This window comes from Hoyosella altamirensis, assembly GCF_014191505.1.
GTDB classification, from domain to species: domain Bacteria; phylum Actinomycetota; class Actinomycetes; order Mycobacteriales; family Mycobacteriaceae; genus Hoyosella; species Hoyosella altamirensis.
Genome location: NZ_JACHWS010000004.1, coordinates 287,084 through 343,946, shown reverse-complemented (window position 1 = coordinate 343,946; position 56,863 = coordinate 287,084). Strand labels below are relative to the sequence as shown.

Here is a 56,863-nt window from a genome sequence, read left to right as displayed (position 1 = left end):
TCATCACCGAAGCCGACGCGTACCGCGGCCGGCGCGGTACGCGTGAGCACTGCCACTCCGTTACGGCCCTTGACTGCGGAGGAAGCGGCACTCAGGTGCCACCCCTCGTCGAGGACGGGGGCGAGCGCTTTCGCGAGCTGCTCGTCATCTGCGCGTGTCTCCTGCAGGCACACCACATCAGCCGCACTGCTGTGCAGCCACGCGAGCATGCCTTTCTTGGCCGCGGCCCGGACGCCGTTGACGTTGACTGTAGAGACGGTGAGGCTCGATGCACTTGACACGCCTTGGCACGCTAGCGGAGCAAAGAATGATCCGAAAGTCCTCCGCGTCACCGGACGCGCTATGTTGTCGTCGGGTCGTCAACGCGACTGCGAACCGGTGTGAAAGAGCTTGCGATGCGCGTCGAAGGGCAAGAAATCCCCGTTTCAGGAAGCTTGCTGCAGCCACGGGCAAGCCGCACCACCGATCTCATCCGCGTGGGCGCCTCATTGACGGTTCTTGGTGCCGTTGTCGCCGGTTCTGAGGTCACCCGTGGCGAGTGGCACGCACTCGAAGAGTCGGTTTCCGGAATTGTCGGTGTACTCACGCCAGCACAAGCAAACCTAGTCTTTTTGCTGTACGGGCTTGTGATCATGGCATTGCCCTTCGCGATCCTCATCGGGGTACTCGCAGGCTTGCAATGGCGACTGGTCGCCGCCTTCTTCGTAGCTGGCACAGTCGCGGGGCTGCTGTTGTCCATCACACCCGAAGGCCTGACGGCATCGGGCCTGACGTTCGAGAGCGCGGCCCAGCTGGACTCGTTCCTCTCCCAGTTCTTGATCGATTCACGATGGATAGCGGGCCTTGCGGCAGTCTTGACGGTGTCAGGTCCGTGGCTGCCCAAACTGTGGCGACGCTGGTGGTGGGGCCTACTGCTGGCCTTCATTCCGATTCACTTGGTAGCGAGTACCGTCTTACCGGCCAGGTCGGTGCTAGGGCTCGCCGTGGGCTGGTGCGTCGGCTCGCTGACTGTCCTGATCGTGGGGACACCCGCCCTAGAAGTTCCTTTGAGAACAGCGGCTCGGGAACTGATGCGGCAGGGACATAAGACGGAACTGTTCACGGTTCTGCGTCCGGCCGGAGCGGGTCCACTAATCCTTTCCGCAACTGGGACAACTTTGAATGCCTCCCCAGCCGGGGACTCACCGGCGCCCGCTGCGCCCGCCTCAGGGGACGCTGCCAACGAGTTCACGCGCGATGCCGACGTGATTGTCGAACTCTACGGCCCCAGCCAGCGAAGCAACCGCGCGCTACGCCAGTATTGGCGCTGGCTGTCGTTGCGCGAGAATGAAAGCGCGCCACTGCATGCTTCAATGCGACGAGCAACGGAGCATCGCGCACTGATCAGTCTCGTCGTCGACGATGTTGGCCTTGCGAGCAGTCGGCCGCTGCTGGTGTCGGCGCTCGACCGCGGTTGGGTATTGTATGCCCGGACCCCAGCCCGTGGCAGACCTATCCAGTCCTCCGATGGTGAAGTCGCGGCACGAAATGTGTGGCAATCGCTACGCGCATTGCATGCGCACCAAATCTCGCACGGCGATCTTCGTGCTGATCAGATCCGGACCTATCAAGGGGCCGTGTTATTCGGCGGTTTCGGTGCAGCGGAATACGGCGCCCCACGTCCCCAACTGCTCTCCGATATCGCGCAGCTACTGCTCACTACGACTGCATTGTTCGGACAGGAAACCGCGGTCCGGCACGCCGTCGAAGCGATGGGTGAGGATGAGGTGCTCGCCGCATCGGGACGCCTGACACGGGCAGCGATTCCGGCGCGATTGCGACGTTCTGTGCCCGACTGCGGTTCGGTTCTGGTGGCGGCCCGTGAAGAAGTGCTGCGGCAGACCGGTGCGGACCGGATCAAGCCTGAGCAGGTAACCAGATTCACGCGAAACCAATTGATCCAATTGGCGCTCCTGATTGCGTTGGTATACGTCGCATATCCATTTATCAGTGCCGTTCCGACATTTTATGATCGCCTCCGTACAGTAAATTGGACGTGGGCACTGCTTGGCCTCGCCATTTCCGCACTTACGTACGTGGGCGCCGCGGCGGCTCTATGGGCATGCGCCAATGGTGTCGTGAGCTTCCGCAATCTCACCATCATGCAGTTGGCGAATACCTTTGCGGCGACAACGACACCAGCGGGGGTGGGCGGACTTGCGTTGAGCGTGCGCTTTCTGCAGAAGGGTGGCTTGGGCGTCGTCCATGCGACCGCTGCGGTGACATTGCAGCAGTCGGTGCAGGTAATTACACATGTTGGTTTGCTGGTGTTCTTCGCGTTCGTCGCGGGTACTACTGCTCAGATCAGCCAGATTGTTCCCGACCCGACAGTGGTATATCTCGTCGTCGGTATTGCGCTGGGAATCTTTGGAGTGTCAATGCTAGTGCCTGCATTGCGTCGCTGGCTGGGCCACTCGATTCTCCCTCAGCTACGCGATGTCGCTCGTGAGTTGGGCGATTTAGCGCGGGATCCGCAGCGTTTCTCCATCATTTTGCTGGGTTGTGCGATGACGACACTAGGGATGGCGCTGGCGCTATGGGCAAGTATTGAGGCATTCGGAGGTGGCACGACGTTTGTCAGTGTCACGGTAGTGACAATGATTGGCGGCACGCTCGCATCGGCGGCGCCTACCCCTGGTGGTGTGGGCGCTGTGGAGGCAGTACTCATCGGTGGGCTGGTTGCATTCGGAGTGCCGGCGGCGACAGCCGTGCCCGCGGTGTTGTTGTATCGGGTTCTGACTACGTGGCTGCCTGTCGCACTTGGCTGGCCCACGTTGCGCTGGCTCGGGGCAAAGGACATGATCTAGCCGCATTCCAGCCATCGTCTTCCCTTAGCGCTGAACACCCCTGCGTTCGATCAGCACAGCAACGGCGAATACCACGACACCGAGTGCGGCGAGCACGGCACCGACAGCAGCGGGTGCCCTGTATCCGTAGCCTGCGCCAATGACCAGACCGCCGAGCATCGCTCCCACACCATTCGCGATATTGAGTGCCGAGTGATTGGCGGTCGCCGCGAGCGTCTGAGCGTCCTTCGCGACGTCCATCAGTCGTGTCTGCAGGCCCGGAACCAGCGCAGCCCCGAAGATCGCGATGAGCACAAGGTTGAGCACCGCGAGCAGTGGGCTGCCAGCCGTCACGGTGAACAGCGCGAGCAGCACGGAAAGACCCACGAAAAGACCGAAGAGGCCAGCTTTGAGGCTACGGTCGGCAATCATTCCGCCGAAGAGGTTGCCGATGACCATCCCGGCACCGTAGAGCATCAGCACCAGGGGCACGAGCGCGCGGGGAATCCCCGCTTCGTCCTGGACCGTCGAACTGATGTAGGTGTAGATCGCGAACATGCCGCCGAATCCAACGATTCCGGTGAGCAACGTCAGCCAGATCTGAATATTGCGGAATCCAGCAAATTCTTTGAGAGGGCTCGACCCGTGCGGGAGCGGCACATCGGGAACGAGTCGCTGCAGAGCGAAGACAGTGAGCACACCAATTGCCGCGACGAGGGCGAAGGCGCTGCGCCAGCCGAAATGCTGTCCCAAAGCAGTCGCTACCGGAACGCCCGCGACGTTGGCCAGACTCAGCCCGAGCATCACTTGAGCCACTGCGCGTGCACGCATACCTGGCCCCGCAAGTTCCGCTGCGACTAGCGCCGCTACACCGAAGTAGGCACCGTGCGGCAGCCCTGCCAGGAATCGCGCAACCAGCAGTGCCTCATAGGTGGGTGCGAGCACCGTGGCGACATTGCCTACGGTGAACGCCACCATCAGCGTGATCAGGAGTAGCCGCCGCGCAACTCTGGCTGCACCGATCGCAATCAGTGGCGCACCGACCACAACTCCGAACGCGTATGCGCTGATCGTGTGCCCTGCGGAGGGTTCCGTGACGCCGATTCCGTTCGCTATCTCCGGCAGCAGGCCCATCGCAACGAATTCGGTCGTCCCGATGCCGAAGGAGCCGAGCATCATCGCGACCACGGCGGGTTTTCGCCACAGCGATTGCCGTCGTATCCGTAGAGGTCCGTTGGCTGGAGCGGACGAACTCGCCACTGAAGTCACGGGCATTCCTGAGCGGTTGTGAGGTGGACAGGCCAGACGCCGGGGGCCGGCACCTCTAGTGCGAACAGCACACGCACCGCAGGGCATACCGCTGCGGTGCGTGTTGTGACGTGAATTACCGCTAGTATTGGGCGCTTCAGACGAAACGGCGGCTAGCGGCTAGTTCAGATGTCTTTGACGGCGGCTTGCAAGTTGTCGTCGAGCGCGCCGAGGAACTCCTCCGTACTCAGGTAGCCCTGGTCTCCCCCGACTAGCACCGCAAGATCTTTCGTCATCTGGCCGCTTTCCACGGTCTTGATGACGACATCCTCGAGTTTGTGTGCGAATTCCACCACGGCTGGGGTGTTGTCGAGTTTGCCGCGATGCTCGAGGCCACGCGTCCACGCGAAGATTGACGCGATGGGGTTGGTCGAGGTGGGCTTACCTTGCTGATGCATCCGGAAGTGACGCGTAACCGTCCCGTGGGCGGCCTCTGCTTCGACCGTTTTGCCATCGGGTGTCATCAGCACCGACGTCATCAGCCCGAGCGAACCGTAGCCCTGAGCGACCGTATCGGACTGGACGTCGCCATCGTAGTTCTTGCACGCCCAGACGTAGCCCCCCTCCCATTTCAGGGCAGACGCCACCATGTCGTCGATCAGCCGGTGTTCGTACGTAAGTCCGGCCGCATCGAACTCTGACTTGAATTCCTCTTCGTACACGCGCTGGAACTCGTCTTTGAACATCCCGTCGTACGCCTTGAGGATGGTGTTCTTGGTCGACAGGTATACCGGGTAGTTCTGCTGCAATCCGTAAGCGAGCGAGGCTCGGGCGAAGTCCTGGATCGACTTCTTGAAGTTGTACATACCTAAGATGACGCCGCCGTCCTCGGGCATCTTCACTACTTCATGCTGAATCGGCTCGCTGCCATCCTCTGGCGTAAAGGTGAGTGTGACGGTGCCAGCCTGATGCACTTTGAAATCGGTGGCGCGGTACTGGTCACCAAATGCGTGGCGGCCGACAACAACCGGTTTCGTCCAGCCCGGCACGAGGCGGGGAATGTTGGAAATAATGATGGGGGCACGGAAAATCGTGCCCCCAAGGATGTTGCGGATGGTGCCGTTCGGCGAACGCCACATCTTTTTCAGGCCAAACTCTTCAACGCGAGCTTCATCTGGGGTGATGGTGGCGCATTTGACACCCGCACCGTGTTTCTTAATGGCGTTCGCAGCGTCGACCGTTACCTGGTCATCGGTGGCGTCGCGGTTTTCCATGCCCAGGTCGTAATACTCAAGGTTCACATCCAGGTAAGGATGGATCAATTTATCCTTGATGAACTGCCAGATGATACGGGTCATTTCGTCGCCATCTAGTTCTACGACGGTGCCCTCAACCTTGATCTTGGACATGGGTGCTTCGCGTCCTCCTAGGCAGTGTTCCCGGGTTCAGTCGCTCCGCTTGCACCTTGTGGGTGCATCCGGTGCGAATTCCGGCATCACGGTTCATCGGGTTCAAACCTATATCGCGAGGGCGGCCTGCGTGCCGCCCCACCTAAATATGACAAGCGTACTGCATAGTGCGTGGTACCCGCGTATCCCCATTTAGCCTAGCGGCAGCACACCAATGCGGGCGAGGCAGCGACGCCCAGTCCACACCACGTGGTAGGCAATGGCGAGAGAGAAACGCTACTATCTACGTCAGGTCATGAGCGCCAGCGTGTAGCCCCGGCTTGCTGGCCGGCAACCCTCCAACCGCGGTGGGGTGCCCCGGGTGATGACCGGGTTGTCCGCAGGACGGATAGCAAGCGCGGGTCCGCTGGGCGGACCCGGTAACCGGGAAGAAAGCCCTACGGAGGTCCACCATGAGCCGATGTCGCTAGGCCACTTTGGCCTCCCCATCGCCCTGCCCGTTGTGCCGTGCGACGACAGACCTCTGACTTCAGAGCAGGCCGGCTGCCTGCCCCCGCTCCGTCGCGCGAAAACCCAGGAGAGAATTCCTCATGAGCGACACTTCCCAGCCCGCGTGGACCTTCGAGACAAAGCAGGTCCACGCCGGACAGGTTCCTGATCCAACCACTGGCGCACGTGCGCTGCCGATTTACCAGACCACGTCGTATAGCTTCCGCGACACCGATCACGCTGCCGCGCTGTTCAGCCTTGCTGAGCCAGGCAACATCTATACCCGCATCATCAACCCGACGCAGGATGTCATTGAGCAGCGGGTCGCTGCGCTCGAGGGCGGCGTCGCAGCACTGCTCGTCGCTTCCGGCCAGGCCGCCGAAACCTACGCGATCCTCAATATCGCTGAGGCCGGGGACCACATTGTGACTAGTCCACGCCTCTATGGCGGCACCTACAACCTGTTTCACTACACTCTGCCGAAGCTCGGCATCGAAGTCAGCTTCATCGAAGATCAGGACAACCTCGACGATTGGCGTGCCGCCGTCCGGGACAACACCAAAGCGTTCTTCGCTGAAACCATCTCCAACCCTGGCGGCCAGATCCTCGATATTCCGGGGGTCTCCGCTGTCGCGCATGAGCATGGTGTACCGCTGATCGTCGACAACACGGTTGCCACCCCGTACCTGATCCAGCCGTTCACGCATGGCGCTGACATCGTCGTTCACTCGGCGACGAAATACCTCGGCGGCCACGGCACTTCTGTCGCGGGTGTCATCGTCGACGGCGGTACATTCGACTGGTCATCAGGCCGCTTTCCGGGCTTCACAACTCCGGACCCGAGCTACCACGGAGTTGTTTACAGCGAGCTCGGGCCGCCCGCATACGCACTGAAAGCGCGGCTGACGCTGCTTCGCGATATCGGCGCGGCAATCTCACCTTTTAACGCTTTCCTCATCGGCCAAGGAATAGAAACCCTGAGCCTGCGCATTGAACGACATGTGCAGAACACACAAGCTGTGGCGGAGTATCTGGCCTCCCGCGACGATGTCACGGCGGTCTACTATGCAGGGCTGCCTAGCTCGCCATGGCACAACCGTGCCCAGGAACTCGCCCCCCGCGGGGCCGGTGCGGTGCTGTCGTTTGAGCTGGCTGGGGGCATTGATGCGGGCAAGAAGTTCGTCAACGCTTTAGAGCTGCACAGTCACGTCGCTAACATCGGTGATGTGCGATCCCTTGTCATCCACCCAGCGTCGACGACACATTCTCAGCTGACCCCAGAGGAACAGCTGGCTGCGGGCGTTACTCCAGGCCTGGTCCGCCTGGCTGTGGGAATCGAAGGGATTGACGACATCGTGGCTGACCTGGCACGCGGATTCGAAGCGGCGGCGTCTTGACAGTAAGTCCTGTTCACCGTCCCTGGCCGCACACGCAGCGGACAGTGCGCGCCCCCTCCCGGTGGCGCGCACCCGATCCTGCGCTGTGGCCTGAGCCGGATGGCACTCTCGGTTACGTCGACATCGGCTCGCTCCGCATGGAGAATGGCGCGCTGCTGCCTGATGTCACCCTCGCACTGCAGCGGTGGGGCGAAGTCTCCCCGAAGGGTGACAACGTCATCCTCGCGCTGCATGCGCTGACGGGAGACTCACACGTCACCGGCCCCGCAGATGACGAGCACCTCAGTCCTGGATGGTGGGATGGCCTCATCGGCCCGGGCGCTGCCGTCGATACGAATGAGTGGTGTGTGCTGTCCGCCAACTCAGTGGGAGGGTGCCGCGGCAGCACTGGCCCCGGTTCGCTGGCACCAGACGGGAAACCGTGGGGCTCACGGTTCCCGGCTGTCACGATCCGTGACCAGGTCAACGCGGAACTGCAGCTCGCAAATCTGCTGGGGATCGAGCGGTTCGCGTCCGTTCTCGGCGGATCGATGGGCGGCGCGCGCGCACTCGAGTGGGAAGTGAGCTATCCCGACCGTGTCGCTACCGCCCTGGTTCTTGCTGTCGGAGCGCGTGCAACTGCGGACCAGATCGGTACACAGTCAGCCCAGATTCTCGCGATCAAGACCGATCCGCACTGGCAGGGCGGCGACTATTACGGGACCGGACGCGAGCCTGAGCATGGCCTGGGTGTCGCGCGGCGCATCGCGCACCTGTCGTACCGCGGTGAAGAAGAACTCGACGAGCGGTTCGGTAACTCCCCACAGGATGGGGTGGAACCGTTCAACGGTGGCACGTTCTCAATTCAGAGCTACCTCGATCACCAGGCCGGCAAGCTGGTGCGCCGATTCGACGCGGGCAGCTATGTGATCCTCAGCGACTCACTCAGCAGCCATGACGTTGGTCGCGGCCGGGGCGGCATCCAGAAGGCACTCGCCGGCTGCCCCACGCCGACCATCGTGGGCGGGATTACCTCGGATCGCCTGTACCCGCTGCGGCTGCAGGAGGAGTTGGCTGCGCACCTGCTCGGTTGCAACGAGTTGCGCGTCCTCAACACAGACAAGGGTCATGATGGGTTCCTCACGGACTTCGATGGCATCTCCGTGCTGCTGAGCGACACCATGGACCTCGCGCGGAAAACTATCGGTTAGCACAACTTCGGCTGTCGTTCTGCCGCAGCGTCTCGCGATTGCTAACATCCGAGCATGTCGTCCAATGAGGGGCCTGTGAGCAATCCTGATGGCGCGCGCCGGAGAAAGAAGTGGGGCAAAGGACGGTTCGGAGGCTTCTCCGGACTGTTTGTTGCCGGAAAGACCCTGGCCTCCGCGGTGTCCGAGGACCGGCCACTGGGCAAGGCACTGGCCCCGGGCGGCACGGTTGACAAGGCGCTCGACACCGACGGCCCCCTCGACAGACTGCTCGCCAAGGGTGGTGCGCTCGACCGGCTCCTCGAGCGCGGCGGATTCTTGGACCGGATGATGGAGCCTGATGGGCCAGTTGACCGCCTCATCAAGAAAGAGGGCCCACTGGAACGCCTTCTTGCGAAGGACGGTTACATCGACCGGTTACTCGATGAAGGTGGCGCACTCGACCGTCTCCTGGAACCGGGCGGTGTGCTCGACCAGGTCGTCCAGGACGGCGGCCTTATCGACCGCTTCATGGAAGTCTCGGTGACGCTGGGCGAGGTCGGTCCGACTATCCAGTCGCTACAGGAGCCCATTGCCGGCATCGACCGTTCAGCCGCCAAACTCGCTACCGCTGTTGGACCATTGTCCGATCTTGTCGAACGTATCCCCACGGCACCCCGCATACCGGGAATGAGGCGCCGCAGTTCCACGAAGGATGCTCCCCCGGCCGCCGCGACGGAAGCCGATCTGCCTGACGCGCCTTAACCGGTACCGAGCGGATCGATCGAGAGCGTAAGCCATACGATCGTTCCGCCCATAAGTGCGAGCGCGCCGACGTCGAATGGGCGGCTGCGGACCGCCAGCAACCCCGCTTGCACCTCGGGGAGGATCAGACGGAACCAGGCGGCGAGAAGTGTCGCGATCCCCACAACGAACGCGCCCCGGCGCCACCGGTCGCTGACGACGAGGATCAGCGCAAGTAGCAGGAAAGCGGCAATGATCGCCAAGGGAATATGAGCCATCACCGTCCGCATACGATCACGGGAGAACGCGCGCTGCACCATCGATTACCCGGAGTGTGCGCCTGTAGAAGCAAGCTCTGCCGCTGCTTGCTCGGCTCGCTCGACGACGTTTGTGACGAGGAATGCTCGGGTCAGGGGACCGACACCGCCGGGATTAGGTGAAACGAAACCGGCGACATCCCATACCTCCGGCGCGACGTCACCGGCGAGTTTCCCATCCACCCGGCTGACACCCACATCGAGCACAGCGGCTCCGGGCTTGACCATGTCTTCGGTGATGATCCCCGGAACGCCTGCAGCGGCGATGACGATATCGGCACGACGCACTTCAGCTGCAAGATCGCGGGTGCCGGTGTGGCACAGCGTCACTGTGGCATTTTCCGAGCGGCGTGTCAGGAGCAGACCGATCGGTCGCCCGACGGTGACACCGCGACCGACGACCACCGCGTGAGCACCCGCGATGGCCACCTCGTAGCGGCGCAGCAGGTGCACAATGCCCCGAGGAGTGCAGGGCAGTGGAGCTTCTTTTCCGAGGACGAGGCGGCCGAGGTTGATCGGATGCAGCCCGTCGGCGTCCTTTTCGGGATCTACACGTTCCAGCGCAGCATTCTCGTCCAGGTGCTTGGGCAGTGGCAGTTGGACAATGTAACCGGTGCATGCTGGGTCGGCGTTCAGATCGTCAATAACGGCATTCAGCTCGTCCTGACTGATGTCAGCGGGTAAGTCACGCCTGATGGAGGCGACGCCCACTCGAGCACAGTCGGCGTGCTTTCCCCGCACGTATGCCGCCGATCCGGGATCATCGCCGACCAGGACCGTTCCGAGCCCGGGCTGAATCCCGCTTTCCTTAAGTGCATCAACCCGCTTCTTAAGATCAGCGAAGATCTCGTCGCGGGTTGCCTTGCCATCAAGAATCGTTGCCGTCACGGACGCTATTGTTCCAGGTTTCAGCACCCGCGTGCGCCAGGCACCAGGCACACTCGAAGGATGCCTGATGCATCGCAGGGAGAAAGGCCGACCCTCCATGGTCCGCGTGTCAAGCTCGTGCCGACGGAGCCAGCTCATCACAGCAGGCTGCGCGAGCTGCATAGCATTCCATCGATCCGCCGGTGGTGGCGCATGCCCAGCCCCTCCTGGCCCAACGATGTCGATGGGTTTCCGTACACAATCTTCGTCGGTGACCACATTGTGGGATTCATTCAGTGGTACGCGGAAGACGATCCCGACTACCGCCACGCGGGGATCGATGTCTTCATCGATCCGGAGGAGCACGGAAATCACTACGGCCGTGAGTCAATCCAGGTTCTGTGTGCGCACCTCGTCGACACCCACCGCTTCCATCGGATCATCATCGATCCCGAGGCGACGAACGAGCAGGCCATCCGCTCCTACATCAAGGTCGGCTTCCGTCCCATCGGTGTGATGCGGCAGTACTCCCGCGGTGAAGACGGCGTGTGGCGCAACGGCTTGCTGATGGATCTGCTGGCACCTGAATTAGTTCGGGTGCAGTGACCGCTGGGACGCTGGGGATCTAAGCTTCCGTCTGTGTTTCGCCTCATGTTCTACCGTCCGTGCATCCCTCCGAACACGGGTAACGCCATTCGGCTCGCCGCGGGCACGGGGTGTGAACTCCACCTTGTCGGACCGCTGGGTTTTGACCTGTCTGAACCCAAGCTCCGCCGCGCAGGGCTCGACTATCACGACCTCGCTTCCGTGACGGTGCACGAGGACCTTGACTCCGCTTGGGCCGCACTGAAGCCGCAGCGTGTATTCGCCTTCACCGCGCACGCGTCACAACCGCACTCCGCTGTCGCGTACCAGCCGAGAGACGTGCTGCTCTTCGGGCCCGAGCCGACCGGGCTCCCGGATGCCGTGCGTAACGACTCGCACGTAACTGAGCAGCTCCGGATCCCGATGATTCCTGGCCGCAGATCATTGAACTTGTCGAATGCAGCCGCGATCGTCGTCTACGAAGCGTGGCGCCAGCACGGCTTCCCCGGAGCCGTGTAGGGCCATCTGACACCAGCCGCGGTGGCTACTGGCTGCACCGGTGACGCTAGATTTTGCAGTTGGCAGCTGCAGCCGTAAACCTGGGATCGAGCTCATAATCGGATCGCCGCTGCCGAAGGACGGCAGCCACCTGCCCCGGGGCATCGCTTCCCATAAGTAGCCTTAGCCGGTCACCAGCCGTGGCACCGTTCACGTGGCGCAGCAGGTCCTGGGCGATCTCCGTCGGGTTCGTGCCGCCCCCGGTCGCCTCGGGCTCACTCGCCCAGGGCACCGATACGGTCCCCAGAAAGCGTTCACGACAATCGTCGTACGCGGCCAGTGGGACGCTGAACTGCATGCTCCTTGTTGCCCATTGCGTGTCCATGGCCCCGACTTCCGCAAGGGTGACGCCGATGCCGAACTCCTTCAACTCGCCCGCGAGAGCTTCGCTGAACCCCTCAAGACCCCACTTCGCGGCGTTATACAGGCCGAAGAACGGCAGGGCACCGACCCCACCGACCGAGGACACCTGGATGATGTGACCGCTGCGCTGAGCTCGCATGAAGGGAAGCACCGCCTGGGTGAGCCACAGCGCCCCAAGCAGGTCGGTGTCAATTATCGCTCGGGCTTCTTCTTCGCTGACCTCTTCGATGGCACCGACGAGCCCGTACCCCGCATTGTTCACCAGCACGTCGATGGCACCGTGCTGCTCGACTGCTTTGCGGACTGTCTCGTGGCAGGCCTGTCTGTCGCGAACGTCGAGATGGCAAACGGACAGTCGCTCGTGCTCGAGCAGCGCACCCTCTACCCGCGTGGTCGCTACGACGCGGTGACCGGCCCTCAATGCCTCCTCGGCCAGTGCCTTGCCCAGCCCTCTGCTCGTGCCGGTGATGAACCAAGTCTGTGGATGAGTCATACACCCATGCAATCACAAACGAGACGATACGTCTCGTTTGATAGTGTCTGTTTATGGCTCGTCCCGCCACCATCGCCCGCGTCCACGACGCCGTCCTGCAGATCGCCGTCACTGGTGGACCTGAGTCGCTGACAATGGAGGGCATCGCCGCCAAGGCGGGGGTGGGCAAGCAAACGCTGTACCGGTCATGGGGCTCAGTGGCGGCGATACTCTTCGACGCGCTGCTTCGACACAGTGCACAACATGCGGATGAAACGGCGTGCGACAAGAGCGACCTGCACTCCGAAGTCGAATGGCTCCTGCGATCCTCAATCGAAGAGATCTCAACGCAGCCCCACGAAGCACTCCTACGGAGCATCGCAGCCAAGATTCAGACGGACGAGGAAACAGCACATGAATTTCAGCAGCGATTGCTCCGTCCCCAGCTGGACATGATCCACTCGCTCCTGGCAGAAGGCGGGATGCGCGACGCTGAGAGAGCCGCGGAACTACTGATCGCCCCAATCTTCTACCGCTGGTTCATGCGCCTGCCTGTCATGTCACAGAGCGAGCTTTCACGACACGTGACGCAAGTCCTACAGCTACTTCACGCAGATCCGTGAACTGACGGCCTTCGCGACAGCACCCGTGTGTTCGTCGAGGTAGAAGTGCCCACCCGGAAACACCTCGACCGAAAACTCGCCGGTGGTGTAGCGGTCCCAGTCCTTCACCTCATCAGGTGTCACGGTGGGATCGTCTGAACTGACCAGGACGGTGACCGGACAAGACAGACACGGCGTGTCCCCTTCAAAGCGGTACGTCTCGACCGCCTTGTAATCATTGCGCACTGCGGGCAGGACCATCTCTGCGATTTCCGGCATCTCCCGGAGAATGTGCACAGAGGCTGGATCGTTAGCGAGCCGCTCTAGCTCGCTGATCAATACCTCGTCGCTGCCCTCGTGAATAGCAGTGTCAAGCGTCTGATGCGGGGCAATCCGGCCCGAGACAAACAAATGCCCCAGCTCTGCTCCGGCACCTTCCAGCGCTCGTGCCGTTTCGAACGCGACTGTGGCGCCCATGCTGTGCCCGAACAGTGCGACCGGCGTCTCGTTACAGCTGCCGATCGCTGTTGCGGCGGCGGCAGCGAGTTGTGTGATGTCGTCAATCATCGGATCCCCCAGGCGGTCTTGCCGACCTGGCAGTTGCAATGCGAGCACCCGCACCAACGGAGTCAACTCGGCCGAAAGCGCGTGGTACACGCTCGCCGCGCCGCCCGCGGGCGGGAAACACACGAGTTCAGTTTTCGCTGCCGTTGCCTGGTGAAATGTGCGCAACCACTGAGAATCCGCCATCAGTCCTCGCTCGTCGTTCCTGACCTTCGCTCCGAGCGTAGCGGCGCAGCCGCGCGAGTTAACGTTTCCACGCCTCGAGTTCGCGGCGAAGCACCTTACCCGTCGCATTTCGCGGGAGTTCGTCGATGAAGATCACTTCACGCGGCGCCTTATATCGCGCGAGATTGCCCTTCACATAGTCCGTGATCACTTCGGTGTCCACAGTCGCTCCAGGGGCGCGGACAACGAAAGCCCTCAGGCGATGCCCGAACTCCGAATCAGGCACACCGATAACCGCGGCATCAAGAACGTCGTCATGGTCCGCGAGCAGATTTTCCACTTCGAGCGGGTACACATTCTCTCCCCCGGACACGATCATGTCGTCTTCGCGGCCATCAACGAACAGAAGCCCGTTGTCGTCGAAATGACCCACATCGCCGCTCGACAACATGCCGTCGATGACCTCCTTGCGCCGACCATCGGTGTAACCCGTGAAACTGAGTCCGCTCTTCACAAAAATTCGCCCGGTCGCATTGGGTTTCGTAATCGCCTGGCCGTCAGTGTCGTAGAGCGCGACGCGGCACGCCACAGGCGGTCGTCCGGCAGTGCCCGGCGCGGACCGCAGTTCGGCGGGAGTGGCCACCGTCGCGACCGCGACTTCTGTCGACCCATACAAGTTGTAAAGCACATCCCCGAATGCCTGCGCGGTTCGGCGGCACAAATCCGGCGACAGCGCAGAACCTGCGGCGAAGATGATTCGCAGTGTGGACGTGTCGTGCTTCGCCAGCACGGCGGGCCCAAGGTCCACGATTCGCTGAAGCATCGTCGGTACCAGGATCAGAGTGTCCGCCCGGTACCGGGCGACCTGAGCCACCGCGCGGGCGGCATCGAACCTGCGGTCCATGATTACCGTGCAGCCGAGTGCGAGCGACAGCACGAACTGGGAGAGCCCGGTGCCGTGGAAGATCGGCGCGGCCATATACGTTGTGCCGCCCTCTCGCAGCGGGATCCGGTCGAGGAATTGGGCACTCGCGAGTACCGACGTGTGGTTGCGGGGCGCACCTTTTGGTGTTCCGGTTGTGCCGCTTGTCAGGAGCACGAATCCACCCGGTGACCGGGGCGGTTTCACCCTGCCACACGGATGTTCCGCGATCAGGTCCTTGAGGCGCGGTATCGCGGAATCTACTGGGTCACCATCATCTTCCCAGGCAAGGTAGCGCGACACAGAGTCCGGTAGGGCAGCGAGCACTGTCTGGAATTCGGCGTCGTACACGACAGCGTTCACACGCTCGCGCGAGACAACTCCAGCAAGCTGCGGGCCGGCGAACCCGGTGTTCAGTAGGACTAGTCTCGCGCCAATCTTGCCTGCCGCCAGCATGCTGACGACGAGTCCGCGGTGGTCGCGGCACAGCGCCGCGACGGTACTCTCCGAGCCGAGACCACACGAAGCCCAGGCGCGCGCAAGTGCGTTCGAATGCCGGTCCAGCCCTGCGTATGTCAAGGGGCCATCTTCGTCGATGAGAGCGATCCGGTCGGGTCCCCGCAGCAGGGCATTGTGCATGGCCCCCACGAAAGGGCCGTAGGTGTGCGTCGCGCGCAGCGTGCGCACACCGTTATCGAGGCGCCGCACTGGCACCAGGCCTGCTCCGTAAATGACCCTCACACTGCGCGCGAAATCGGTCAGAGCACGAATCCCCGTCATCTCTCCCCCTCAGGAACCAGCAAGAAACGGCTGGACGATCGACACGAACTTCTTCGGCCGATCTTGCTGCGGACAGTGCCCGCAGCGGTCTATGACTTCGATTCGCGAATGCTCTCCCTGCTGCAGGGAGCGCACTGTCCGTGAGGGTGTGAGCAGATCATTTCGGCCCCACACCAGCAGATTTGGAACCTGCAAGTCACGAACGAGGTCCGCGACCGGGATATCGGAAAGTTCGCGAATCACGTCGCGTCCACGCGTGAGCAGGGCGAGAATCGCGGCGTCATCGACGTATGGCTCGGCATAGGCGTTCCGGTCGAGGCGGGAGAGCACCCGCATCCTCGTCGCGGCGAGGCTGTAAAGCACAGCAAGCGCGTGCCGGGACGCCGGTGTCGGAACGGCCCGCACCACCTGTCCGACAATCAGCTCACTGCGCCGCGACAGCGCGTGCCGCCACAAAGCCGGAATTCCGGCAATACCTGGCATATCAGCGAGGACCACCCGGTCAACGAGGTCCGGGCGCCGCGACGCCACGAGGAGGGACACCACGGCACCCATCGAATTGCCGACAAGGCTCACTCTTCCGGGGCCGCCGCGCCGCTCGATGACCGAGGTGACAATCTCCTCATAGGTATCGAACAGCGGCGACGGCCAGAAGCGAGATCTGCCGAAACCCGGGAAGTCGAGCGCGACCACTCGGGCCTGCGCCGCGAACTGTGGCATGACCTTGTTCCAGGTGTCCGCGTTGTCGGAGAACCCGTGAAGCAGCAGGACGAGGTCATCACCCTTGCCGCGTTCAATGGTGTGAACCTCGGTGAGGTTGGCTGTCACCGTCCGCTTCCGGGCTCAGCGTCGCGCGGCAGACCCAGCATCCGCTCCCCGATTACATTGAGTTGCACCTCGGTAGTGCCGCCATAAATGGTCGTCGCGCGGCCAGCTATGAGTTGCTCCATCGCCTTGTCACTGGGCTGTCCGGGAATCGACACTGCCCCTGCGGCACCCAGCTCGGCGACCACGAACTCCGAAATCGCCTGGCCCAACGCCATCCCCAGGAGTTTGCCCACCGAAGAGGTGGTGCTGACATCAGCTCCCGCTAACTGTTTGAGCACGACGCGAGAGCCAATCAGGTCCACAGCCTGACTCTCCGCAATCAGCTCGCCGATCTGAAAGCGCGCGTGCGAACTCAGTCCACGGCCCTTCGCGAAAGCAAGAAGATCCTTATCGGTGGCGTATGCCTCCATCTTCTGGCTCAGCGCGACGCGCTCACCGGCGAGCGTCGTACGGGCAACATGCCAGCCGTCGTTGACCGCACCGACAACATGCTCGTCCGGAATGAACACATCATCGAGAAACACCTCGTTGAACAGTGCTGAACCGGTCATTTCCCGCAGTGGCCGCACCGTCACGCCCGGTGTGGACATGTCGAGCACGAAGTAGGTGATGCCCTGATGTTTGGGTTTCGATGGGTCGGTCCGGGCAATCAGCATCGCCCATTCCGCGAACTGCGCGACGGTCGTCCAGATCTTCTGGCCGGTGACCTTCCAGCCGCCTTCGGCCTTGATAGCCTTCGTGCTGAGCGACGCCAAGTCAGATCCTGCCCCTGGCTCGGAGAACAGCTGACACCACACTGTGTCGCCCCGCAAGGTGGGGACCACCAGCTCCTGCTTCTGCTTCTCGGTGCCGTGTGCGACGATCGCCTGCACAGCCCAGCCACCCATGAGGAGCTGCGGCATCGCGATGCCCTGTGCCTGGATTTCCTGTGCGATGACGATCTGCTCGAGCGGAGAAGCGCTGCGACCATAGGGTTTCGGCAAATGCGGCTGCACCCAGCCGCCGTCACCGAGTGCGATCAGCTGCTCATCCTCATCCTCGATACGCGCAACCTCGTGCAGTTCACCGCGGACGTGCGCGCGGATCTCCTCAGCTTCCTCCGGAAGTTCGATTTCGGACCCGCGTGCGATGCCGTCGAGAGCCTGCGCCGCCACCCTGTGGGCGCGGTCCTCACGCGTTCCGAATACGCTGCGGATTGCTAGCGCACGCCGGTAGTACAGGTGCGCGTCGTGTTCCCAGGTGAAGCCGATGCCACCATGCACCTGAATGCAGTCCTGTGCAACCTCGACCGCAGCATCAGGCACGATGACCGCTGCCACATCAGCCGCGAAATCCGCTGTGTCATCACCTTTGTCGATGGCACTTGCCGCGTCCCAGATAACGGCACGCGCCTTCTCCAGAGCTACGCCCATCTGCGCGCACTTGTGCTTTACGCCCTGGAACTGGCCGATGGGGCGGCCGAACTGGACCCGGGTTTTCGCGTATTCCGCTGCCGTGGAAACACACCAGGACATGACTCCCAATGCTTCGGCGCCCAGAATCACGGCAGCGAGCGACTCGCCGCGCGACGGTGACAGCCCCTCGAGCACACGGTCGGCGCTGATTTCAGCCCCGGCAGCCTCGATTCGGGCGGAGCCCCGCAGCACGTCGATGCTGTCCTGCGGGGTAATTTTGAGGTCACTCGAGTCAACGGCAATCCAGCGCTCATCTGTTCCGATTGTCGCGGGAAGCACCACGACGTCTGCGTGCTCCGCGCCGATCACGGCATCGGCGTGGCCCGAGAGGATGATGCCATCGCCGCTGCGCTCTGCAGTGAAGTCAGTGAACCTTCCGGACAGAGCCACGGCACCGGTTACCGCACCACCCGCTAACCCTGGGAGAAGTTCGATGCCCGCTTTGGCATCAGCGGCAGCAATGAGCGCGCTCGCTACCACGGTCGGCACGAACGGGCCAGGAGCAACGTGGCGGCCCAGCGCTTCAATCGCGACGGCGAGTGTGAGAACACCAACGCCGCTTCCCCCGTGCTCTTCAGGGATATGAAGTCCAAGGATGTCTTGCCCCTGCAGAGCCTGCCAGAACGGCGGTAGCTTCTCCTCCTTCGGTGCCTCCACTGCTTCGCGGACCTGCTCAGCCACGATATGGCGTTCAGCGAACGCAGCCACCGAGTCAGCAAGTGCGCGATGCTCTTCCGTGAGGCCTAGTCCTAATTCGTAAGCGTTGCGTGCCATGTCAGGTCTCCTATCCCAGCCGCTCGGCAAGCTCGGTGACTGTCCATGGACCTTCGGCTTCGATGGTCTCGCCCGCGCTCCAGCCCTGCAATTCAGTGATGGCACCGCCCTGCACGGCGTAAACCTTGCCCGTGAGCTTGCATTCCGCGCTGGCCAGCCGCGCCACAAGTGGGGAAATGTTCGCGGGACTGAACGCGTCGAATTCGCCTTCAGGGACTTCTTCAGCGAAAAGAGCGCCCATACCCGGGGTAGCCAGCGTGAGGCGCGTGCGAGCGATCGGGGCGATCGCATTCACCCGAACACCAAACCGGTCAAGTTCGTCCGCCGCGACGAGCGTCAGCGCCGCGATGCCCGCTTTGGCCGCACCGTAATTGCTTTGACCCGCGTTCGGCATGAACGTTCCCGACGCGGAAGATGTGTTGATAACTGCACCGTTGACCTGATTTCCGGCCTTGGTCTGCGCCTTCCAGTACGCGGCAGCGTGCCGGAGCGGCGCGGCATGCCCCTTGAGGTGCACGGCGATCACCGCGTCCCACTGGTTCTCCTCCATACCGGCAAGGTAGGCGTCCCGCAGGATGCCCGCGTTGTTGACCAGCACATCGAGGCGGCCGAACTCGTCTATCGCCTGCTCGACCATTTCGGCAGCGCCGTCCCAGGTCGCAACATTGTTCGTGTTCGCGACAGCTTTCCCCCCTGCCGCGGTGATCTCGTTGACCACCTGCTGCGCTGGACCCGCATCAGTGCCGGTCCCGTCGTTCGCACCGCCGAGGTCGTTCACGACGACACTCGCGCCTTCGCGGGCGAAAAGCAGGGCATGCTCGCGGCCTATGCCGCGACCAGCGCCCGTGATGATCGCCACGCGGCCTTCCAGGGATCCCATGATGTCTCGTAGCTCCTTGTTGAGGCTGAAGTTTGGGTGGTTGCAGTCACGACAGGACGACGAGTCCGTCCTTCAGAACGACGTCGTCCCCGACAGTGGTCTCGTAAGCGAAGATGCTGTTTCCCGCCTGCCAGAAGCGGGTACTGATGTCCTGACCAGGGAGTACAGGCTTGGCGAACCGCACCGCTAAGCGGCGCATCCGCTCGGTCTCACCGTCAGCAAGTTCCGTGAGCGCCGCCCACGAGGTGAACGCCAGCGTGCAGAGACCGTGGTTGATGATCCCCGGAAGACCGGACATGCGCGCGATCTCTTCGTCGAGGTGGATCGGCATCGGATCACCGGATGCCGGCGAGTAGCGGAATGTCTGGTCCTCGTCGATGTGCTGCCCCACCTCGACCGCAGGGGCTTGCTCGCGGAGTGACTCGCTGAATCGGTGCTCGGGCGCCTTCTCGCCGACAGCGGAACCCGCATCGACTTTCCTGAAGAATGCCGTCATCCATTGTTCGTTGACGAGTTCGCCGTCGTCCGCGCGGGTTTCGGCGTAGATCACGACTGTCGAGCCATTATCTCGGCCTGTGAAGCCAATCGGTTTCGCCCTGACAGCAAGGTGATCGCCAGGGTAAATCGGTCGATGAAAGTGGAAGTCCTGCTCCCCGTGGACGAGCTTCATCAAAAGCTCCACGGGGGCAACAGACAGCGCAGCTGGTGCCATGGACATGAACACCGGCACGACGGCGAACACTGGCGGCGCGATTTCACCGCGCCGGTGCCGCTCGATGGGGTCATTCGTCGCTGCGGCGTATTCCGCGATGCGCTCCCCTGTCACTTCGAATCGTTCGACGTCGGTCCATTCGCCGAGTCCTGACGCGTCGAATGTGACTGCAGTTGTGTTTGCGGCTGCGCTCATCGGGCTCAGGAAACCAGTTCGCTGAACTTCTCGATGGATTCATCGAGATCGGCTTGCGCATGCTTCGCTACAGCTTTACCGATCGGTCCGACGATCATCGCGCCGTTGAACGATGCGTCGATCGTCGCTTTGGTTCCTTCACCTTCAGGCTCGACGCCGAAGGAGATGTCAACCTTGACGCCAGCCATGCCGGTGCCGGTGATGCGCACGTGGCTGAGTTCTTCGAACTCTTCGACAGTCCACTCGATTTTGTTCGCCATTCCCATTACGGAGATGACCTGGGTGATCTGTGTTCCCTGGCCTGGAGTTTCGGGCAGTTCGCTCTTCCACTTGACGTGCATCTTCAGCCACTCGTCCCAGCGCGAGAGGTCAAGCAGGGCTGCCCAGCCCTTTTCTGGCGGAACGGGGATGAATTTGGTGACGGACACTGATGCCATGATGGTCTCCTGATGTGTGTTTGAGGGTGGATTATTTAGCGTTCGGCAGGCCGGTAAGCGGTGACGACAACCGCGCCGCCTAGCCCGATGTTGTGCTGAAGTGCGATCTTCGCGTCGGCGACCTGCCGCTTGTCGGCCTTGCCGCGAAGCTGCCAGGTGAGTTCTGCACACTGTGCGAGTCCGGTCGCGCCGAGTGGGTGGCCCTTGGAAATGAGCCCGCCGGAGGGGTTCACAACCCAGCGTCCGCCGTACGTCGTGTCGTCGTTGTCGACGAGCTTTCCGCCTTCACCTTCCGCGCACAGTCCAAGCGCTTCATAGGTGATCAGCTCGTTGCTCGAGAAGCAGTCGTGCAGTTCGATGACGTCTACTTCGTCAGGTCCGATTCCTGCCTGCTCATAGACTTTCCGCGCCGCTGTCCGAGTCATGTCCGCGCCGACGAGGGTGATGGCGCTTTTTGCATCGAAAGTGGAACTCAGGTCGGTGACCATAGCCTGGCCGACGATTTCTACCGCGTACCTGCCGAGACCATGGTCGTCAACGAACTTTTCGCTGGCGAGGATCGCTGCGCCCGCGCCGTCCGACGTCGGTGAACATTGCAGTTTCGTCAGCGGAGAGTAGATCTCCTTCGAGTTCAGCACCTCGTCGAGGGTGTACTCATCCTGGAATTGCGCGTAGGGATTGTTTTGCGAGTGCCGGTGGTTCTTCACACCGATCTTGGCGAATTGTTCGGCTGTTGTGCCGTACTTCTCCATGTGCTCACGGCCCGCTGCTCCGAACATGTAGGGCGCGGGCGGCAGTGCGAACTCCTGCAGTTCCGCGAGCGCAAGCAGGTGACGCATCATCGGCTGCTCGCGGTCGTCATACGTGGAGCCGAGCGAACCCGGCTGCATTTTTTCGAATCCAAGTGCGAGCGTGCAGTCCGCGAGACCACCCCTAATGGCCTGCGCGGCGAGGAACAGGGCAGCTGAGCCAGTGGAGCAGTTGTTGTTGACGTTCACGATCGGAATGCCCGTCATCCCGAGTTCGTAGATCGCCCGCTGCCCCGATGTCGACTCCCCGTAGACATAACCGGCGTAGGCCTGTTCAACCTCGTTGTATGCGATCCCCGCGTCGTCGAGCGCTTTGATCCCCGCGGTGCGCGCCATGTCTGGGTAGTCCCACTCCACGGCGCCCGGCTTCTCAAATTTCGTCATCCCTACTCCGATGACGAAAACCCTGTTCTGCGACATTGCACGAACTCCCTGATCATCGGCGCCCATCTGTGTGGGACGCTGTGTATCAGTAATGTAGGTGATTCAAACTGTCTCACACAAGTAGGTTGGCGGATATTCTTTGAACGTGTCGCAGAAACCAGCAAAAGATCCCGCATCCGAGGACCGGCGTGCGGTGCGGTGGGAAGCACACAAGGAACGGCGCCGCCTCCGCATCCTGGAAGGCGCTGTCGCCGCAGTCGAGGAACTGGGGCCCGACGTCGGCGTGAGCGAGATCGCGAAACGCTCCGGAGTCACCCGCGCGGTCATTTACCGTTTCTTCCGCGACCGCGCCGACCTCGACTTTCAGATCAGAACCCACATCGCTGACGAGGTTGTAGCGGGCCTCATGCCGACCTTCACGCTCGACGACACCGCCGAGCGGCTCATCCGGCGTGCGATCCACACCTATATCGAGTGGACAAAACGGCACCCAAACCTGCACCAATTCGTGGGGCGACGATCCTCGCGGGACGGTTCACGCGGCCCGGACGTCGCCACTGGCGCAAAGACCGCGATGGCGCTGCAGGTCAGCCAGATGTTCACCACGGCCCTAGCGATCGCAGACCGCCAGACCGACGTCGCGGAACCGCTGGCATTCGCACTTGTCGGCCTGGTCGATTCGACAGTGAACCGCTGGCGCCGCCAGAAGGGCAAAGGGATGACCGCCGAACGTCTCGAAACCCTCCTTGCCCAGTGGATTTGGCAACTCATCGCGATCAACATGGAGGGCGTCGGCGTAACGATCGCCCCAGACGTTCCCGTAGCGGAGGCGATCAGCCAGCTGTCAGAAAGCGCGTGAGCGTTAACCTCTAGCGGCAGCACGCCATGCCGACCGCCCACCTCTGCGCGACAACCGGACGACCAGACTCGCATTGTCGCTCGCAGGTGGGCGGGTAGCTATTCACTTCTCGTGCGCCGCTCGCATCCTCCAGGACAAAACTTGCGCGCGTCGCGGTTACTGTCAGTGTCCTCACATAACCTGGAACTTATGCACGAGCAAGGAGGCACAGCGTGACGCACGCGGGGCACCCAAAACTGCATTCCATGGCCGATTGGAACGCACTTGCCGAAGACAGCTCGGTCCACGTCGAATTGCAGGAAGGCGTCCTCATCGTGAGCCCCCGGCCGCTGCTGCCCCACGCACGGGCTGTGAACCGCATCTGGAGGCAACTCGACGATCAGCTCCCGGCGGGGCTCGAGGCGATCACAGAGTTCGAGGTCTGTGTCGACGCTGGCCCCCTGCCGACGATCCGGATCCCCGATATCGTGATCGCCCGCCCAGGAGATGCGGTGAACCGGCTTGCAGCGAATGCGGTTCTCGTCGCGATTGAGGTCATCTCTCCTGGATCACGGAAGACAGACCTGATCACGAAACGCGTGGAGTACTCGGATGCGGGCATCCAGCACTATTGGGTCGTTGATCTCGAACCCCCAGTGACACTGACTGCGTTCCATCAGGCAGGTGAGTTCGGCTACCAGGAATCGCCTTCAGCCACGGGGGTCTTCGCCACGAAGTCGCCCGTCCCAATGCAGATCCTTCTAGACGGGCTGATCGCCCCCCGGTAGATCCCCGATAGTCGCGGCCCGGGGCGCAGGTCAGTCGCCTGTGAAGCGGCCCGGCCGCTTCTCCATGAATGCGGCCAGCGCTTCCCGATGGTCGTTGGAATGATGCGCGAGCGGCTGCATAGCGGCCGAAAGCTCCAGGAGGCTTTCCAGGCTCATCTTTTGGCCCTCACGTAACAGCTTTTTAGTCATTCTCAGTGCCTGCGGTGGGTTCTTCGCAACGCGCCCGGCAAGTTCACGCGCTTCGGCCATCAGTTCGTCTGGTGTGACGACCTTGGAGACGAGGCCCCATTCGAGTGCTGTGTGCGCATCGACCGCGTCGCCGGTGAATGCCATCTCGGCCGCGCGCGCGTTGCCGACTGCCCGCGGCAATAGCCACGCCCCGCCGTCTCCTGGGATGATTCCGAGTTTGACGAAACTTTCCGCGAAGACTGCGGTATCGGACGCGATGCGCATGTCACACATCAGTGCCAAGTCGCATCCAGCGCCGATAGCGGCGCCGTTGACGGCGGCGATGATGGGGACCTCACAGTGGTAGACCGCGAGGGGGATTCGCTGGATTCCCGATCGGTAGCCATTTCTCTGCTGGATTGGCGTGCCACCGAAAATGCCTTCGCGCTCAACCATGTGTTTGACGTTCCCGCCGGACGAGAAGCCCTTCCCCGCCCCAGTCAAGATGACGACGCGGGTGTCCATATCGGCGTTGACCTCAGCAACCAATTCAGTAAGGCGGTCCACCACCGTCTGATCCGAAATGGGATTACGCTGCTCCGGCAGGTTCAGCGTCCATGTGGCGATGCGATCTGCCTTGGACGAGAGGACCTGCTGCTGCGACATTACTGACCTGCCTGTCTGCGAACTACGACCACTTGTGCAGTAGCGCTTGCAACTGCGCTGCGAGTTCACGCGGCGCGTCGAACATTACGTGGTGACCGCTGGAAGCCAGCACCTCATAGACGGCATCCGGGCCGAGCAGTTCTTGCGTGGCACGAAACGCTTCGTCGCTGAGCACAGAGTTGCGCCCCGCACGAATAAGGGCAGCAGGGCAGGAGATGGGTTTGCTGGCATCGTGCGGCCGCGCGAGCGCTGAGAAGATCGACGGATCGAACTTCCACGTCCAGCCTCGCTCAACGCGCCGAACGGAACGGAGCCCCACGTGCCGGGCCAAGTAAGGCGCGATCCGGTCGAAGGTGCCGATTGGCTGGAATGCCGCGACTGCCGAGTCCTGGTCACGATAGATACGGTTGTTGGTCGCCGCGATCTCAGCGAACCCTGATCTGCTTCCCGACGAGGGAGGTTTCGCAAAACCGGAATCAAGGAAGGCGACACCGCCGAGCGAATCCGTGTGCGCGGCGACCTGGTAGGCAACTCGACCGCCCATGCTGTGAGCAATGATCACGGGACGAGGTGCTGCGAACTCGTGCAGAACTGCGCGCACCTCGTCGGCCCACGTCTCGTAGCTGTACGAACGGCGATGTCCGCTGTCACCGTGGCCGCTCAGACTCAGCGCGATGACGCGGCGCGATTCACACAGCAGCGGACCGATGTGATCCCACCAATTCGCGTTCGCAGCCACCCCGTGGATGAGAAGAACAGTCGGCGCACTGGCCTGGCCCCAAGCACGAAAACTGATGTCAACGCCGTCGACTCGAACCTGGCCTACATCTACCGGCGTCTCCATCGCGAGGCGGAACCACTCAGGAGCACCAATTGTCCCCATACCCATTCATCCGTCCTGGCTGCTCGTCACGGCAACGGCGCACCGCGCGCGGTAATCCACAATTCGTACCACTCCTCGTGGCTCAACTCCGGCGCGCGCCCTACCGCGTCGCGGCAGCTGCGGATCCGATCCGGACGTGCACTGCCAACTACCGGCTCGATGCGTGCTGGGTGCCGTTGCAGCCACCACAGCAAAATTGTTTCTGGCGTAGTGCCCTTCGACTCAGCTAGCTTCTCCACCAGTTGCGCGGTCTCATGCTCGGCTGTCGTGCCCTGAAGCCCGCTGTACTTCCCCTGGGCGAGCGAGGCCCAGGCCTGCAGCCTGATCCCGTGCATCCTGCAATGTTCCAAGGTGCCATTCGGAAAACCCACTTCCGTCGCGTGGGTGGTGTTGACGAGCACTCCTAGTTCGAGCCAGTCGCGGCGGTGCAGGCTCATTTCCAGCTGGTTCACCACGAGTGGCAACTCCAGCCGCGACTGCAGCAGGGCGATTTGCGGAGCGTCCATGTTCGATACGCCGAACTGTCGCACCATTCCCTGACTATGCAGCGACATGAGCGTTTCGGCGATCTCGTCGGGATCGGCGAGCGGGTCGGGGCGATGCAGGAGGAGGGTATCGATCACGTCGGTGCGGAGCCTCGTCATGCTTTTTTCGACGCTCGTGCGGATATGGTTCCCCCGGAGGTCGTACATGCCCGCCCGGTGTGCGTCTGCGAGGCGGATCCCGCATTTAGTCTGAAGGTCGATCTGCCCACGCAGCGACGGGTTCCGTCCCAGCAGCTCACCGAACACCGCCTCTGATTTGCCTCTGCGGTAGATGTCCGCATGGTCGAAGGTGGTGATGCCAATCTCGAGCGCTGCTTCAACAGCCGCTTCAGCGTGCGCAATCTCAGCTGATCCGTAGTCTTCCGCGTTCCAGTCCCCACCGAGACCCATACATCCGTAAAGCAGCCGCGCTTCTCCCGCCTGTGCACTCATCAGTCATTCACACCCTTCGGGCACTCTACGTGCGAGAACGCTCGGAGTGACGGCGCCGACACCCCTAACACTGCGCTGAGCGCACGTCTTGGCGACATACATCTCAGTCTTCTCGACAGCCGCAGCCGTCGCCTCGTCAACAAGCACCGTACCGGGGTCTGCCTGCTCGGTCAGCCTGCTCGCCACGTTGACTGGCTGACCGAAGATGTCACCAAGCCTGGATACGACTTCACCTGTTGCCATCCCCACCCGCACGTCGGGAAGATCATTCTGGCCCGAGATCGCGGCGCTCAATTGGGTCGCGATGTCAGCGCCCTGCCCTGGAGTGTCCGCTGCGAACAGGATGGCGTCGCCAATCATCTTGATAACGCGGCCCCGGTTGCGCAGGACGATGTCCATAGCTACAAGTTCAAACCGCGTGACGAGCCGAGCAAGTTCGTCGGCGCTCAGCGTTCCTACGAGCGACGTAAACGAAACCATGTCTGCAAACCCGACAGTTAGAGGCAGCTTTTGCGCATCTTCCGACATGCGGCCGAGCCGCCAGGCCGCGATCGCTGACAGTTGGCGGCGCCACGCGTACAACACGATGCTGTCGAGATCGTCGATGTGCTCAGCGATGAAATCCATCGCGGTTCGCACGCTCTCAGCGGCGCCGGCATCATTTCGCCGTGCCGCGCGATCTTCCATCGCGATCACCTGCCAACTCGCAAGGCGCGACATGTGGTGGCCAAGCGCGCGCAACAAACTGGAGCTGAGGTCTTCGTCCGGGCGCGCCCCCGCCTCAAGGCGCGCAAGGATCGCCACGGCTTGGACGTCTGCGGAGGTGAAGACTTGTTCGTCGGCTGCGGGCTCGGCGAATCCGAGGGCGCGCCAGAGCCGCAAAGCTTGCTCCGCAGTGACGCCCGCAGCGTCGGACAGCTCTGCCAGCGTCATGCCCTGCGACGCACCCAGGAGACGATGCAGCATGGCCTGACCGCTGTCAGGTGGCATGCCATCGTTCATCTGTTCCACCATTTGGTCCGGACAATCTAGTACTTGAGAGTCTAAAGGGCATTTGGTACCAGGAGCCGAACAAATGGCGCGAGAGGGCGTTAGACGAACTCAACCACGACGGACGTAAAGGAATCGTTGTCATCACCTGGGGCCGTGTGAGCAGCACCGTCGAGTTCAATGTACTGGGCGCTCGGTACGGTCTCCAGGAACCGGCGTGCGCTGTGGCGGCTCACCACGTCCGAGATCGCACCGCGAATGAGGAGCAGCGGAATGCGCAGGTTCGCCGCCTTCAGTTCAATGTCGTTTGCCTGCTCAGCGGGGTCGTCCATCGGCTCCTGGACAAAGCGCGGATCCCAGTGCCAATACCAGCGCCCATTGTCACGCTGGCGCAGATTACGCTGCAGCCCGTCAAGGTTCGACGGGCGTGTCCGGTGCGGCATGTAGTCCGCGATCGCGTCAGCAGCATCCTCGAGCCTCGCGAACCCGTCGAGGTGACGGAGCATGAAGTCGCGAACGCGGAGGCCGCCTTTACGCTCCATTCGCGGCACAATGTCGACCAGTACCAGTTTGCGGACCAGGTCATCGCCCACCTCGTCCGCGACGAGTATTCCCGTCAGCCCACCTAGACTCGCGCCGACGATCACCACCGGCTCGTCGAGCTGACGGATGACCGAAACGACGTCCGCAGCGAACAGTTCCAGACTGTACAAAGCGCTGCCGGTCGCCCACTCACTGTCCCCATGGCCACGCGCGTCGAGCGCGATTACCCGGAGGTTGCGCGCTGCTAGCCGCTCACCGGTGCCCTTCCACGAGTGTCGCGTCTGTCCACCACCGTGCAGAAGCAATACCAGTGGGCGCCCTTTATCACCCCACTCATCCCCGGCGAGTCTGAGTCCGCCATGCCCAGTGAATGAGACTGGTCGCGGATCCAGGGTCTCGGTTCGATTCATATCGTTCTCCTCATCGGCGGCAGGAACCCAGTGCTTTACGACCTGCAGTGCAACGTCATTCGAGATTCCCACACCATGACGCAAATTTCACATTCAGGTGGGTGATGCCCGACCTCACCAATTCGTACTCTTCGTCCTGCTCCGAGCGCTAGTATCGGGCAATCCGGCCACTGCGGTCCGGCGGGGCACGGTTTGACGGGAATGGGAGTACGGCGATGTTTTTTCCGTATACAGCCGAACAGGCATTCCAGCTCGGTCAGTTCATCGCCTGGGCTCTCTGCGAGTTCGGGCCGCTACTCATGCTGCCATGCGGTGGAGTGGTGCCCTTTGTGCCGCCGCCCCTCTCCTGATGCAACTAAAGCAATGCCGTCGGCACCGAGCCACGGGATAGTCGAACTCGACTAATCGAACTCGGGTAGTCTAGAGCCATGCCCGTATCGCGTGCGCTCAACACGCCGCTCTCCCTGGCCCTGCTCGCACTCGTAGCGGAGGGGCCACGCCATCCCTACGACATGATGTCCACATTGCGTGAGCGCCGGGTTGACGAACTCGTCCGTATGCGCGGTGGTTCGCTGTACGACGCCATCGCACGGCTCGTCAAAGCGGGACTCGTCAGTGAATGCGGCGTCGGACAGACTGGCTCGAGACCTGAGCACACCGTCTACTCGATAACCCCGCCGGGAGAAATGCGGCTCCGCGAACTCGTCACCGAGTTCCTCGGTACGCCGGTCAATGAGTATCCCCGTTTCCCCGCGGCGCTCGCGCACATCCTCGTCATGGCGCCTGGGGAGGCAGCGGCGCTGCTTCGCGGCAGGGCTCAACACCTCGAGACGCTGGCCGCACAGTCCGAGCGTGAGCTGCGGACCGCACCAGATGCCCTGCCACGCGTTGTGACACTGGAAATCGAGTATCTCCAGCGCATGCGGAAATGCGAAAGCGAATGGCTGCGCGAGGTGGCCGCAGAGATCGATAGCGGCCAGATCACGTGGCTTAAACCAGCCGCATCTGAAACATCAGATCAAAGGAGTACCAATGAAAACGAGCAGTGAAATCGACCGGCTGCGCAGAAAACTAAGACCGTTCAACAAGGTGATTGTCGGACTGCAACGATGCGGCATTGCCATCGGGACGATGCATGTGCTGTCTGTCCGAGGCCGCAAGAGCGGGCAGATGCATTCGACGCCCGTTTCTCCCCTCACTGTGGACGGTGTGCGCTACATCGTGGCGGGCTTTGAGCACGCCGACTGGGTCAAGAATGTCCGTGCCGCTCAAGTGGGAGAACTGTCGAAAGGCCGTAAGGAGCAAGCTGTCAAGCTCACTGAACTGCCGCGTGAAGAGCGCGCACCAATCTTGCGGGCATTCCCCCGCGAGGTACCCCACGGCGTCCAGTTTTTCGTCCGGACGGGCGTCACGGCCGGGCCCGATCCGGAGTCTTTCGCCGCAGCTGCGGACCGCTGCCCTGTCTTCCGGGTGGAACCGATCCAGAGCTAATTGTTCTCTGCGCGGCGAGCGAGAGTCCATAGAACAAGCGCACCGAAAAACCCCGCAACCAGTGGTGAAGCGAACAGCAGGAACTGGCCAGCGCCCTCGAGCATGACGTGGAGGCTGGTCTGGACCTCGCCGATTCCGCCATAGGCCGTCCAGCCGAAGCTTCTCGGTGGAAACTGAGTGAACACCGCTGCAACTGGTCCCGCAAATAGAGTCGCGGCGCCCAGGACGGTGGGCAGCGGCCGCGTGGGCATCGCCGACGCGACCGCGTAACCTGCTGACGCGGCGAAAGCGAACAGGAACACAACCCCAAAGGCGTCCTCCACTCCTGCGACAGCAGTCCCTATCGCTACGAGGACGAGCGCGCCGACTCCGGCGAGGATATTTCCGTACCAGTGCGCCAGAACCACTCCGGCGAGCACGCAAACGGCAAGGAGCCCAGCGCTGGTCACATTGAGCATCCAGCCAGCGCTGATCAGTGGCAGCGCTGTTCCGGCGACGACCATCGAGACGATTAGGAACCTGCCTGCACCGCTGCCCAGCCACAGCGCGATCGCACATGTCAGCAGGACCGCGAGGACCATCCCTGCGATCGGTACCCAATCTGAATCGAACTGTGCCACCTGTCTGAAGAGCACACCCGTGAGCGCGAGGAGAGTAGCGCCTGCCACGATGCGTCGATCTCCGTCGCTCACCGTCGGCGCCGGTTTCACCAGCGCAGCAACAAGCAGTGTCACGATGATGACTCCAGCGATACCGAGCACGACCCAGTTCGCCGTGTCAGTCGCACCGAGGTAGTCCGCGTACCGGCGCGGCCGATTCGTATCAACGCGCGCAATCACCATCGCGACAAAGCCAGTGACGATTCCCGCAAGCACTGCAGTTCGGTGCACTGGGTCTGCGGGGCGAACCGAGAAGACTGCCGCGAGAAAAACACCTACTGCGATGCCACCGAATACTATTCGGGCGCTACCGCTGATTAGGGCCTGGATCACGATCAGCGAGCCACCCGAGCCAGCGAGGGCCGCCGCACTTGCCCAGACGTTTCGCCCCGCCAGGAGCTGCGCGACGGCAACGCCCGCGACGAGAACTGCCACACCAGCTCCGGGCGCGGAGTCCAGTGCCATGAGTGTCCCGCTGTCCACGACGGTGCCGTCGTATTGCCACTGGGGCTGCACGAGCAGAGTGACAGCTAAAAGGCCTGCAAGCCATGCCGCCACTCGTGACATCACTATTCGCATACCCCGACGCTAACCATGGTGTGATCGTCTCGCTTGCTCAATGGAAGTCCCGCGACTTCGCTGCAACTCGAAGGTCCAGGCGTTCCAGGCGGTCTGCGACGACAGTGACGACCCCTTCCGCGTTCTGCACCTTCCCTCTGATGAGCAAGGCTGGCGCCGTGTGTGCGAGCACCCGGTACCTTCGCCACAGTCCCACCGAGCACACCACATTGACCATGCCAGTTTCGTCCTCGAGGTTGATGAACGTGACACCCGCTGCGGTGGCGGGCCGCTGCCGGTGCGTCACCGCCCCGCCTACCAGCACGCGAGAGCCATCTGGCGCTTGAAGCAGCTGGTCGGCTGGAATCACCCCCAGTTTCTTCAGCTCCGGACGCGCGAATTCTGTGGGGTAGTTGTCGGGTGTGATGCCAGTTGCCCACGCGTCAGCTGCCGCGAGTTCTGCATCGCTCATCCCCGGAAGTGTCGGCGCGTCCAGTGAGGGTCCCATACCCGGCAGGCGGTCTGGCCGTTCCTCCGCTGCCGCCCCTGCCGCCCACAAACCTTCCCGTCTGCTGATTCCGAAACAGCCCAGCGCGCCGCCAGTAGCCAGGGCCTCAATCTGGGAGGTTGTGAGTTCAACCCGGCCGGCCAGATCGAGCAGCACCGTGTACGTACCACCGCTCTCTCGTTCCGCCACAATCTCTTCCGCCTTTGCCTGTCCAATCCCGCGGACGGACGCCAGGCCAAGACGCACTTCAGTGCCTTCATTTTCGAGAGTGGCGTGGGCAAGGCTCGCGTTCACATCCGGCCCGTGCACGGTGACGTCATGCCGGCGCGCATCCGCGACGAGTGATTGCGGTGAATAGAAACCCATCGGCTGGGCACGTAGCAGCGCGGCACAGAAAGCTGCTGGATGGTGCAGCTTGAACCACGATGAGTAGAACACCAGCGCCGCAAAACTCTGCGAATGGCTTTCGGGGAAACCAAAGTTCGCGAACGCATAGAGTTTTTCGTAGATACGGTCAGCGACGGCGCCGGTGATGCCGTGTTTCTGCCGCATACCCTCGTAGAAGCGCACCTTGAGGCGTTCCATCTTCTCGGGTGAACGTTTCGATCCCATCGCCCGTCGCAACTGGTCCGCCTCTGACGCCGAGAAGCCTGCGACGTCGACAGCAATCTGCATGAGTTGTTCCTGGAACAGCGGCACTCCGAGTGTCTTCTTCAATGCTTTCTCCAAAGAGGGGTGGTCGTAGATAACGGGTTCGAGGCCATTGCGGCGGCGGATGTAGGGGTGGACCGATCCGCCCTGGATCGGTCCGGGGCGGATCAGCGCAACTTCGACGACAAGGTCAAAGAAGTTGCGGGGCTTGAGTCTTGGCAGTGTTGCCATCTGGGCCCGCGACTCGACCTGAAAAACTCCCACAGAGTCAGCGCGCTGCAACATCTCGTAAACGGCTTGTTCGGTGAGATCGATCTTCGCGAGATCCACCTCGACACCTTTGTGTTCAGCAACGAGGTCGATGGCGTAGTGCAGGGCTGACAGCATGCCCAGGCCTAGCAGGTCGAACTTGACGAGTCCGACTGCGGCACAGTCATCTTTGTCCCACTGCAGGACGCTCCGGTTTGCCATGCGTGCCCATTCGACTGGGCAGACGTCCGCGACTGGGCGGTCGCAGATCACCATGCCGCCAGAGTGGATGCCGAGATGCCTTGGGAAGCCCTCTATCTGGGCAGCCAGATCGAGTACCGGCTTAGGTATGCCCCAATCGTCATCACCATTTCGGACGCCGCTCCAGCGGTCGACGCGTTTGCTCCACGCGTCCTGTTGTCCTTGCGAGAAACCGAGCGCACGTGCCATGTCACGCACCGCAGAGCGGCCACGATAGGTGATGACGTTGGCGACTTGCGCGGCGTGGGTGCGGCCATAGCGCTGGTACACGTACTGAATGGCTTCTTCCCGGCGATCCGATTCGATATCGAGATCGATATCCGGCGGACCGTCACGTTCCGGTGCTAGGAAGCGTTCGAAAAGTAGGCCGTTCGCCACAGCGTCGACGTTGGTGATGCCTATGGCGTAACAGACCGCTGAGTTCGCCGCTGACCCTCGGCCCTGGCAGAGGATGTCGTTGCGCTTGCAGAAAGACACGATGTCATGAACCACCAGGAAGTAGCCGGGGAAACCCAGTTGTTTAATGATGCGGAGTTCGTGTTCGATCTGCGCATACGCCTTCGGGTGGCGTGGCCCATACCTGTCATAGGCGCCACGCATGGTGATCTCACGCAGCCAGGTGTCCTCGGTGTGACCTTCTGGAACGTCAAATGGCGGAAGTTTCGGTGCTATGAGTCGCAGGTCGAAACTGCACTGTTCACCTATGTCAGCTGCTGTGTGCACCACGCCCGGGTAACGGCTGAAGAGGTGTGTCATCTCCTCACCGGACCGGAGAAAGCCATGTGCGGCGGGTGGCAGCCAGCCAGCTGTCTCGTCAAGGCTGCGCCTCGCCCGCACAGCAGACATCGCGGCAGCGAGCCGAGCCCGGTCGGGCCGCGCGAAGTGCGCTCCCGTGGTTGCGACGGCTGGCAATCGATACTTGCGGGCAAGCTCGTAGAGCAGGTCGTTGCGTTCATCGTCATCCGGCAGCCCAGTTTTGGTGAGTTCTACCGCGACATTGCCGAAGCGATCGATGAGTTGGATGAGTGCTTGCTCCGCCGCCTCTGGACCACCTTGTGCAAGCGCTTTGCGGACAGAGCCTTTGCGGCATCCGGTCAGCACCTGCCAGTGCTCCCCCGCTGCACCAGCGAGGGCGTCGATGTCGTAGCGCAGCTTTCCTTTCTCACCGCCTGCCAGGTGAGCTTCGGCAATCTGGCGGGAAAGACGACGGTAGCCTTCTTGCCCTTTCGCGAGTACGAGCAGGTGCGTGCCATCCGGGTCCGGTTCTCCGGTACGCGGGTTTACCGCCTCAAGCCCCAGCTCGGCGCCGAACACTGTGCCAATATCAAGTTCCAGAGCAGCTTCAGCGAATCGCACCACCCCGTACAGGCCGTCATGATCGGTGACGGCGATCGCTTTCAGCCCTAGACGCGCGGCTTGTTCGACCATTTCCTCCGGCATGGAAGCACCATCGAGAAAGCTGAACGCCGTGTGGGCGTGCAGTTCCGCGTACGGGACGCGAGATACGGTTCTCGGCAGTTCCGGTGGCTCGTAGGCGGACCGTTTCCGTGACCAGGCGGGACTGTCATTTCCGTCTCCAGGAAACTGCTGACCAGGGCGACCGGACAGAATACGTTCCAGCTCCGACCAGGTCGGCGGTCCGTTGAACCAGCTCAAGACACACTTCCCCTCGACACAGATGTTCTATGACCAATTGCCGGGCGGGGAAGTCACCCGATGAGTCAACTATAGAACATGTGTTCGAATGAAGGAAGGGGATTCGGAAGGACATGCAGTTGGCACCCGCATGCGTCATCAACTACACATCCTTCCGCGAGCGCAATCGGGCGATCATCGCCTCAAGCTCCCGATTACGCTCCTCGAGCGCCAGAATCTGAGCAACCCCGGCGAGGTTGACGCCATCGCCAACCAGTTCCCCGATGCGCGCCAGCAAAGCAAGGTCCGCTTCGCTATAGCGCCGCGTTCCACCAGCCGTGCGCTCAGGCGCGAGCAGTCCAAGCCGCTCATAGTGCCTGAGCATTTGCACACCCACTCCTGACAGCTCTGCCGCGACCGAGATTGCGTACACGCCACGCCCCGGATCCAAGGGGCCAGGGAGGCGACCGTCAGCCATGACACACCTCCCTCCTCGGCAAAATTCCCTCTTGTGCACATCGCATCGTAGTGATAAAAAAACTATAAGAGACACTAACAGGTTTTATCTAGTGTTCTCGAGAGATCAGTCAATGAGGAGGTGGGAGACATGCTCATGCGTACCGATCCGTTCCGTGAACTTGACCGCCTGACGCAGCAGGTCCTCGGAACCAGCGCACGCCCAGCCGTCATGCCAATGGACGCGTGGCGCGAGGGTGACAAATTCATCGTCGAATTCGATCTTCCCGGGGTGACAGCAGATTCACTCAATCTCGATGTCGAACGGAACGTCCTCACCGTTCACGCCGAACGCCCCGAACGTGGCGAGGGCCAGGAAATGATCGCGTCTGAGCGACCGCGGGGAGTGTTCAGCCGTCAACTGTTCCTTGGCGAAAACCTCGCCACCGACAGCATCGAAGCGAACTACGAGAACGGGGTGCTGCGCGTAACCATTCCGGTGGCTGAGAAAGCCAAGCCCCGGAAGATCGAAATCAGCAGCCAGCCCTCCAAGCAAGCAATCAACGCCTGAGCAATGGAGGCATGGGAACTGATTTAAGACCACTTAGGTGGCCCAAGCCCACTCCCCATCGGGCTGGGCCACCTAAAGTCGGACACATGACCGAGCGGATGCGCCAGTTCTCACACGCGGGGTTCACATTTGATGTCCTCGACAGTGGCCCGCTCGGCGGTGAGCCGGTCATCTTGCTCCACGGCTTTCCGCAGCGCGCCTCTTGCTGGGTAGCAGTGATGGATCACCTCAACCAGCACGGGTACCGCACCTATGCGCTGGACCAGCGCGGTTACTCACCCGGTGCTCGCCCCAAAGGCCGCATGGCATACCGGATGAGCGAGTTGGTGGGCGACGCTCGCGCAATGATTGACGCCACCGGAGCGGACAAAGTCCACGTTGCAGGCCATGACTGGGGCGCCATCGTCGCATGGACCCTGGCGTCCCGCCATCCCGAGCGTGTCCGCACCCTGACGACCGTCTCGGTCCCTCATCCCGGCGCTTTCGCCGCCTCCATGCTGCGCAGCGACCAACTGGCGCGCTCCTATCACATGCTGCTTTTTCAGGCACCCTGGCTGCCCGAACTGACGGTCAACCAGTTTCCGACAGCTATCGAGTCTGCACTGAAGAAGTCCGGCATGACGCCCACTCAAATCGAAGCGTTCCGTAGTGAGATCGTCGAAGACGGGGCACTCACGGGTGGCCTCAACTGGTATCGAGCGATGGTTTTCGCTGGTCAGGGCGGCTCTGCCAAACGTGTTCACATTCCCACCACGCACGTGTGGTCTGACCGGGATCCCGCAATTGGACGGAAGAGCGCTGAACTCACTGCTGAGTACGTCGCCGCGCCTTTCAAGCTCGAAGTCATCGAAGGGGTGAGCCATTGGGTCCCCGAGGAAGCTCCTGATGTGCTCGCGCGAATCATCATCGAGCGCGCCACTAGCGGCGCAACATAGCAATAGGGTCCACTATCTGAGACAGACCCTGGGTTCAGGAAAGACATATACCCCATAACGGCTTTCTGAACGTCATCTGTCGATTGTTCAGGAGACATCGAGCCGTGTTTTCACCATACTGGGGTGGGATATGCCTCCGACAAGAAAGGTGTTCTCATGCTTCCACCGATCGACCAGATCGATGCGTTCGTCCGGGATCTCGTATGGCAGAACTTCGGAGCGGTTTTGCAGGCTCTTGAGTTGATCCCCAGCTACTTCCCCTGACTGCCCTCACCCCCACCTGCCCTCTACATTCCAGATCCCTGCGGTGCACTTGACGAGTAGAGCACCGCGGTTTTCTGTGAGAATCTCCAGACGGGCAGCGCGCTGGGCCGAACCAGCATCCCACCAGTTTTCGTCGACGCACCACGGGCCCGCCCATGCTTCGATTGAGTATTCGCACTTATCCCACTTGAGGGTGTGCGGTTCGGCAGTCAAGATCCCCCTGCCCGTTACGAGCACCTCCTTGCGGCGCTCATCCAGCAGTGCCACTTCTGGTGCTGGATCGTAAACTTCTGATGGCGCGGGTTCTGGCAGCTTTCCTGGCCAAGGCGCTGCAGGATCAGAGGCTGGAACCTGCTCGTCACCCAGCGTAATGAGCGTGACCCGCTCTGCTGTGCCTCTTCCGCCGCTTTGCACCCCGATGCGGACAGCGTCACCACCAAGAAGTCCCTGCACGCGGATCAACGCGCGGCGGGCACGTTCTTCGTCTTCCCCCACCCCTCCCCACAGTCCCATCTGCAGCGCACCGGAACTCACAACTTCCACAGGTTCGAGTCGCAAAGACGTGATCCCGGCAGAAGGGGAGCTTTGGTGATGCCCGGTGAGCCAGCCATCTAACTGCCAGCGGACGCGATCCGCGGTGCCTTCTGGTGTCAACGGCTCGGCGCATCGCCACACACGCGCATGTTCCTCCCCATTTTCGGTTCGGGCAAGAACCCGCAGCCGAGTGCACGCAACGTTCGCAGCCGCTAATTTGTCGTGCAGTTGCACCGCAAGCGCGCGACCCGCGAACGCAGCCATGTCGACACGTTCAATTGGCGGATCGCATCGCTGCGCTACCTCCAGATCAGGCGGCAGCGCGCGGCCAGAGGGTGGGCGGTCCGGTTCGCCCCGGGCCCGGCGATGCGCTGAGATAGCGTCAGTACCGAAGCGCGAGGCCACATATCGGGCCTCGATAGCAGCGAAATCGCCGATGGTGCGCAATCCCAATCGAGTGAGCAGCCCAGTGAGTTCCGCACGCTCCGCAGCCGCGAGACCTGGCTCAACGGCCAGCTCCGATACGGGAAACGGTGCAAGGTAATCCGCATCCCACCCGCTCGGAACAACCTGGCCATGCCTGGCTGCCAGCACGGCAGTGAAAATCTGGTCCGCTATTCCGGCCTGGCATTCGACTCCGGTGTCAGCGATCGCATCGATCAGTCTTTCTGCCGCTGCTTCTTCCCCGCCGAGATATCTGGCCACGCCGCGAGCCGGCAGCACCAGCAGCCCTGGCCGTACAATTTCCGCGCCTGGCACTATCGCGTCCACTGCGGCGGCCACGGACTCGAACCGTCGCGCATCACGATCCTCGTCAGCAACGCATACGTAAAGTTCAGGGCATCGAGCCTGCGCTTCCCGCCGCCGCACCCCTCGCCGCACTCCTTGCATACGCGCGGTTGCAGAACATGCCATGACCCGGTTGCTCAGAAGCACAGCTACCGGCTGATGCGCCGCGATACCGGCCTCAGCCGACGCCGCAACGGCTGGCCAGTCGGGGCACCACAGTGCAAGAACCCGAGACTCGTGACTCATCGCGCACCCACCTTCAGCGGTGCAACGTCAGCAAGGGTTTCCTCATTTTCCCACTGAACTCGTCCAGCCGTGCATGTCAGCCGCATGGCCACGTGCCGCGGCTGAAAAGAACGCCCCCGCGCCTGCATGGTGAGACTGAGACCACGGATGCGCCCATGCCCCCTGCCCAGCCCGCGATAGGCACGCACATGGCTTTCCAGCACTATCTCGGGCTGCGGCCACTGGCCATCCACGGCAACAAGCACAGCCTTCTTACTCCTCGCACGCGCAGTAAGAGCTCGCGCCCGGGTGTAGGACACATGGGTTCCCCCCATCCCCAGCACCACGAGGTCCACACCATCAAGCAGTACTGCCGCCACCTCTACCGGATCTGGGCCAGGGTCTGGAATGACTGCGATTCGCCGTAGCTCCCCGCCCATCTCTGCGACAGCAAGGAGGCTCAGTTCTGGCATGCCGACCACTGCGACATGGCCACCGGCTGCCGTAACTGAAGCAATCAGGCCCAAGAGAACAAAACGGCTTCCCGTGATACCGAGTATGGAGCCTTTCGCGAGCCGCCTCCCTGGCAGCACTGCCTCGAAAGGCCCTGGTACGGGTAATTTCTCTGCTTCCGCTGAGCGTTCTTCAGACACATCTCCGGGCCCCGGCGAGTCGACCGGAACTACAGAGCCAACACGACCAGGTACAGCGGCTATCCGGCTCCGCAGCTGCTCAATCTGCTCATGCCTGGAAAGAGTAGCCAGACTGGCCGAGCATGCAGACATACCACTCCCCTGAAATCCCAGTGACGCGCGGGCGCGGGGAAGACGCAACCTGCTCGAACACAAGTTCGATACTTCTAGTAAACCTCAGGGGTATGACAATTAAAAGGCCCCCGCATCAACTCCATTACAACTTCGCACTGCACTGGTCACAGTTCCCGTATGGACTGGCCGGAAAACTGCTCTTACCACTACATTCTGGAGAATGACGAACCTGGAACAAGCGCGTCGTGCTGCGGGATCTGGCTATTTGGTCGCAGGCCGCTACCGCCTGCGTTCCAGAATCGGAAGCGCCGGAAGCGCAGCACCGTGGCTCGCGAAGGATCAACTCCTTGACCGCGATGTCGCCGTCAAGCCAGCGATCGTCACTCCAGGGCTGCCACGCCCCGCACTGACCGAGGCACGCGCCCGCGCGCTGAGGGAAGGAAGCGCTGCCGCACGGCTCTCGCACGACAATATCGTCACCCTCTATGACGTCGCGCTCGATGGTGATGATCCGTGGATGGTGATGGAGTACGTACCCTCCATCGGACTAACGCACGCTCTTCACCTGAGCAGCCGGCTGACGCCGATGCTTGTTGCCCAGATCGGCGCCCAGGTGGCGAACGCGCTGCACGCGGCTCACGGAACGGGACTTCTGCACCGTGACGTCCACCCGGGCAACGTGCTCATCACGAACGGCCGAAACCCTGGACGCGTCAAGCTTGCGGGATTTGGTCTTGCCCAGCCTGCCGATGTTCAGTTCGCCCACCTCAATGTCATCGGCACTCCCGGCTATCTCGCACCCGAAATTGCGCGAGGAGCGGACGCGACCCCAGCCACGGATGTTTTCTCGCTGGGCGCCACGCTGTACGCCGCTGTCGAAGGGGTGTCCCCATTCGGGCCTTCGAATGATCCGATTTCGCAGCTCAATCAGACGATAAGCGGATCTGCTCGCGGGATGGCACGACGCGACGAATTCTCAGCTGTGGTGGCGGCGATGATCGACGCGGATCCGGCGAACAGACCAAGCATCGGCGAGGCGCGCAATGCTCTGGCGGCAATCGCCGCTGGCGACGACGGGACGATCGCGTTCATCCTGTCCGCGCCGCTGCAAATCCCGCCCGGCGAGACGCCCCCCTGGCAGAAACGATCCGCTTCCCAGTTCACGCATGAACGTCCTGCCCGCAACACACAACGCAGCACTGTCAGCGCGAAACTGCCCAGCGCAGCGAAATCACAGAGCGCACCGCAAAGCGCGCCCCTGTGGTCCGGCGGAAATACCGGCCCGTCGCAGCCACCTGCACCTCGGTTCAAGCCGCGCCCCATCGTGGTCGACAGCGAACCGGAGCCCGTTACCTACGGGGAGTACGCCGAGGGCGAGTTAGCTGACCTCATGAGCACCAACCGGCTGTCACTGATCGTTGCGCTGCTCTTGCTCGGTCTCGGCGCAGGTGCCGCAATCATCGTGGGAATCGTTGTGAGCCAGATCTAACTAATGTGCCTCCGGTGAGCCCAGCGGGTCAACGCATTGCGGTTTGACTGCTGGGTCTTGCGGAGCACATTGGAGGCGTGGGTTTCGACCGTCTTGATCGAAATGAACAACTCCTCAGCGATCTCGCGATATGTATACCCGCGTGCGAGCAGTCGCAGAACTTCAAGTTCCCGAGGCGTCAGCGAATCGAGTTCAGGGTCGAGTGGAGGCTCGGGGACCGGCGATTTGCCGGTAAAAGAGTCGAGGACAAATCCCGCGAGGCGCGGACTGAAAACCGCGTCACCCCCGGCCACCCGGCGTACCGCGTCGGCGAGTTCGGCCCCGGAGATAGTCTTCGTGACGTACCCCCTCGCCCCCGCCCGGATTACCGCGATCACGTCTTCGGCCGCGTCAGAAACGCTGAGCGCAAGGAAGACCGGTCCTTCGTCGACTTCGCGCAGGACGGAAACACCCCCGCCCTGCGGCATATGGACGTCAAGCAACACAACGTCGGGCCGGGTCTGGCGGATCCCGCTGACCGCCTCCGTTACTGCCCCCGCCTCGCCAACGATGTCGATGTCGGCTTCGGTGGCAAGTTCCGCCCGCACTCCTGATCGAAAAACCGCGTGGTCATCGACCAGAAAGACGCGGTAGGTCCGGTCAGTCATTCTGTCTCCTCGACTTCGGTATTCGCGTCGTCCCGCTTAAGGTAGATCCGCACCTCAGTACCTTTCCCGAGTGCCGTACGGATGTCGACCGAACCGCCGCGCCGTTCGACCCTCTGTCGCACCGATTTGGCGAGTCCCTGGCGGTCGGATGGCACACCCTCAGGATCAAACCCCTTTCCGCGGTCACGCACAAACACACTCACCTTTTGCGGCTCCACCTCCGCGAACAAATCGATGTTCGATTCACCAGAATGTTTGGCGGCGTTCACCAATGCCTCTCGGGCCGCACCGAGAAGCGCCACGTGCGACGGCGAGTCACTGATTCTGAGATCACCGACCGTGACCGGCTGAATCGTCACACCGTACTGATCCTCAACCTCGCCCGCCAGCGACTTGAGCGCCGCTGCCAGACTCTCCGGACTGTCTGATTCTGCGCTGAACAGCCATCGCCGAAGCTCACGTTCCTGCATCCTGGCGAGTCTTTGTACCTCCGCGGGGCGTTCTGAACGTTTCTGAATCAGAGCAAGCGTCTGCAGAACGGAATCGTGTAAATGTGAGGCTATTTCGTCGCGCTCCTCGGTGCGGATGCGCGCGGCGCGCTCTTCATTCAGCGCACGCCACATCCGCAACCACAACGGGATGGTCAGAACTGCGACACCAGCAAGGGTCACCAGCACTGCCATCAGCGACGACCTCAACGCACCGAAATCAACCTGCCCCAGCCAAATGACCGAAAGCCCAAGGACGACGAGCGTGACACCGCCAATCACGCGAGCCCAGGTCAGCGCCGTCGGTCTCTGCGAAAGACCCAGCATCGACCGCGGCGCACCCGTGTCGAACTCCCGCCACACCAGCGCCGCGCCCGCAACTGCAACAAGCACCGGAACCAGTACTGCGCCCAGCGCGCCGCTGGACAAAAGCCCGAACCCGACTGCTACCGCGCCACCAATGGTGGCAAGACCAATTGCCTGGCGTCGCCGCTCCGGACTCAGCGGCTCCGTATCATTGCCGGGCGGAGTAAGTATCCAAAGCAAGCCGTAAACGACCACGCCGATGCCCGCGGCGGCGCTCAGCAGGACAAACGCTAACCGGACCTTCTGTTCGTCGGCACCGAGATGGTCTGCAACTCCCCCGGCTACACCACCGACAACCCGGCCTCGAACACGCCGGTACAGCACCGGCTGGGACGGGTCAGGGCGCAGGGCAGGGTTCACGGTTCGATCCTGACATGATCAGAGGCTGGCCGGCATCAGGGCTCCACCCTGATCCGCCCCCTCAGGGTAATCCCCACCGTCGCATCCGAATCGGTGGAAGATCAGGGAAACACCTGATGTTGCGCGAGGGCGGCGGCGAGCATCATGAATTCATGACCACGACGAGCTTCAGCGACCAGGTCAACGACCTGTGGCGCACGCGCCCAGCACGACTGAGCCACACCGGGAAAATCGCCGGCGTGTGTTCCGGTTTCGGCCACCGGTACCAGGTTGATCCCGTCCTCGTACGCGTGGCGTTCATTGTGTCCGCCTTCTTCGGCGGAGCAGGCATCGTGCTTTACCTCGCCGGGTGGCTGCTGCTTCCGAAAGATGCGGATCAGGCCTCCTCTGGCGAATCACTACTCGGCCGGGGGTCGAGTTCACAATCCCAGGCAAGCACGATCGCGCTCGTTGTTGCCCTTGCCATCGCGGTGAGTATCTTTGCGCCGGTAGGCCTCGGCGCCGGCGGTTCCGGGCTCGTCAGCCTCGCGCTGATGCTCGTTGGCTGGTGGCTGCTCTACCAGCGGCAACCCGCCCCGCCCCCGCTTCCTGGCTACGTGACAGCGTGGACACCGCCGACTGTCCCGCCACACACTTGGGGACAGCCCAGCCCTGGCGCCTGGACACCGCCCCAGCAGACCGCGGAACCCCATGCCGCGCCTCCATCCCCGCATGCCTCCCCACCGGAGCAGTCGTCAGCACCCAGCGCGGCCCAGCCAGCTGCGACGTCCGGGAGCGATGCGACTGCCCACACCGAACGACTGCCCCAGACGCCACCTGCGCCGCCCTCAGCGATGACGACCCGGCCTGCAGGAACAGTTGCGCACGATCTGACCACCACCCGCCACCAGCCACCGTCGTGGGATCCGCTCGGCGTTGCACCATTCGCGTGGGATCTCCCCGAGCCAACTCCCGCCCACCAGCCCGTAGTTGTCAAACCGCGCTCACGCCTGACGGCGGTGACCTTGGGACTCGCGATCATCGTCGCCGCGATTCTGACCGCACTGGCGCTCACTACCGGGGCGACCTGGCTGACTCCTGGACGTATCGGCGCGGCGACGCTCGCTGTCGTTGGTGCCGGACTACTTCTCGGGGCGTTCCGCGGCGTCGGCCACGGACTTGTGCCAGTGGCCGCGCCTCTGGCTGGCTTCGTCATCATCGCGACAATCGCCGCTCCGATCGACTTCTCCTACTTCCAGGCTGGCGTCGGTGAGCGCACATACCAGCCCGCAACGGTCAGTGACCTGCAGCCCGAGTATCGGCTCGGGCTGGGTAGCCTCACCCTCGACCTACGCGATCTCGATCTCACGGAAAGTGCGACTGTCGATGCGTCCGTGGGTATGGGTGAACTGATCGTCCGCGTCCCCGACGACATCAACGTCCGCACCTCATGCGCGGTGCAGATGGGTGAGATGGCCTGCCCCAATCAGGGCCTCTCACTCGGCGCAGGAACTGAAGATGCCCCCGAACTCACGGTCAGTGCCTCGGTGACGACCGGAAAGGTTGAGATCCTCCATGGCTAAAAACCGGAACTCTGACTCTCACAGCAACGGCACCGTAAGCCGGTTTTCACCGCTGCTGCTCCTCACAGCCGCCGGCTCACTGATGGTCAGTGCCTGGGCTCTCGCCGATCCTAGTGGTGATGCGGGTGCCCTGCGCTCTCTCCCCTGGATCCTCATCGCCCTGGCACTCGTCATCGGCCTCGTTCTTGTGCTGGCACCGGTGAATCGCCGGAACAACTGAATAACCATGAGAGGCAAAGAGTTTAGACGGGCCTCTCACGAGGCCGGACTGGCTGGACTCCCCACATCGATGCGTCGCCACGACCACCAGAACGCCAAGGCCGTCAGCCCTGAAGCTCCTGCCGCGAGACCATGCAGCGCAAGATACATGTTGTAATCGAGCACTTCGTCAGGCGCGGTGGGGAGTTCGCTGAGCAGCAGAAGTAGCATGCCAAGCCCTAGCGACACCACCGTGCTCAGCGCTAGGGGCGCCACCACGAAGAGGACTCGCAAAGGATAGCGGCCTGCAGTCACCCGAACCAGCGATCCTCGCTGGACAAGCGCGATAGTGACGAGGCACGCGATACCGAAGGCGACTAGGTCAGCGCCGAGCGTGTCGCTGAATCGGTGCCATTTCGACGTCAGCGTATGCGCACCGATGGCCACAGCGAAGAACGCACCGAAGAACATCGCCACGCCGCGCCACTTGAACGGCACGACGATCAGCAGCGCGAACAGCACCGACATCGCGATCGTCGTATGCCCGCTGGGAAAGCTATTGATCGTGTAGGGCCCAGTGACTTCGATCAACTCTGGACGCGGCAGCACAAATCGTTTGAGCACCTGCGTAATCAGCGACGAGCCCACGATGATCGCTGATGCCGCGATCGCGAGGTCAACGCGCCTGCGCAGCAACGCCATCGCGACGACTAGAAACGAGACAATGGCCAGCGACGTCTCAGTGATGGCGTTCAGGGCAGAATCTGCCTCCACCACCAGCGCGGCGTCAACCTGATCCGCGCCCCGCAACGCGGCATTCTCGATGTAGTGTCCGCGCGACGTCCAAACGAATACCGCATAGGTGACCCAGAATCCCGCAAATGCGAGTATCCCCAGGATGAGCCACTTTGTGCTGCCGGTGACGGGCGGGCCGGTAGTGGTCGGCGCTTGGGCCGATCGCTGAGCGGTAGCCGGTTCGGTCATATTCAGGCCCTATCGCCGCTGTCTTACTCCCACTCGATCGTTCCGGGAGGCTTACTCGTCACGTCGAGAACCACACGATTGACGTCCGCGACCTCGTTGGTGATACGCGTCGAGACACGTTCAAGGACCTCGTAGGGAATCCGAGTCCAATCCGCAGTCATCGCATCTTCGCTACTGACAGGACGCAGCACAATCGGATGCCCGTAGGTGCGGCCGTCCCCCTGTACACCGACACTGCGCACATCAGCAAGAAGAACGACTGGGCACTGCCAGATCTGCCGGTCGAGACCGGCGCTGGTGAGTTCTTCGCGAACGATGGCATCCGCCTGGCGGAGCGTTGCCAGCCGGTCAGCAGTCACCTCCCCCACAATGCGGATCGCCAGGCCGGGGCCCGGGAATGGCTGACGCTGCACAATGTCCTCAGGCAGCCCCAGCTCCCGCCCGACCGCACGCACTTCGTCCTTGAAAAGCAGGCGAAGCGGCTCCACGAGCGTGAACTGGAGATCTTCCGGCAAGCCACCGACATTGTGATGGCTCTTGATGTTGGCGGTCCCGCTGCCGCCTCCCGATTCGACTACGTCGGGGTACAGCGTTCCCTGAACGAGGAAGTCCACAGTATCGCCGTGCGACGCGTTTTCGCCGAGCACTTCTGAGAGAGCACCTTCGAACGACCGAATGAACTCGCGGCCGATGATTTTGCGCTTGGCTTCGGGGTCAGACACCCCAGAAAGCTCGCGGAGGAACGTCGCGGCGGCATCCACCGTCACGAGATTCGCTCCCGTGGCTTTCACGAAATCATGCTCAACCTGCTCGCGCTCCCCTGCACGCAGCAGCCCATGGTCGACGAATACACACGTCAGCCGGTCGCCGATGGCGCGCTGCACAAGTGCTGCCGCCACTGCGGAATCGACACCACCAGAAAGCCCGCAGATCGCGCGACCATCACCAACGTGCTCGCGGACCTGCTCGACGAGCGCCTCGGCGATGTTCGCGGGTGTCCATGCAGGTTCGATGTCGGCGATCTCATGCAGGAACCGGGACAGCACCTGCTGGCCGTGCGGTGAGTGAAGTACCTCCGGGTGATACTGGACGCCCGCAAGTCTCCGTGCCCGGTCCTCAAACGCTGCGACTGGTGCACCTTCACTTGTCGCGGTCACCTCGAACCCCTCCGGCGCACCGGTCACCGCGTCACCATGGCTCATCCAAACCGGCTGGTTCGCGGGAAGTCCGTCGTGCAGCACTCCGCCTGTCACGCTCAGTTGGGTGCGGCCGTATTCACGCGTACCCGTATGCGCGACCTCTCCCCCCAGCGCCTGCGCCATCGCCTGGAAGCCGTAGCAGATACCGAAGACCGGGATCTCAAGGTCAAACAGTGCCGGGTCGAGCGTGGGCGCGCCTTCCGCGTAGACGCTCGATGGCCCGCCAGACAGGACAACCGCCCGCGGGTTCTTCGCCGCGATCTCCGAGATGGAGGCGGTATGCGGTACAACCTCGGAGTAGACGCGCGCTTCGCGCACCCTGCGCGCAATGAGCTGCGCGTACTGGGCACCGAAGTCAATGACGATGACGGGACGGTCCTGGGCGGTTTCAGTCACCCGGACAGTGTAAGCGTTCACGAACAGGTGCCTGCCACACGACTTAACTACCTGAATCATCGCGCAACGGTCGATTGACAGGCCGGAATGGGATTTCAGGTGGTGTAGTCCCGTCCTCACCTCGGCTGTCTTAAGCGGCACCCTCGCCGCGCGGGAGTGTCGGCCATCCGAGAGCGGCGGGAGCATGAGCTGGCACCGCTGGGTGACGTGGAGGGATCGGGTCCAGCCGCTGGTAGGGCTGCCCCTGCGGCGGGCGCAGGTCCTGCTCACCTTTGTTCGGCCACAACGAGGCCGCACGTTCGGCTTGCGCCGAGATTGTGAGCGAGGGGTTGACGCCCAAGTTCGCCGACACCGCCGCGCCGTCAGCCACGTGCAGCGTCGGGTACCCGTACACGCGGTGATAGGGATCGATCACGCCGTGGTCCGGGCTTTCTCCAATTGCGGCGCCGCCAAGAAAATGAGCAGTGAGCGGGATGTTGAACACCTCGGACCACGTACCACCAGCGACGCCGCCGATCTTCTCCGCGATGCGGCGGCACGCCTCATTGCCTACGGGAATCCAGGTCGGGTTGGGTTCACCGTGGCCTTGCTTGCTGGTCAGCTTCCGGCCCAGCACGCCACGTTTCGTGTAGGTGGTAATCGAGTTGTCGAGATGTTGCATGACCAGGGCGATGATGGTGCGCTCACTCCAGTTGCGCACCGTCAGAACCCGCGCGAACTGGACTGGATGCCGCAGCACTGCGAAAACAAACTTCAGCCAGCGTGGAACGCGACCGCCACCGTCGACCATCAGCGTCTGCAGCATGCCCATGGCGTTCGAGCCCTTGCCGTAGCGCACCGGCTCGATGTGAGTATCCGCTGTGGGGTGGAAAGACGACGTGATCGCGACGCCCTGTGTCAGGTCCATGTCGGGGTCGACCTTGTATTTTGCCGCGCCGACGATCGATTCTGAGTTGGTGCGCGTCAGCACACCGAGCCTGGGCGACAGGTTCGGCAACCGGCCCTCATCGCGCAGCTTGAACAGCAGGTTCTGTGTCCCCCATGTTCCTGCCGCGAAGACGACCTGCCCAGCAGTGAAGGCTTTCGGATGCTTGCGCACCCAGGCGCCGGTGCGCTGCGTTTCCACATTCCATCTGCCGTCATCCTGCCGAGTCAGACCTGTGACGGTTGTCAGCGGGAAAACACGCGTCCCCGCGTTTTCCGCGAGTGCGAGATAATTCTTCACCAGGGTGTTCTTGGCCCCAACTCGGCACCCTGTCATGCAGGAACCGCATTCGGTGCATCCGGTGCGCTCGGGACCTACGCCCCCGAAGTAAGGGTCGGGCACTTTCTGGCCGGGTTCGCCTAGGTAGACACCTACGGGTGTGTGCACGAACGTGCCCCCGACACCCATATCGTCAGCCACTTCCTTCATCACATGATCCGCTGGGGTCATATGAGGGAAGCGCACTACTCCCAGCATGCGCTGCGCCTGGTCGTAATGCGGTGCGAGTTCCTCACGCCAATTTGTGATGCCAGACCATTGCTGATCGTTGAAAAACGGGTCGCCGGGCACGTACAGCGTGTTCGCGTAATTGAGGGAACCGCCACCCACGCCCGCGCCACCGAGAATCATGACGTCACGCAGGAGGTGCATGCGCTGGATGCCGTAGCAGCCTAGCTTCGGCGCCCACAGAAATTTGCGGACGTCCCAGCTAGTCTTCGGAAACTGGTCATCTTCGAAGCGGCGGCCAGCCTCGAGGACAGCCACTTTGTATCCCTTTTCGGCAAGCCGCAGCGCTGTGACGCTGCCACCGAAGCCGGACCCGACGATCACCACATCGAAGTCGAGTGAATTTCTGCTGGCCACGCTGCCACCTCCGCATCACGGGAATCTGGCTCAAGTGTGACGCAACGCAAAAGCTGCCGCTCGTGAAGGTTTACCTAAGATGCCGCGCCGTCAGTAGCGAACTGTGAGGCCAACTTTCTGAAACTCTTTCAAGTCCGAGTAGCCTGCCTTGGCCATCGACCTTCGCAGGCCCGCGACCACATTCAGATAGCCGGACGGATCGTCGGAAGGCCCGTTGAGCACTTTCTCCAGGCTAACCTGCTCGTCCGGCTCCGACATCTGCACGACCGATCCCCGCGGCATAGATGGGTGTGCGGCGACAGCTGGCCAGTACCAGCCTCGTCCGGGAGCTTCTTTCGCGGCAGTCAGCATCGTGCCAAGCATGACGGCGTCAGCACCGCACGCAATAGCCTTCGCGATGTCACCCGAACAATGAATGTCACCATCCGCGATGACGTGGACGTAGCGGCCTCCGGTTTCGTCGAGATACTCCCTGCGAGCGGCAGCGGCATCCGCGATCGCGGTCGCCATCGGAACGCCGATACCGAGGACCTCATGCGTTGTCGTCGCGGCAGAGGCGCCGTATCCGACGATGACGCCTGCCGCTCCTGTCCGCATGAGGTGCAACGCCGTTCGGTGATCGCTCACACCTCCGGCGACCACTGGCACGTCGAGTTCGGCGATGAAGCTCTTCAGGTTCAGCGGCTCATTGCTCGAGACGTGCTCGGCGGAGATGATCGTCCCCTGAATCACCAGCAGGTCGATACCTGCCTGCACCAGAATCGGCGTGAGTTCCCGCGCCTTCTGGGGACTGACCCGCACGGCTGTCGTCACCCCGGCATCACGCACTTCAGCGACTGCCGCCGCGAGCAACTCCGGCTGCAACGGCGCAGCGTGCAGCTCCTGCAACATCCTGATCGCTTCTGCCGGGCCGTCCTTGCCAGCGGCCCGCTCGGTGAGCTGGCCAATTTTGCTGTCAACATCGCGGTGCCGCCCCAGCAGCCCTTCAGCGTTGAGAACCGCGAGGCCACCCAGCCGACTCAGTTCGATCGCGAACGCCGGGGACGTGATTGCATCGCTCGGGTGCGCCAGCAGCGGAATGCCGAATCGGTAGGCGTCGAGTTGCCACGCTGTAGAGACTTCCTTGGCGGAGCGCGTGCGCCGTGAGGGTACGACGCTTACGTCTGCCAGCCCGTACGTGCGGCGGGCAGATCTGCCCATACCAATCTCAACGTGGTCGTGCACGCGCGTCCCTTCTCTACTCAAGTGCATGGAGGGGCGTTGCGCCCCGAACCGTACTTCAACCTACTACTGCTGAGCTCAGCGAACTGTGTAGTTAGGTGCCTCTACGGTCATTGTGATGTCGTGCGGGTGGCTTTCTTTGAGTCCCGCAGCCGTGATCTGCACAAACCGGGCCTGCTGGAGCTGCTCGATCGTGTTCGCACCCGTGTAGCCCATCGCTGCCCGCAGACCCCCGACGAGCTGGTGCGTCACTGAGCTGAGTGGGCCACGGTACGGGACACGTCCTTCGATGCCTTCGGGGACGAGCTTGTCCTCAGACAGCACGTCGTCCTGGAAGTACCGGTCCTTAGAGAAGCTCCGTGCCTCACCGGCCTGCCCGCGTCCCTGCATCGCGCCCAGAGAGCCCATCCCTCGGTAGCTCTTGAACTGCTTGCCGTTGACGAAGATCAGTTCGCCTGGCGACTCGGCAGTACCGGCGAGCAGCGAACCAAGCATCGCGGTCGACGCACCCGCAGCGAGAGCCTTCGCGATATCCCCGGAGAACTGCAAGCCACCATCCGCGATGACCGGAATACCGGAGGGACGGCAGGCTGCGACGGCCTCGAGGATGGCTGTCACTTGTGGAGCACCCACACCAGCCACAACGCGGGTGGTACAGATCGAACCGGGGCCGACGCCTACCTTCACCGCGTCCGCGCCCGCGTCGACAAGCGCCTTCGCGGCTTCGCGCGTCGCGACGTTGCCACCGATGACGTCGATGGTCTCGCCAGCCTCAGCCTTGAGTTTGCTCACAGTCTCGAGAACGCGCCGGTTGTGCGCATGCGCGGTGTCGACGATCAGGACGTCCACTCCCGCGTCGATGAGTTGCATCGACCGCGTCCAGGAATCATCTCCAACGCCGACAGCGGCGCCGACGAGGAGGCGGCCATCGGTGTCTTTCGTCGCGTCAGGGAACTGTTCGGTCTTGACGAAATCTTTGACGGTGATGAGGCCACGGAGCGCGCCCTCTCCATCAACAATCGGGAGCTTTTCGATCTTGTGGCGGCGCAGCAGGCCAAGTGCTGCTTCCGCCGTGACCCCCTCGCGCGCGGTGATCAGCGGCATCCTCGTCATGACTTCGGACACCGGCCGGCGCATATCCACCTCGAAGCGCATGTCGCGATTCGTGATGATGCCGAGCAGTTGCCCCGAATCGTCTACGACCGGCAGACCCGAGATGCGGAACCTGGCACACATTGCGTCGACATCCGCAAGGGTGTCGGACGGGCCACAGGTAACGGGATCGGTCACCATGCCCGCTTCGGACCGCTTGACGGTCTCGACTTGAGCAGCCTGCGCTTCTGGTGACAGGTTGCGGTGGAGAACGCCCAGACCGCCCGCGCGTGCCATGGCAATCGCCATCCGCGCTTCGGTTACCGTGTCCATCGCCGAACTCACCAGCGGGACTCGCAGCCGAATGCGCTTCGTCAGCTGACTTGAGGTGTCAACCTGACTGGGTATGACGTCGGACGCTGCGGGGAGGAGCAGAACGTCATCGAACGTCAGCCCGAGCATGGCGATCTTGCCGGGGTCATCTCCGCCTATGTGAGCACGCTGTGCCAGGGTGGTCATGCCGAGCGGCCTTCCTTCGTGTGCTTGTTGCCCCGCCGGACTTTGCCCCGGGAACTTGCTGAGAGTTGCCGAAACGGACACCATACCCCCGCTGCGAGCAGCCCTGCATTTCTCTCCATGATAGAGGGCTCGAGCGACTGCTCTTAACACCCAAGGAGCGGCGTCAGTCTCAGTCAACCCACAGCAAATTCATAGCGAACGCCCGGTGCTCACTGACGCCGCGGATGTCATGATGAAGTGCACACCAGAGGCACGCCGCGCTGAGTTCACGCGCACACACCAGTTCGGCGGCGCATTCCCGAGCCTTCAGCACGGTCGAAAAACGCTGCTGGGAAGAAAAATTTCGCATTGGATTGCCCCAACGCGGCCGAACCGGTGGCGAAGATGGGTGACTTCTCAGTACGGTAGTGACGTGCGCGATCAACTTCCACCTGGTTTACCGCCGGATCCTTTCGCAGACGATCCGCAAGATCCGGCTGCGGCACTGGACTCCCTTGATCCTGGGCAGCCTCTTGACCCGCACGAACGAATGGCGATAGAGGAAGACCTCCAGGACCTCGCGGTGTATGAGGCCCTGCTTGCTCATCGGGGTATCCGTGGCCTCGTCGTGTGCTGTGACGACTGCCAGAAGGATCACTTCCACGATTGGGACATGCTCCGCGCCAATCTTCTCCAGTTGCTGACAGACGGCACCGTGCGGCCTCACGAGCCTGCGTTCGATCCGAATCCTGATGCCTACGTCACATGGGACTATTGCCGCGGCTACGCGGACGGCGTCATGAGTGACATCTCACCCCAGAATCGTGGCGTTTACCGATCGTGGCTCCAAGGCGGTCGGGAGATCTGAGTTTTCCCATATAACACGTAAAACGTGGCCCCCGAATCGTACTTCGGGGGCCACGTTTGTGTGGGTTGGCTTGAAACGACCCCGGGAATGCCTGGGTCAGCCGTCAGGGTCAGTTTCCGGGACGTAGTCGCGGATCATCCGGCAGCAACGGGAGCTGATCGAGAATCGAGGGCACGTCCACGGTCGGCTCCGACGTCACCGTGGGCTGCAGCCCCGTCGGCACCCGGCCCGGCGTTGTCGTCGGGACAGTTGTGGTCGGCTCGGCTGTGGGAGCCGCTGTGGTCGTCGGCGGCTGCGTCGTCTCCGGCGGCGGCGGAGGCGGGACCTCAACCGGCGGGAGCCGCAGGATCTCCGGCGGGATCGTCACCTCAGGCGGCGGCTCTACCGGTAGTTGCGGCTGCGGGATGAACGGCGGCAGCGGGAATTCGGTTATCGGCGGGAGCGGAACTGTTCTGAACACCTCAGGATCGAAGGTGAACATGGGCAGCTCGACCGGCGGGGGTTCTGTCGCCCGAGTCGATTCTGGACCAGTTGTTCGTTTCGGTGTGGTCGTCACCGGTGCAACGTCGGCGCGGTCGGGATGCCTTTCGACCCGCTCACTAAGACTCTGGAACTTCTCACTGAGTTCGTCCTGGTCACGTCCACCGACGGAGCCAAGCTGCGGCCCTACCGAATCCAGGATCTCCTTGGCGCGCTCAACATCGCCACTTTCGAGCGCGCGTTCAGCCTGATCGAGTTCGCTGCGGAGGCTCGCAATCATCACAGTTGTCTCATCGGCACCGTGAATCGCCTGGCGGAAACCCCATAGCGGGTCACCCGGCTGCGCGCTCTGCGAGATCACAGCGACACCGCCGATGACGAATGCAGCCGCGGCCGCAACCCCCGCCACAGAGGTCATCCATCGGGCTGGACGACGCGACTTGTGCACGAGAAGAGGCTGGACCACACCCGAATCAATGACAACGCGCTCCACCTCATCGAGGTCAGGGCCTGCAGGCATCGGCGCCGCAACAACGTCATTGCGCCATTCCAGCAAGAGCGCCGCTAGCTCGCGCTCGTCTTCGGTTGCAGAGTCGGCGACACTGCCCTGTGAAAGTGCGTCCAGAAATGCATCATCGTGAAGCAAGTCGCTGATGTCGGGCACGCCGGATTCCTCACCCGGCAAACCTCTGCCCATCAGTCCCTCATTCGCACGGCTGGCGCCGTCTCCAGTATTTTTGCTATGTCTGTCGCGCCTAGCCATCGATGTCACCCACTCTCCCCATCGCCTTCTTGAGCTTCGCCAAGGCACGGTGCTGCGCTACCCGCACGGCACCTGCGGTACTTCCAACAATTTCCGCGGCTTCTTGAGCTGAGACGCCTTCGATGACGCGGAGGATGAGGATTTCTCGCTGTTCTGGAGAGAGTGAATTCAGTAGCTCTTGAACCCGTCGGGACGATTCGCTGAGCAGCGCATGGTCCTCTGGGCCATCGTCGCCCGACGCGAAATCCGGCATATCCTCGGTGGGATCTTGCCTATTCCGCGCAGAACTCCGGTGCGCATCGGCAACTTTGTGTGCAGCAATGCCGTACACGAAAGACATGAACGGGCGACCCTGGTCCTGATACCGGGGCAATGCCGTCATGACCGCCATGCACACCTCCTGCGCCACATCGTCCGCGGACACATGCCCGCGTTCTCCGATGCCAACCCGAGCCCGGCAGTAGCGAACTACCGCGGGCCGTATTGCCTCCAAAACAGTCGAGAGGGCAACCCTGTCGCCGCGGCCTGCGGCTGCAACGGCAAGGCTAAGATCCTCATCTGACAACTTCATCGCCAGATGAGGGGACGGCGTTACAGGGGCCGGTGCGGCTTCCTTCGCGCCATCTTCGGAGGCAAGATCGTGTGCTTCAGACATTCGATAGGGCCGCGCTATGTGGTTGCCGAGGTCGCTTCGGTACTTATACGACAATACCGGCCCCCTCTGACACCATTGGCCGAACGCCAAGGCGGGACACACAATGCGGCGTTTTGGCGGTGTGAACGCTCATACGAAGGCTCCTCCTCTTCTATGAAGAACACGTTCGAATGCGTCCTTTCGTTCATCCGCGCCGGATTCACCGGGTATCAAACATGCAGCTGCCCAGGCGAGAGGGTACAGCCCGTGTATCTCGGACGCGTAAAGGCAACGCCACGCCAGGCTGGACGCGCCCCGCGTGTCCCCCGTCGCGCTCAACGCGGCCGCGACCATGAGTTCCGACTTGATCTGGTGGCGCAGTGAAGCGCACGTCCGCGCACGATCGAGGGCTGATTCCGCGTATCGCCGTCCGGCCGTGCCCGCACCTGAGTAAAGCGCGAGTTCGCAGCGCACCCAATCACGCCGCACCCATTGCCGCCACAGATGTCTACTGTCGCCAACATCACATCGCTCCAGCTCCTCGTCGAGGCGCTCCAGCAGCCGACCCGCGACAGCCAGACGCCAGGCACCGATCGCATCAGCCGCCAGGCCTGTTATCGCGTCACACCATGCTTCCGCAATTTGGCACTTCGCACCATCCGCCGCCCGAACGACAGTGGTGTCACCGGCCGTCGTGGCGAGTTGCAGTGCCCGCCCATCGAGTGTCGCGGCTGCGGCATATCTGCCTAGCTGGCGCTGCAACGATGCCATTGTGCTGAGGCTCAGGGATCTGACTGCCCGATCCCCGGGCTGCCCCAGACTCCCCAGTGGAGTGCGCACGTTCTCCACTAACTGAGCCTGCGCTGCCGCATAGAAGCCTGCCGCACCCAGTGCGACTCCACGCAGCCACTGACGTTCGGCCGTATCAGCGCGCGCAAACGGAGGCAAAACCGGCGTCGCCCCGAAGGCAACACAGGCGAGGCTGTTAGGGGCCACGTGCCTGCGTGTCATCGGGCCTCCTGTCTGCAAATCCGTTTCTGCGCAATGCGGTCACACTCCGCGCAGACGTCTTTAATGAGTAATTCTCTTCACGCCATGTTCACACTTCCGTCAACAGAGTTTAATCTTTCCGTGGCAATTGAACTCCATAAACTGCGGATTGGTTGATGTGACATTCCTCAATCAGAAGTCGACCAGAAATTGTGTGCGCAGGCAACCTTGACCTAGCAGCTCTGACCCCCGGACCTGGATAAACACACCATAACTGCAGCTTCTGAAAACTTGTCAGTCATTCGGACGACAATCGTCCAGCGATTTATCTCACAAGGGGATCCCACAAAGCGGAACGGATACTAACAGGGTGTGATGTCCCGGGCTTGACGAGAATTCTAAACGGCGCCTAATGTGAGGATCCGTTCACCGAGTACAGAATCTTTTAACTCAGGTGCGGGGATTGCCCGGGCGCAATTCGGGCGCATACGACAAGGAGGCACAATGCCGCAGCCCCACCAGCTCCCAGGGCCGGTCGATGACCGTTGGGATTGGCAACGGCAGGGCCTGTGCCGCGGGGTGGATTCCTCTGTTTTCTTCCATCCTGACGGTGAGCGCGGCCGAGCACGGCTCGAGCGTGAACGGCGCGCCAAAGCGCTCTGCCGCGAATGCCCAGTTCTCGCCCAGTGCCGAGAGCATGCACTCACTGTTGGTGAGCCATATGGGATCTGGGGCGGCATGTCCGAATCAGAACGTATGCACGTGATGAAGGTCTCACGCTCACAGCGCATCGCCTGACCGAACGTCGACAAATTCGTAGCGAAGAATCAACAAAACGTGCCCGGCCATCCAAAGCGATGACCGGGCACGAATCGTGGGGATTTAGTGGCTGTGGCCGTGGCCGTGAGCCTCTGGTTCCGCCGCCTCGGGCTTCTCGACGATGGCGCTCTCAGTCGTCAGCACCATTCGTGCAACAGACGCAGCATTGATCACCGCACTGCGGGTCACCTTCACGGGGTCGATTACCCCCTGTGCGACGAGATCGCCATACTCCAGCGTCGCGGCATTGAAGCCGTGACCCACGGGCAGATCTTCTACCTTGGATGCCACGACAGAGCCGTCGAGGCCAGCGTTGCGGGCAATCCATTTCAGCGGCTCGGCAAGAGCCTCATACACCACACGAACGCCGACTGCCGCGTCGCCTGTCAGGCCCAAGTCGCCTGCAAGGGCGGAGCGCGCCTGGACGAGAGCGCTACCGCCGCCTGGAACGATGCCCTCTTCGACAGCCGCCTTCGCAGCGTGCACCGCATCTTCAACCCGGTGCTTACGTTCACGCAGTTCAGTTTCCGTGGCCGCACCGACCCGGATCACCGCGATAGCACCAGCGAGCTTCGCGAGACGCTCTTCGAGCTTCTCGCGGTCCCAGTCAGAGTCGGCGTTGTCGATTTCGCGCCGCAACTGATTTGCCCGGTCAGCGATCGCTTCATCAGTGCCACCGCCGTCGACGATCGTGGTGCTGTCCTTCGTCACTACCACACGCCGTGCGTGGCCCAGCAACTCCAGGCCAGCGTCCTTGAGCGTCAAACCAACATCGGAATTGATGACCTGTCCGCCGGTCACGACAGCGAGATCTTCCAGGAAGGCCTTGCGGCGGTCCCCGAAGAACGGCGCCTTCACAGCAACGGCCTTCAGTGTCTTACGCACCGCGTTGACGACCAATGTGGAGAGCGGTTCGCCTTCCACATCTTCCGCGACAATCAGTACTGGCTTGCTGGTTCCGGCGACCTTCTCGAGAAGGGGCAGGAAGTCCGGCAGTGAGCTGATCTTGTCCCGGTACAGCAAAATGTGAACGTCCTCGAGAACAGCTTCCTGCGCATCAAGGTCGGTGATGAAGTACGGCGACAGGAAGCCCTTGTCGAACTGCACACCCTCTGTGACATGGAGGTCAGTCAGCAGCGACGATGACTCTTCCACCGTGACAACACCGTCGACGCCGACCTTGGTCATGGCCTGGCCG

Annotated in this window: 54 protein-coding genes and 1 riboswitch (2 of these 55 cut by a window edge); of the genes, 19 read left to right on the top strand and 35 right to left on the bottom strand. The window is 62.2% G+C overall.

Annotated elements, in window-relative coordinates; all coding sequences use genetic code 11:
* Positions 1-281, bottom strand: partial view of an exodeoxyribonuclease III gene (locus FHU29_RS20550; RefSeq protein WP_064438293.1) — the 5' portion only. 532 nt of this gene lie to the left of the window's left edge; only the first 281 of its 813 coding nucleotides appear in the window; the start codon lies at positions 279-281; its stop codon lies beyond the left edge, outside the window.
* Positions 282-395: 114 nt separating this feature from the next.
* Between FHU29_RS20550 and FHU29_RS20545 the strand changes: the two genes are divergently transcribed.
* The gene (locus FHU29_RS20545; RefSeq protein WP_064438659.1) at positions 396-2,846 is read left to right on the top strand and encodes a lysylphosphatidylglycerol synthase transmembrane domain-containing protein; all 2,451 of its coding nucleotides are present in this window, start codon (positions 396-398) and stop codon (positions 2,844-2,846) included.
* A gap of 24 nt (positions 2,847-2,870) precedes the next feature.
* Here FHU29_RS20545 and FHU29_RS20540 read toward each other — a convergent pair whose 3' ends face one another.
* Together FHU29_RS20540 and FHU29_RS20535 are read right to left on the bottom strand one after the other, a co-directional pair.
* Positions 2,871-4,094 carry an MFS transporter gene (locus FHU29_RS20540; RefSeq protein ID WP_064438294.1) on the bottom strand — a complete coding sequence of 408 codons (1,224 nt, stop codon included), beginning with the start codon at positions 4,092-4,094 and terminating at the stop codon, positions 2,871-2,873.
* Positions 4,095-4,258: 164 nt separating this feature from the next.
* Positions 4,259-5,482, bottom strand: a complete 1,224-nt coding sequence (locus FHU29_RS20535; protein WP_064438295.1) for an NADP-dependent isocitrate dehydrogenase — start codon at positions 5,480-5,482, stop codon at positions 4,259-4,261.
* A 291-nt stretch (positions 5,483-5,773) separates the two neighbouring features.
* Positions 5,774-5,886: riboswitch (SAM riboswitch) on the top strand.
* Positions 5,887-6,072: 186 nt separating this feature from the next.
* Here FHU29_RS20535 and FHU29_RS20530 point away from each other — a divergent pair.
* From FHU29_RS20530 to FHU29_RS20520, 3 genes are read left to right on the top strand one after another with little or no spacing between them, the layout of a single operon-like run.
* Positions 6,073-7,368 carry a bifunctional o-acetylhomoserine/o-acetylserine sulfhydrylase gene (locus FHU29_RS20530; RefSeq protein ID WP_064438296.1) on the top strand — a complete coding sequence of 432 codons (1,296 nt, stop codon included), beginning with the start codon at positions 6,073-6,075 and terminating at the stop codon, positions 7,366-7,368.
* Positions 7,369-7,412: 44 nt separating this feature from the next.
* Positions 7,413-8,558 (top strand): homoserine O-acetyltransferase MetX, encoded by a 1,146-nt coding sequence (gene metX / locus FHU29_RS20525; RefSeq protein ID WP_083962049.1) that lies wholly within the window; start codon positions 7,413-7,415, stop codon positions 8,556-8,558.
* A gap of 54 nt (positions 8,559-8,612) precedes the next feature.
* Positions 8,613-9,299, top strand: coding sequence for a hypothetical protein (locus FHU29_RS20520; RefSeq protein ID WP_183377634.1), 687 nt, complete (start codon positions 8,613-8,615; stop codon positions 9,297-9,299).
* Here FHU29_RS20520 and FHU29_RS20515 read toward each other — a convergent pair.
* Together FHU29_RS20515 and FHU29_RS20510 are read right to left on the bottom strand one after the other, a co-directional pair.
* On the bottom strand, positions 9,296-9,598 hold the full coding sequence (locus FHU29_RS20515; RefSeq protein ID WP_064438298.1) for a DUF3017 domain-containing protein: 303 nt from the start codon (positions 9,596-9,598) through the stop codon (positions 9,296-9,298). The genes FHU29_RS20520 and FHU29_RS20515 overlap by 4 nt on opposite strands.
* A 3-nt stretch (positions 9,599-9,601) precedes the next feature.
* A complete protein-coding gene (locus FHU29_RS20510) occupies positions 9,602-10,483 on the bottom strand; it encodes a bifunctional methylenetetrahydrofolate dehydrogenase/methenyltetrahydrofolate cyclohydrolase (RefSeq protein WP_183377633.1) in 882 nt (293 codons plus the stop codon).
* A 60-nt stretch (positions 10,484-10,543) separates the two neighbouring features.
* On the opposite strand from FHU29_RS20510, the gene FHU29_RS20505 reads away from it, so the two are divergent.
* Together FHU29_RS20505 and FHU29_RS20500 are read left to right on the top strand one after the other, a co-directional pair.
* A complete protein-coding gene (locus FHU29_RS20505; protein WP_064438299.1) occupies positions 10,544-11,068 on the top strand; it encodes a GNAT family N-acetyltransferase in 525 nt (174 codons plus the stop codon).
* A gap of 33 nt (positions 11,069-11,101) precedes the next feature.
* On the top strand, positions 11,102-11,566 hold the full coding sequence (locus FHU29_RS20500) for a tRNA (cytidine(34)-2'-O)-methyltransferase (protein ID WP_064438300.1): 465 nt from the start codon (positions 11,102-11,104) through the stop codon (positions 11,564-11,566).
* Between the two features lie 46 nt (positions 11,567-11,612).
* On the opposite strand, the gene FHU29_RS20495 is transcribed toward FHU29_RS20500, so the two are convergent.
* Positions 11,613-12,461 carry an SDR family NAD(P)-dependent oxidoreductase gene (locus tag FHU29_RS20495; RefSeq protein ID WP_064438301.1) on the bottom strand — a complete coding sequence of 283 codons (849 nt, stop codon included), beginning with the start codon at positions 12,459-12,461 and terminating at the stop codon, positions 11,613-11,615.
* A gap of 53 nt (positions 12,462-12,514) precedes the next feature.
* On the opposite strand from FHU29_RS20495, the gene FHU29_RS20490 reads away from it, so the two are divergent.
* On the top strand, positions 12,515-13,063 hold the full coding sequence (locus tag FHU29_RS20490; protein WP_064438302.1) for a TetR/AcrR family transcriptional regulator: 549 nt from the start codon (positions 12,515-12,517) through the stop codon (positions 13,061-13,063).
* Here FHU29_RS20490 and FHU29_RS20485 read toward each other — a convergent pair.
* Genes FHU29_RS20485 through FHU29_RS20450 form a run of 8 tightly spaced genes read right to left on the bottom strand, consistent with a single transcriptional unit; the run spans position 13,043 to position 21,982 of the window.
* Positions 13,043-13,792, bottom strand: coding sequence for a thioesterase II family protein (locus tag FHU29_RS20485; protein ID WP_064438303.1), 750 nt, complete (start codon positions 13,790-13,792; stop codon positions 13,043-13,045). The genes FHU29_RS20490 and FHU29_RS20485 overlap by 21 nt on opposite strands.
* 58 nt (positions 13,793-13,850) lie before the next feature.
* Positions 13,851-15,473: an acyl-CoA synthetase gene (locus FHU29_RS20480; RefSeq protein ID WP_064438304.1), complete on the bottom strand. Its 1,623-nt coding sequence runs from the start codon at positions 15,471-15,473 to the stop codon at positions 13,851-13,853.
* 9 nt (positions 15,474-15,482) lie between these two features.
* Positions 15,483-16,301 (bottom strand): alpha/beta fold hydrolase, encoded by an 819-nt coding sequence (locus FHU29_RS20475; RefSeq protein WP_083962050.1) that lies wholly within the window; start codon positions 16,299-16,301, stop codon positions 15,483-15,485.
* Positions 16,298-18,529: an acyl-CoA dehydrogenase family protein gene (locus FHU29_RS20470; RefSeq protein ID WP_064438305.1), complete on the bottom strand. Its 2,232-nt coding sequence runs from the start codon at positions 18,527-18,529 to the stop codon at positions 16,298-16,300. Before FHU29_RS20470 ends, FHU29_RS20475 begins: the two co-directional genes overlap by 4 nt.
* A gap of 10 nt (positions 18,530-18,539) precedes the next feature.
* Positions 18,540-19,409 carry an SDR family oxidoreductase gene (locus FHU29_RS20465; RefSeq protein ID WP_064438306.1) on the bottom strand — a complete coding sequence of 290 codons (870 nt, stop codon included), beginning with the start codon at positions 19,407-19,409 and terminating at the stop codon, positions 18,540-18,542.
* 46 nt (positions 19,410-19,455) lie between these two features.
* Positions 19,456-20,316: a MaoC/PaaZ C-terminal domain-containing protein gene (locus FHU29_RS20460; RefSeq protein ID WP_064438307.1), complete on the bottom strand. Its 861-nt coding sequence runs from the start codon at positions 20,314-20,316 to the stop codon at positions 19,456-19,458.
* Between the two features lie 5 nt (positions 20,317-20,321).
* Complete coding sequence (locus tag FHU29_RS20455) at positions 20,322-20,753, bottom strand: type II toxin-antitoxin system Rv0910 family toxin (RefSeq protein ID WP_064438308.1); 432 nt, start codon at positions 20,751-20,753, stop codon at positions 20,322-20,324.
* Positions 20,754-20,788: 35 nt separating this feature from the next.
* A complete protein-coding gene (locus tag FHU29_RS20450) occupies positions 20,789-21,982 on the bottom strand; it encodes a lipid-transfer protein (protein ID WP_064438309.1) in 1,194 nt (397 codons plus the stop codon).
* Positions 21,983-22,091: 109 nt separating this feature from the next.
* Here FHU29_RS20450 and FHU29_RS20445 point away from each other — a divergent pair, with 109 nt between their 5' ends.
* Together FHU29_RS20445 and FHU29_RS20440 are read left to right on the top strand one after the other, a co-directional pair.
* The gene (locus FHU29_RS20445) at positions 22,092-22,805 is read left to right on the top strand and encodes a TetR/AcrR family transcriptional regulator (RefSeq protein WP_064438310.1); all 714 of its coding nucleotides are present in this window, start codon (positions 22,092-22,094) and stop codon (positions 22,803-22,805) included.
* 245 nt (positions 22,806-23,050) lie between these two features.
* Positions 23,051-23,572 (top strand): Uma2 family endonuclease, encoded by a 522-nt coding sequence (locus FHU29_RS20440; protein ID WP_064438663.1) that lies wholly within the window; start codon positions 23,051-23,053, stop codon positions 23,570-23,572.
* Between the two features lie 30 nt (positions 23,573-23,602).
* Here FHU29_RS20440 and FHU29_RS20435 read toward each other — a convergent pair whose 3' ends face one another.
* The 5 genes from FHU29_RS20435 to FHU29_RS20415 form a co-directional block, all read right to left on the bottom strand.
* Positions 23,603-24,406, bottom strand: coding sequence for a crotonase/enoyl-CoA hydratase family protein (locus FHU29_RS20435; protein ID WP_064438311.1), 804 nt, complete (start codon positions 24,404-24,406; stop codon positions 23,603-23,605).
* A 22-nt stretch (positions 24,407-24,428) separates the two neighbouring features.
* On the bottom strand, positions 24,429-25,289 hold the full coding sequence (locus FHU29_RS20430) for an alpha/beta fold hydrolase (RefSeq protein ID WP_183377632.1): 861 nt from the start codon (positions 25,287-25,289) through the stop codon (positions 24,429-24,431).
* 26 nt (positions 25,290-25,315) lie between these two features.
* The gene (locus tag FHU29_RS20425; protein WP_183377631.1) at positions 25,316-26,266 is read right to left on the bottom strand and encodes an aldo/keto reductase; all 951 of its coding nucleotides are present in this window, start codon (positions 26,264-26,266) and stop codon (positions 25,316-25,318) included.
* Positions 26,267-26,269: 3 nt separating this feature from the next.
* Entirely contained in the window at positions 26,270-27,268 is a 999-nt protein-coding gene (locus FHU29_RS20420) for an adenylate/guanylate cyclase domain-containing protein (protein WP_064438313.1), read from the bottom strand.
* Between the two features lie 89 nt (positions 27,269-27,357).
* Positions 27,358-28,209: an alpha/beta fold hydrolase gene (locus FHU29_RS20415; protein WP_064438665.1), complete on the bottom strand. Its 852-nt coding sequence runs from the start codon at positions 28,207-28,209 to the stop codon at positions 27,358-27,360.
* A 215-nt stretch (positions 28,210-28,424) separates the two neighbouring features.
* Between FHU29_RS20415 and FHU29_RS23445 the strand changes: the two genes are divergently transcribed.
* The 3 genes from FHU29_RS23445 to FHU29_RS20405 all read left to right on the top strand — a co-directional run bounded on the left by FHU29_RS23445 (position 28,425) and on the right by FHU29_RS20405 (position 29,700).
* Positions 28,425-28,559: a hypothetical protein gene (locus FHU29_RS23445; protein ID WP_013808791.1), complete on the top strand. Its 135-nt coding sequence runs from the start codon at positions 28,425-28,427 to the stop codon at positions 28,557-28,559.
* Between the two features lie 78 nt (positions 28,560-28,637).
* Positions 28,638-29,258: a PadR family transcriptional regulator gene (locus FHU29_RS20410; RefSeq protein ID WP_064438314.1), complete on the top strand. Its 621-nt coding sequence runs from the start codon at positions 28,638-28,640 to the stop codon at positions 29,256-29,258.
* On the top strand, positions 29,242-29,700 hold the full coding sequence (locus FHU29_RS20405) for a nitroreductase family deazaflavin-dependent oxidoreductase (protein ID WP_064438315.1): 459 nt from the start codon (positions 29,242-29,244) through the stop codon (positions 29,698-29,700). The genes FHU29_RS20410 and FHU29_RS20405 overlap by 17 nt, the downstream gene beginning before the upstream one ends.
* Here the strand turns inward: FHU29_RS20405 and FHU29_RS20400 are convergent.
* From FHU29_RS20400 to FHU29_RS20390, 3 genes are all read right to left on the bottom strand, one after another.
* Positions 29,697-30,938 (bottom strand): hypothetical protein, encoded by a 1,242-nt coding sequence (locus FHU29_RS20400; RefSeq protein ID WP_157094851.1) that lies wholly within the window; start codon positions 30,936-30,938, stop codon positions 29,697-29,699. The genes FHU29_RS20405 and FHU29_RS20400 overlap by 4 nt on opposite strands.
* 37 nt (positions 30,939-30,975) lie before the next feature.
* Positions 30,976-34,242 carry an error-prone DNA polymerase gene (locus FHU29_RS20395; protein WP_064438317.1) on the bottom strand — a complete coding sequence of 1,089 codons (3,267 nt, stop codon included), beginning with the start codon at positions 34,240-34,242 and terminating at the stop codon, positions 30,976-30,978.
* Between the two features lie 142 nt (positions 34,243-34,384).
* Entirely contained in the window at positions 34,385-34,699 is a 315-nt protein-coding gene (locus FHU29_RS20390) for a MerR family transcriptional regulator (RefSeq protein WP_064438318.1), read from the bottom strand.
* Positions 34,700-34,828: 129 nt separating this feature from the next.
* On the opposite strand from FHU29_RS20390, the gene FHU29_RS20385 reads away from it, so the two are divergent.
* A complete protein-coding gene (locus FHU29_RS20385) occupies positions 34,829-35,248 on the top strand; it encodes an Hsp20/alpha crystallin family protein (protein WP_064438319.1) in 420 nt (139 codons plus the stop codon).
* An 86-nt stretch (positions 35,249-35,334) separates the two neighbouring features.
* Positions 35,335-36,183, top strand: a complete 849-nt coding sequence (locus FHU29_RS20380; protein WP_064438320.1) for an alpha/beta fold hydrolase — start codon at positions 35,335-35,337, stop codon at positions 36,181-36,183.
* Between the two features lie 270 nt (positions 36,184-36,453).
* Here the strand turns inward: FHU29_RS20380 and FHU29_RS20375 are convergent, their stop codons facing one another.
* Both FHU29_RS20375 and FHU29_RS20370 read right to left on the bottom strand, forming a co-directional pair.
* A complete protein-coding gene (locus tag FHU29_RS20375; protein ID WP_064438321.1) occupies positions 36,454-38,016 on the bottom strand; it encodes a DNA polymerase Y family protein in 1,563 nt (520 codons plus the stop codon).
* Positions 38,013-38,780, bottom strand: a complete 768-nt coding sequence (locus FHU29_RS20370; RefSeq protein WP_064438322.1) for a hypothetical protein — start codon at positions 38,778-38,780, stop codon at positions 38,013-38,015. The genes FHU29_RS20375 and FHU29_RS20370 overlap by 4 nt, the downstream gene beginning before the upstream one ends.
* A gap of 202 nt (positions 38,781-38,982) precedes the next feature.
* Between FHU29_RS20370 and FHU29_RS20365 the strand changes: the two genes are divergently transcribed.
* Positions 38,983-40,251, top strand: a complete 1,269-nt coding sequence (locus FHU29_RS20365) for a serine/threonine-protein kinase (protein ID WP_064438323.1) — start codon at positions 38,983-38,985, stop codon at positions 40,249-40,251.
* On the opposite strand, the gene FHU29_RS20360 is transcribed toward FHU29_RS20365, so the two are convergent.
* On the bottom strand, positions 40,248-40,898 hold the full coding sequence (locus tag FHU29_RS20360; RefSeq protein ID WP_064438324.1) for a response regulator: 651 nt from the start codon (positions 40,896-40,898) through the stop codon (positions 40,248-40,250). The two genes, FHU29_RS20365 and FHU29_RS20360, sit on opposite strands and share 4 nt — an antisense overlap.
* Entirely contained in the window at positions 40,895-42,112 is a 1,218-nt protein-coding gene (locus tag FHU29_RS20355) for an ATP-binding protein (RefSeq protein ID WP_064438325.1), read from the bottom strand. The genes FHU29_RS20360 and FHU29_RS20355 overlap by 4 nt, the downstream gene beginning before the upstream one ends.
* Before the next feature lie 152 nt (positions 42,113-42,264).
* Between FHU29_RS20355 and FHU29_RS20350 the strand changes: the two genes are divergently transcribed.
* Both FHU29_RS20350 and FHU29_RS20345 read left to right on the top strand, forming a co-directional pair.
* A complete protein-coding gene (locus FHU29_RS20350) occupies positions 42,265-43,674 on the top strand; it encodes a PspC domain-containing protein (protein WP_064438666.1) in 1,410 nt (469 codons plus the stop codon).
* Positions 43,667-43,894 (top strand): hypothetical protein, encoded by a 228-nt coding sequence (locus FHU29_RS20345; protein ID WP_064438326.1) that lies wholly within the window; start codon positions 43,667-43,669, stop codon positions 43,892-43,894. The genes FHU29_RS20350 and FHU29_RS20345 overlap by 8 nt, the downstream gene beginning before the upstream one ends.
* A 35-nt stretch (positions 43,895-43,929) precedes the next feature.
* Here FHU29_RS20345 and FHU29_RS20340 read toward each other — a convergent pair whose 3' ends face one another.
* From FHU29_RS20340 to guaB, 5 genes are all read right to left on the bottom strand, one after another.
* Positions 43,930-44,856, bottom strand: a complete 927-nt coding sequence (locus FHU29_RS20340; RefSeq protein WP_083962053.1) for a phosphatase PAP2 family protein — start codon at positions 44,854-44,856, stop codon at positions 43,930-43,932.
* Positions 44,857-44,879: 23 nt separating this feature from the next.
* Positions 44,880-46,511: a glutamine-hydrolyzing GMP synthase gene (gene guaA, locus FHU29_RS20335; protein ID WP_260152980.1), complete on the bottom strand. Its 1,632-nt coding sequence runs from the start codon at positions 46,509-46,511 to the stop codon at positions 44,880-44,882.
* Positions 46,512-46,581: 70 nt separating this feature from the next.
* Positions 46,582-48,300 carry an FAD-dependent oxidoreductase gene (locus FHU29_RS20330; RefSeq protein WP_064438327.1) on the bottom strand — a complete coding sequence of 573 codons (1,719 nt, stop codon included), beginning with the start codon at positions 48,298-48,300 and terminating at the stop codon, positions 46,582-46,584.
* A 90-nt stretch (positions 48,301-48,390) separates the two neighbouring features.
* Complete coding sequence (locus tag FHU29_RS20325) at positions 48,391-49,551, bottom strand: GuaB3 family IMP dehydrogenase-related protein (protein WP_064438328.1); 1,161 nt, start codon at positions 49,549-49,551, stop codon at positions 48,391-48,393.
* A gap of 48 nt (positions 49,552-49,599) precedes the next feature.
* Positions 49,600-51,132, bottom strand: coding sequence for an IMP dehydrogenase (guaB, locus tag FHU29_RS20320; RefSeq protein ID WP_064438329.1), 1,533 nt, complete (start codon positions 51,130-51,132; stop codon positions 49,600-49,602).
* A 412-nt stretch (positions 51,133-51,544) separates the two neighbouring features.
* Here guaB and FHU29_RS20315 point away from each other — a divergent pair, with 412 nt between their 5' ends.
* Complete coding sequence (locus FHU29_RS20315; RefSeq protein WP_013808815.1) at positions 51,545-51,979, top strand: DUF5319 domain-containing protein; 435 nt, start codon at positions 51,545-51,547, stop codon at positions 51,977-51,979.
* A 109-nt stretch (positions 51,980-52,088) separates the two neighbouring features.
* On the opposite strand, the gene FHU29_RS20310 is transcribed toward FHU29_RS20315, so the two are convergent.
* The 3 genes from FHU29_RS20310 to FHU29_RS20300 all read right to left on the bottom strand — a co-directional run bounded on the left by FHU29_RS20310 (position 52,089) and on the right by FHU29_RS20300 (position 54,867).
* Entirely contained in the window at positions 52,089-53,156 is a 1,068-nt protein-coding gene (locus FHU29_RS20310) for an anti-sigma-D factor RsdA (protein ID WP_064438330.1), read from the bottom strand.
* Between the two features lie 58 nt (positions 53,157-53,214).
* Positions 53,215-53,793 carry a sigma-70 family RNA polymerase sigma factor gene (locus tag FHU29_RS20305; protein WP_064438669.1) on the bottom strand — a complete coding sequence of 193 codons (579 nt, stop codon included), beginning with the start codon at positions 53,791-53,793 and terminating at the stop codon, positions 53,215-53,217.
* Positions 53,794-54,006: 213 nt separating this feature from the next.
* Complete coding sequence (locus tag FHU29_RS20300) at positions 54,007-54,867, bottom strand: hypothetical protein (RefSeq protein ID WP_064438331.1); 861 nt, start codon at positions 54,865-54,867, stop codon at positions 54,007-54,009.
* Between the two features lie 483 nt (positions 54,868-55,350).
* On the opposite strand from FHU29_RS20300, the gene FHU29_RS20295 reads away from it, so the two are divergent.
* A complete protein-coding gene (locus tag FHU29_RS20295) occupies positions 55,351-55,644 on the top strand; it encodes a WhiB family transcriptional regulator (protein ID WP_064438332.1) in 294 nt (97 codons plus the stop codon).
* Positions 55,645-55,728: 84 nt separating this feature from the next.
* Here FHU29_RS20295 and groL read toward each other — a convergent pair whose 3' ends face one another.
* Positions 55,729-56,863 carry the 3' portion of a chaperonin GroEL gene (groL, locus tag FHU29_RS20290; RefSeq protein WP_064438333.1) on the bottom strand. Its footprint extends 479 nt past the window's final position, so only the last 1,135 of its 1,614 coding nucleotides appear in the window; its start codon lies off the right edge, out of view; the stop codon is at positions 55,729-55,731.

Coding starts and splice junctions, on each gene's coding strand:
- FHU29_RS20545 (WP_064438659.1), top strand. CDS start 396: ATGCGCGTCGAAGGGCAAGAAATCCCCGTTTCAGGAAGCTTGCTGCAG.
- FHU29_RS20535 (WP_064438295.1), bottom strand. CDS start 5,482: ATGTCCAAGATCAAGGTTGAGGGCACCGTCGTAGAACTAGATGGCGAC.
- FHU29_RS20530 (WP_064438296.1), top strand. CDS start 6,073: ATGAGCGACACTTCCCAGCCCGCGTGGACCTTCGAGACAAAGCAGGTC.
- FHU29_RS20520 (WP_183377634.1), top strand. CDS start 8,613: ATGTCGTCCAATGAGGGGCCTGTGAGCAATCCTGATGGCGCGCGCCGG.
- FHU29_RS20515 (WP_064438298.1), bottom strand. CDS start 9,598: ATGGTGCAGCGCGCGTTCTCCCGTGATCGTATGCGGACGGTGATGGCT.
- FHU29_RS20505 (WP_064438299.1), top strand. CDS start 10,544: ATGCCTGATGCATCGCAGGGAGAAAGGCCGACCCTCCATGGTCCGCGT.
- FHU29_RS20495 (WP_064438301.1), bottom strand. CDS start 12,461: ATGACTCATCCACAGACTTGGTTCATCACCGGCACGAGCAGAGGGCTG.
- FHU29_RS20490 (WP_064438302.1), top strand. CDS start 12,515: ATGGCTCGTCCCGCCACCATCGCCCGCGTCCACGACGCCGTCCTGCAG.
- FHU29_RS20485 (WP_064438303.1), bottom strand. CDS start 13,792: ATGGCGGATTCTCAGTGGTTGCGCACATTTCACCAGGCAACGGCAGCG.
- FHU29_RS20480 (WP_064438304.1), bottom strand. CDS start 15,473: ATGACGGGGATTCGTGCTCTGACCGATTTCGCGCGCAGTGTGAGGGTC.
- FHU29_RS20470 (WP_064438305.1), bottom strand. CDS start 18,529: ATGGCACGCAACGCTTACGAATTAGGACTAGGCCTCACGGAAGAGCAT.
- FHU29_RS20465 (WP_064438306.1), bottom strand. CDS start 19,409: ATGGGATCCCTGGAAGGCCGCGTGGCGATCATCACGGGCGCTGGTCGC.
- FHU29_RS20460 (WP_064438307.1), bottom strand. CDS start 20,316: ATGAGCGCAGCCGCAAACACAACTGCAGTCACATTCGACGCGTCAGGA.
- FHU29_RS20455 (WP_064438308.1), bottom strand. CDS start 20,753: ATGGCATCAGTGTCCGTCACCAAATTCATCCCCGTTCCGCCAGAAAAG.
- FHU29_RS20450 (WP_064438309.1), bottom strand. CDS start 21,982: ATGTCGCAGAACAGGGTTTTCGTCATCGGAGTAGGGATGACGAAATTT.
- FHU29_RS20440 (WP_064438663.1), top strand. CDS start 23,051: ATGGCCGATTGGAACGCACTTGCCGAAGACAGCTCGGTCCACGTCGAA.
- FHU29_RS20435 (WP_064438311.1), bottom strand. CDS start 24,406: ATGTCGCAGCAGCAGGTCCTCTCGTCCAAGGCAGATCGCATCGCCACA.
- FHU29_RS20430 (WP_183377632.1), bottom strand. CDS start 25,289: ATGGGGACAATTGGTGCTCCTGAGTGGTTCCGCCTCGCGATGGAGACG.
- FHU29_RS20425 (WP_183377631.1), bottom strand. CDS start 26,266: ATGAGTGCACAGGCGGGAGAAGCGCGGCTGCTTTACGGATGTATGGGT.
- FHU29_RS20420 (WP_064438313.1), bottom strand. CDS start 27,268: ATGAACGATGGCATGCCACCTGACAGCGGTCAGGCCATGCTGCATCGT.
- FHU29_RS20415 (WP_064438665.1), bottom strand. CDS start 28,209: ATGAATCGAACCGAGACCCTGGATCCGCGACCAGTCTCATTCACTGGG.
- FHU29_RS23445 (WP_013808791.1), top strand. CDS start 28,425: ATGTTTTTTCCGTATACAGCCGAACAGGCATTCCAGCTCGGTCAGTTC.
- FHU29_RS20410 (WP_064438314.1), top strand. CDS start 28,638: ATGCCCGTATCGCGTGCGCTCAACACGCCGCTCTCCCTGGCCCTGCTC.
- FHU29_RS20405 (WP_064438315.1), top strand. CDS start 29,242: ATGAAAACGAGCAGTGAAATCGACCGGCTGCGCAGAAAACTAAGACCG.
- FHU29_RS20400 (WP_157094851.1), bottom strand. CDS start 30,938: ATGCGAATAGTGATGTCACGAGTGGCGGCATGGCTTGCAGGCCTTTTA.
- FHU29_RS20390 (WP_064438318.1), bottom strand. CDS start 34,699: ATGGCTGACGGTCGCCTCCCTGGCCCCTTGGATCCGGGGCGTGGCGTG.
- FHU29_RS20385 (WP_064438319.1), top strand. CDS start 34,829: ATGCTCATGCGTACCGATCCGTTCCGTGAACTTGACCGCCTGACGCAG.
- FHU29_RS20380 (WP_064438320.1), top strand. CDS start 35,335: ATGACCGAGCGGATGCGCCAGTTCTCACACGCGGGGTTCACATTTGAT.
- FHU29_RS20375 (WP_064438321.1), bottom strand. CDS start 38,016: ATGAGTCACGAGTCTCGGGTTCTTGCACTGTGGTGCCCCGACTGGCCA.
- FHU29_RS20370 (WP_064438322.1), bottom strand. CDS start 38,780: ATGTCTGCATGCTCGGCCAGTCTGGCTACTCTTTCCAGGCATGAGCAG.
- FHU29_RS20365 (WP_064438323.1), top strand. CDS start 38,983: ATGACGAACCTGGAACAAGCGCGTCGTGCTGCGGGATCTGGCTATTTG.
- FHU29_RS20360 (WP_064438324.1), bottom strand. CDS start 40,898: ATGACTGACCGGACCTACCGCGTCTTTCTGGTCGATGACCACGCGGTT.
- FHU29_RS20350 (WP_064438666.1), top strand. CDS start 42,265: ATGACCACGACGAGCTTCAGCGACCAGGTCAACGACCTGTGGCGCACG.
- FHU29_RS20345 (WP_064438326.1), top strand. CDS start 43,667: ATGGCTAAAAACCGGAACTCTGACTCTCACAGCAACGGCACCGTAAGC.
- FHU29_RS20340 (WP_083962053.1), bottom strand. CDS start 44,856: ATGACCGAACCGGCTACCGCTCAGCGATCGGCCCAAGCGCCGACCACT.
- guaA (WP_260152980.1), bottom strand. CDS start 46,511: ATGATTCAGGTAGTTAAGTCGTGTGGCAGGCACCTGTTCGTGAACGCT.
- FHU29_RS20325 (WP_064438328.1), bottom strand. CDS start 49,551: ATGCACTTGAGTAGAGAAGGGACGCGCGTGCACGACCACGTTGAGATT.
- guaB (WP_064438329.1), bottom strand. CDS start 51,132: ATGACCACCCTGGCACAGCGTGCTCACATAGGCGGAGATGACCCCGGC.
- FHU29_RS20310 (WP_064438330.1), bottom strand. CDS start 53,156: ATGGGCAGAGGTTTGCCGGGTGAGGAATCCGGCGTGCCCGACATCAGC.
- FHU29_RS20305 (WP_064438669.1), bottom strand. CDS start 53,793: ATGAAGTTGTCAGATGAGGATCTTAGCCTTGCCGTTGCAGCCGCAGGC.
- FHU29_RS20300 (WP_064438331.1), bottom strand. CDS start 54,867: ATGACACGCAGGCACGTGGCCCCTAACAGCCTCGCCTGTGTTGCCTTC.
- FHU29_RS20295 (WP_064438332.1), top strand. CDS start 55,351: ATGCCGCAGCCCCACCAGCTCCCAGGGCCGGTCGATGACCGTTGGGAT.